At 47.8% G+C, this 57,671-nt stretch carries 47 protein-coding genes and 1 pseudogene (1 of these 48 running past the window's edge); 6 read left to right on the forward strand and 42 right to left on the reverse strand.

Annotation, left to right across the window (positions count from 1 at the left end; all coding sequences use genetic code 11):
- From JUF10_RS00850 to JUF10_RS00860, 3 genes are all read right to left on the reverse strand, one after another.
- Positions 1-3,055 (reverse strand): lectin-like domain-containing protein (locus JUF10_RS00850; protein WP_203640367.1); only part of this gene is annotated, 3,055 nt, incomplete at its 3' end.
- Positions 3,056-4,324: 1,269 nt separating this feature from the next.
- On the reverse strand, positions 4,325-6,871 hold the full coding sequence (locus tag JUF10_RS00855) for an AAA family ATPase (RefSeq protein WP_203640368.1): 2,547 nt from the start codon (positions 6,869-6,871) through the stop codon (positions 4,325-4,327).
- A gap of 221 nt (positions 6,872-7,092) precedes the next feature.
- Positions 7,093-7,461, reverse strand: coding sequence for a hypothetical protein (locus JUF10_RS00860; protein WP_203640369.1), 369 nt, complete (start codon positions 7,459-7,461; stop codon positions 7,093-7,095).
- Between JUF10_RS00860 and JUF10_RS00865 the strand changes: the two genes are divergently transcribed.
- Positions 7,433-7,981 (forward strand): hypothetical protein, encoded by a 549-nt coding sequence (locus JUF10_RS00865; RefSeq protein WP_203640370.1) that lies wholly within the window; start codon positions 7,433-7,435, stop codon positions 7,979-7,981. The two genes, JUF10_RS00860 and JUF10_RS00865, sit on opposite strands and share 29 nt — an antisense overlap.
- 1,370 nt (positions 7,982-9,351) lie before the next feature.
- On the opposite strand, the gene JUF10_RS00870 is transcribed toward JUF10_RS00865, so the two are convergent.
- The 9 genes and pseudogenes from JUF10_RS00870 to JUF10_RS00910 all read right to left on the reverse strand — a co-directional run bounded on the left by JUF10_RS00870 (position 9,352) and on the right by JUF10_RS00910 (position 19,019).
- Positions 9,352-9,597: a hypothetical protein gene (locus JUF10_RS00870; RefSeq protein WP_125691998.1), complete on the reverse strand. Its 246-nt coding sequence runs from the start codon at positions 9,595-9,597 to the stop codon at positions 9,352-9,354.
- Positions 9,598-9,723: 126 nt separating this feature from the next.
- Positions 9,724-9,933, reverse strand: a pseudogene (locus tag JUF10_RS00875) (2,3-bisphosphoglycerate-dependent phosphoglycerate mutase); the annotation flags it as partial.
- 223 nt (positions 9,934-10,156) lie between these two features.
- Positions 10,157-11,902 carry a hypothetical protein gene (locus JUF10_RS00880; RefSeq protein ID WP_203640371.1) on the reverse strand — a complete coding sequence of 582 codons (1,746 nt, stop codon included), beginning with the start codon at positions 11,900-11,902 and terminating at the stop codon, positions 10,157-10,159.
- Positions 11,903-12,684: 782 nt separating this feature from the next.
- Positions 12,685-12,957, reverse strand: a complete 273-nt coding sequence (locus JUF10_RS00885; RefSeq protein WP_203640372.1) for a DUF3781 domain-containing protein — start codon at positions 12,955-12,957, stop codon at positions 12,685-12,687.
- Positions 12,941-13,666, reverse strand: coding sequence for a GNAT family N-acetyltransferase (locus JUF10_RS00890; RefSeq protein WP_236008121.1), 726 nt, complete (start codon positions 13,664-13,666; stop codon positions 12,941-12,943). The genes JUF10_RS00885 and JUF10_RS00890 overlap by 17 nt, the downstream gene beginning before the upstream one ends.
- 91 nt (positions 13,667-13,757) lie before the next feature.
- The gene (locus JUF10_RS00895; RefSeq protein ID WP_203640374.1) at positions 13,758-14,450 is read right to left on the reverse strand and encodes a 2,3-diphosphoglycerate-dependent phosphoglycerate mutase; all 693 of its coding nucleotides are present in this window, start codon (positions 14,448-14,450) and stop codon (positions 13,758-13,760) included.
- Positions 14,451-14,616: 166 nt separating this feature from the next.
- Positions 14,617-15,717, reverse strand: coding sequence for an AI-2E family transporter (locus tag JUF10_RS00900; protein ID WP_203640375.1), 1,101 nt, complete (start codon positions 15,715-15,717; stop codon positions 14,617-14,619).
- A 506-nt stretch (positions 15,718-16,223) separates the two neighbouring features.
- Positions 16,224-17,483: an ROK family protein gene (locus JUF10_RS00905; protein WP_236008122.1), complete on the reverse strand. Its 1,260-nt coding sequence runs from the start codon at positions 17,481-17,483 to the stop codon at positions 16,224-16,226.
- Positions 17,484-18,110: 627 nt separating this feature from the next.
- On the reverse strand, positions 18,111-19,019 hold the full coding sequence (locus tag JUF10_RS00910; RefSeq protein WP_203640376.1) for a hypothetical protein: 909 nt from the start codon (positions 19,017-19,019) through the stop codon (positions 18,111-18,113).
- Between the two features lie 217 nt (positions 19,020-19,236).
- Between JUF10_RS00910 and JUF10_RS00915 the strand changes: the two genes are divergently transcribed.
- Together JUF10_RS00915 and JUF10_RS00920 are read left to right on the forward strand one after the other, a co-directional pair.
- Entirely contained in the window at positions 19,237-20,433 is a 1,197-nt protein-coding gene (locus tag JUF10_RS00915; protein ID WP_203640377.1) for an SAM-dependent methyltransferase, read from the forward strand.
- A gap of 472 nt (positions 20,434-20,905) precedes the next feature.
- A complete protein-coding gene (locus tag JUF10_RS00920) occupies positions 20,906-21,826 on the forward strand; it encodes a carboxypeptidase-like regulatory domain-containing protein (RefSeq protein ID WP_203640378.1) in 921 nt (306 codons plus the stop codon).
- Positions 21,827-21,877: 51 nt separating this feature from the next.
- Here JUF10_RS00920 and JUF10_RS00925 read toward each other — a convergent pair whose 3' ends face one another.
- The 28 genes from JUF10_RS00925 to JUF10_RS01060 all read right to left on the reverse strand — a co-directional run bounded on the left by JUF10_RS00925 (position 21,878) and on the right by JUF10_RS01060 (position 53,922).
- Positions 21,878-22,084 carry a hypothetical protein gene (locus tag JUF10_RS00925; protein ID WP_203640379.1) on the reverse strand — a complete coding sequence of 69 codons (207 nt, stop codon included), beginning with the start codon at positions 22,082-22,084 and terminating at the stop codon, positions 21,878-21,880.
- 135 nt (positions 22,085-22,219) lie between these two features.
- Positions 22,220-22,567 carry an AzlD domain-containing protein gene (locus tag JUF10_RS00930; RefSeq protein ID WP_203640380.1) on the reverse strand — a complete coding sequence of 116 codons (348 nt, stop codon included), beginning with the start codon at positions 22,565-22,567 and terminating at the stop codon, positions 22,220-22,222.
- Positions 22,568-22,584: 17 nt separating this feature from the next.
- Complete coding sequence (locus JUF10_RS00935) at positions 22,585-23,385, reverse strand: AzlC family ABC transporter permease (RefSeq protein WP_203640381.1); 801 nt, start codon at positions 23,383-23,385, stop codon at positions 22,585-22,587.
- Between the two features lie 209 nt (positions 23,386-23,594).
- Positions 23,595-24,089 carry a GNAT family N-acetyltransferase gene (locus tag JUF10_RS00940; RefSeq protein WP_203640382.1) on the reverse strand — a complete coding sequence of 165 codons (495 nt, stop codon included), beginning with the start codon at positions 24,087-24,089 and terminating at the stop codon, positions 23,595-23,597.
- A gap of 260 nt (positions 24,090-24,349) precedes the next feature.
- The gene (locus JUF10_RS00945) at positions 24,350-27,511 is read right to left on the reverse strand and encodes a YhgE/Pip family protein (protein WP_203640383.1); all 3,162 of its coding nucleotides are present in this window, start codon (positions 27,509-27,511) and stop codon (positions 24,350-24,352) included.
- Positions 27,512-27,865: 354 nt separating this feature from the next.
- Positions 27,866-29,194: a serine hydrolase gene (locus JUF10_RS00950; RefSeq protein WP_203640384.1), complete on the reverse strand. Its 1,329-nt coding sequence runs from the start codon at positions 29,192-29,194 to the stop codon at positions 27,866-27,868.
- A gap of 196 nt (positions 29,195-29,390) precedes the next feature.
- The gene (locus tag JUF10_RS00955; RefSeq protein ID WP_203640385.1) at positions 29,391-30,566 is read right to left on the reverse strand and encodes a sensor histidine kinase; all 1,176 of its coding nucleotides are present in this window, start codon (positions 30,564-30,566) and stop codon (positions 29,391-29,393) included.
- 39 nt (positions 30,567-30,605) lie between these two features.
- Positions 30,606-31,295, reverse strand: coding sequence for a response regulator transcription factor CroR (croR, locus tag JUF10_RS00960; protein ID WP_048732979.1), 690 nt, complete (start codon positions 31,293-31,295; stop codon positions 30,606-30,608).
- Between the two features lie 514 nt (positions 31,296-31,809).
- Positions 31,810-32,949, reverse strand: coding sequence for an IMP dehydrogenase (guaB, locus tag JUF10_RS00965; protein WP_203640386.1), 1,140 nt, complete (start codon positions 32,947-32,949; stop codon positions 31,810-31,812).
- A 1,069-nt stretch (positions 32,950-34,018) separates the two neighbouring features.
- On the reverse strand, positions 34,019-35,665 hold the full coding sequence (locus tag JUF10_RS00970; protein WP_203640387.1) for a glycosyltransferase family protein: 1,647 nt from the start codon (positions 35,663-35,665) through the stop codon (positions 34,019-34,021).
- A 278-nt stretch (positions 35,666-35,943) separates the two neighbouring features.
- Positions 35,944-36,681 carry a hypothetical protein gene (locus JUF10_RS00975; RefSeq protein ID WP_203640388.1) on the reverse strand — a complete coding sequence of 246 codons (738 nt, stop codon included), beginning with the start codon at positions 36,679-36,681 and terminating at the stop codon, positions 35,944-35,946.
- A 533-nt stretch (positions 36,682-37,214) separates the two neighbouring features.
- Positions 37,215-37,637 carry a protein-export chaperone SecB gene (locus tag JUF10_RS00980; protein ID WP_203640389.1) on the reverse strand — a complete coding sequence of 141 codons (423 nt, stop codon included), beginning with the start codon at positions 37,635-37,637 and terminating at the stop codon, positions 37,215-37,217.
- The gene (locus tag JUF10_RS00985) at positions 37,637-38,206 is read right to left on the reverse strand and encodes a helix-turn-helix domain-containing protein (RefSeq protein WP_203640390.1); all 570 of its coding nucleotides are present in this window, start codon (positions 38,204-38,206) and stop codon (positions 37,637-37,639) included. Before JUF10_RS00985 ends, JUF10_RS00980 begins: the two co-directional genes overlap by 1 nt.
- Before the next feature lie 38 nt (positions 38,207-38,244).
- Positions 38,245-38,583: a hypothetical protein gene (locus JUF10_RS00990; protein ID WP_203640391.1), complete on the reverse strand. Its 339-nt coding sequence runs from the start codon at positions 38,581-38,583 to the stop codon at positions 38,245-38,247.
- Positions 38,584-38,981: 398 nt separating this feature from the next.
- Positions 38,982-39,707: a DUF1129 domain-containing protein gene (locus JUF10_RS00995; protein ID WP_203640392.1), complete on the reverse strand. Its 726-nt coding sequence runs from the start codon at positions 39,705-39,707 to the stop codon at positions 38,982-38,984.
- A gap of 15 nt (positions 39,708-39,722) precedes the next feature.
- A complete protein-coding gene (gene ychF / locus JUF10_RS01000; protein ID WP_203640393.1) occupies positions 39,723-40,823 on the reverse strand; it encodes a redox-regulated ATPase YchF in 1,101 nt (366 codons plus the stop codon).
- Between the two features lie 18 nt (positions 40,824-40,841).
- A complete protein-coding gene (locus tag JUF10_RS01005; RefSeq protein ID WP_048732991.1) occupies positions 40,842-41,036 on the reverse strand; it encodes a DUF951 domain-containing protein in 195 nt (64 codons plus the stop codon).
- A 32-nt stretch (positions 41,037-41,068) separates the two neighbouring features.
- The gene (locus tag JUF10_RS01010) at positions 41,069-41,950 is read right to left on the reverse strand and encodes a ParB/RepB/Spo0J family partition protein (RefSeq protein WP_048732993.1); all 882 of its coding nucleotides are present in this window, start codon (positions 41,948-41,950) and stop codon (positions 41,069-41,071) included.
- Entirely contained in the window at positions 41,940-42,707 is a 768-nt protein-coding gene (locus JUF10_RS01015; RefSeq protein ID WP_203640394.1) for a ParA family protein, read from the reverse strand. The genes JUF10_RS01010 and JUF10_RS01015 overlap by 11 nt, the downstream gene beginning before the upstream one ends.
- Before the next feature lie 14 nt (positions 42,708-42,721).
- Positions 42,722-43,555, reverse strand: a complete 834-nt coding sequence (gene noc / locus JUF10_RS01020) for a nucleoid occlusion protein (protein WP_236008123.1) — start codon at positions 43,553-43,555, stop codon at positions 42,722-42,724.
- Positions 43,556-43,574: 19 nt separating this feature from the next.
- Complete coding sequence (gene rsmG / locus JUF10_RS01025) at positions 43,575-44,303, reverse strand: 16S rRNA (guanine(527)-N(7))-methyltransferase RsmG (protein WP_203640395.1); 729 nt, start codon at positions 44,301-44,303, stop codon at positions 43,575-43,577.
- Between the two features lie 641 nt (positions 44,304-44,944).
- Positions 44,945-45,826 carry a metallophosphoesterase family protein gene (locus JUF10_RS01030; protein WP_203640396.1) on the reverse strand — a complete coding sequence of 294 codons (882 nt, stop codon included), beginning with the start codon at positions 45,824-45,826 and terminating at the stop codon, positions 44,945-44,947.
- Positions 45,827-46,498: 672 nt separating this feature from the next.
- Positions 46,499-47,413 (reverse strand): ribonucleoside hydrolase RihC, encoded by a 915-nt coding sequence (gene rihC, locus JUF10_RS01035; RefSeq protein ID WP_203640397.1) that lies wholly within the window; start codon positions 47,411-47,413, stop codon positions 46,499-46,501.
- Positions 47,414-47,494: 81 nt separating this feature from the next.
- On the reverse strand, positions 47,495-48,808 hold the full coding sequence (locus JUF10_RS01040) for an NCS2 family permease (protein WP_203640398.1): 1,314 nt from the start codon (positions 48,806-48,808) through the stop codon (positions 47,495-47,497).
- 281 nt (positions 48,809-49,089) lie between these two features.
- Positions 49,090-50,349, reverse strand: a complete 1,260-nt coding sequence (locus JUF10_RS01045; protein ID WP_203640399.1) for a NupC/NupG family nucleoside CNT transporter — start codon at positions 50,347-50,349, stop codon at positions 49,090-49,092.
- 275 nt (positions 50,350-50,624) lie between these two features.
- Positions 50,625-51,452, reverse strand: coding sequence for an alkaline phosphatase family protein (locus tag JUF10_RS01050; protein ID WP_236008124.1), 828 nt, complete (start codon positions 51,450-51,452; stop codon positions 50,625-50,627).
- Between the two features lie 1,385 nt (positions 51,453-52,837).
- Complete coding sequence (locus tag JUF10_RS01055; RefSeq protein ID WP_203640400.1) at positions 52,838-53,479, reverse strand: SDR family oxidoreductase; 642 nt, start codon at positions 53,477-53,479, stop codon at positions 52,838-52,840.
- 176 nt (positions 53,480-53,655) lie between these two features.
- Positions 53,656-53,922: a hypothetical protein gene (locus JUF10_RS01060; protein WP_203640401.1), complete on the reverse strand. Its 267-nt coding sequence runs from the start codon at positions 53,920-53,922 to the stop codon at positions 53,656-53,658.
- 416 nt (positions 53,923-54,338) lie between these two features.
- Here JUF10_RS01060 and JUF10_RS01065 point away from each other — a divergent pair, with 416 nt between their 5' ends.
- Positions 54,339-54,923 (forward strand): hypothetical protein, encoded by a 585-nt coding sequence (locus JUF10_RS01065; protein ID WP_203640402.1) that lies wholly within the window; start codon positions 54,339-54,341, stop codon positions 54,921-54,923.
- Positions 54,924-55,050: 127 nt separating this feature from the next.
- Positions 55,051-55,314 carry a hypothetical protein gene (locus JUF10_RS01070; RefSeq protein WP_203640403.1) on the forward strand — a complete coding sequence of 88 codons (264 nt, stop codon included), beginning with the start codon at positions 55,051-55,053 and terminating at the stop codon, positions 55,312-55,314.
- Positions 55,315-55,585: 271 nt separating this feature from the next.
- On the opposite strand, the gene JUF10_RS01075 is transcribed toward JUF10_RS01070, so the two are convergent.
- Both JUF10_RS01075 and JUF10_RS01080 read right to left on the reverse strand, forming a co-directional pair.
- Positions 55,586-55,978 (reverse strand): MarR family winged helix-turn-helix transcriptional regulator, encoded by a 393-nt coding sequence (locus tag JUF10_RS01075; RefSeq protein ID WP_203640404.1) that lies wholly within the window; start codon positions 55,976-55,978, stop codon positions 55,586-55,588.
- A gap of 235 nt (positions 55,979-56,213) precedes the next feature.
- Complete coding sequence (locus JUF10_RS01080; protein WP_203640405.1) at positions 56,214-56,990, reverse strand: hypothetical protein; 777 nt, start codon at positions 56,988-56,990, stop codon at positions 56,214-56,216.
- A 326-nt stretch (positions 56,991-57,316) separates the two neighbouring features.
- Between JUF10_RS01080 and JUF10_RS01085 the strand changes: the two genes are divergently transcribed.
- On the forward strand, positions 57,317-57,671 hold the 5' portion of the coding sequence (locus JUF10_RS01085; RefSeq protein WP_203640406.1) for a hypothetical protein. 314 nt of this gene lie beyond the right edge of the window; only the first 355 of its 669 coding nucleotides appear in the window; the start codon lies at positions 57,317-57,319; its stop codon lies off the right edge, out of view.

Genomic DNA, 57,671 nt, shown 5'->3' on the forward strand with positions numbered 1-57,671 from the left:
CGCCAAAGGTATAGTTAGTATCTTTCTTCAAATCTGCTTGGGCATCTGCCGTATAACGAATCGTGTAGTCGCCGCCAGCTTGAAGTTGGTCAACGGAAACTACTTTTTCCGTAGTGTTATCGACAACTTCATAGTCCTTTTGAGCGAGTACATCGTCAGCTCCCGTTACCTTGGTACCTAAGCTTCCAGTGATTTCAGGTAAATGACCATCATTACCACCATAGATAACACTAGCATCCTGAATAGTCGGTGCCGCAGCTGCGGGAGTAATCGTGACCGTAGCAGAAACGTAAAGCCCAGCATTCGGGTTATCCGGCGTTAAGCCCTTCACGTAACTCCGCCCAGCTTCCGTCAGCTTGAAGTAGTAAACACCAACGTTTTCAGGCGTAACTGCTGTATCTGAATCCAGCGCATCAACGTAATAGAAGTTATCTGGGTTGGCAAATAGTCCTGCTAATTGTGCAGCCGTGACCGGAACAGTGCTAAATCCTGAACCAAAAGCAGCTTCCGGATTTTCCAACGACGTACCGTAAACTTGCGACCAAGACTTAAAGCTCACCATACTAGCCTGGGTTGCGGCGTTAGTCGTCGCCATATTGTTCACATCATTTGTAAAATCACTCAGTGACGTATCCATACCTTTGATGCCGGCATAAGCATCCTGACTATCTTTGACAATAGTAGCAGGGTCCGTTGAAGCCTCTGCAGCCGTCAGAGATGATACAGCATCAGAATTGGTCTTAGATAGATCATCATAAACTTTGTTGACGGAATCCAGTAAGCTCTTTGCTGCAGCCTTTTGATCAGCCGTGATGTCGGGCGAAGCCACAAATTTATCATAGATATCTTGCGCCGCGGCCTTCTCAGTATCGGCCTTAGCTTGATTGTCAGTAGCCTGTTTAATCAACTTATCTAGTTTGGCCTTAGTTGGGACCAAAATGCTCGTGCTAGCCTGAGGAGCTGAGGCATCCGTAGAATCTGTACCCACAGCATTAGCCACCGTTGACCAGTAATAGTCAGCGCTAGTAATCCCTGCAGTGGCACCATCAGTTGAAATTTGGCTATTAAGGGCATCGGTAACTGATTGGTTAGTTCCAACTTTAACAGTCGATTTAACAACTGTCTGACCATCAACGGTAGTACCACTAGCCGTATAGTAATGGGCAATTGGGTTAACAACAGGGTTGTCCCCAGTCACTGTAGTTCCTGCAGCCACGGAATTACTCATATCAACCGTTAAGTTATAGTTGACTGTTTTACCATCCGTAGGTGCAGGAATTGTAACCGTTGCTGGGGTAAATCCTGGGATTTCAACCACAGTACTCTTACCAGCAACTGCATTCACTTCTATAGGATCTAATCCTGAAATTGTATTTCCGTCTTTATCAACTGGCGTCACAGTAGCCTTATAGGTCAAACTAACCGGAACCGAAGCGCTCTGAGTCGCAGCTCCAGTAACCACATAACTGTAGTAGGCGCCATCAGATGCGGTTGCGTCATCACTAATATACTTCGTAGACGCCTGGCTCCCATCAACAACATACACATTACCGTCTGCGTCTGTTGGAACTACCGTCACCAAATTAGGATTTATTGTAGGATCTGCCGCAATGGCCCGCTGTGCAGCAGCCACCGAAGAAAATACTAAAACAGTATCCCCAATGTTAGCAGTCACATGTGCTGGTGTAGCAGTGGTAGCCGTTTCCGTTTCTAAGGGCGTTGTCGCTGGTGCCTTAAAACTAACATCGACTTGTGCCGTCTTAGGTGTGTAATTAAACGAATCAATTCTAGCCGCATAGTTGTTTGTTTGAGCACCCGTAGAAGCGGCGATTGAGATTGAATATCCAGAGGCGGTATCACTGATTTTTCGTATAAAGTCGTGTCCACCCAAGCTAACTGTTAATTCTTGAGTTGAAGCAACATAAGTCATTGTAAAGTTATTTAACGGATTGCTCTTATTCAATGTTAGGGAACTCGCCGCCACTGTCATATCGGCACCAGTATCCGCTTGTAACAATCCATATTGACTACTATCTGTTGTCCGCCAGCCAAAGTAGGCCGCTGTGCCAGGATCAGCAGCGTCACCATCATCATCGGCCTCATTATGATAATTATCATAAACAAAACCAAACGCATTCGGCAGGTTACCTAATCCTAGTTTTTGGCCTACACCACCATGAGTCGCATATGCAGGGTCGCCGGGAGCAAAGATAATTCCAACACCATCTGCTCCATCAGTTTTGTTTCCAATTCCCAAAGCCCCGGTCATTGAAAAGTCATGGCTAAAGTCGATATCGTGTTCAAAGGAAACATGAGCTGCTTGGTGACCAGTGACTTGGCCACTCTGAAGCTCACCAAATGAATTATAAAAATCGTGGGGGGTGGTGCTGGTCAGCGCAACTGAACCATCATTACCAATGGGAATATTGGATGTGTTCTTTGGAAGACCCTGCTTGCTGTTCGAATCATTGGCACTATTATTCACAAGAGTACCTTTGAAATGGTCCTTAATCTGGTCGGCTGTAAGTTTGACTGTGCCATCCGTACCATCAACCTTGCTAACATCAACCTGTTGACCGGGTGTTAATACTGGATATTGTTGTCCAGCATTTGTATCTGGTGTAACAGATGTGGATTCTACTACCGGCGTTTTAGCTGCTGGAACGTTTTGCTCTGGAGTATCAGCCGGTGCTTTTTCGGTAACTTGCTCCGATTCTACAACTGGCGTCTGCGTCGTTGCTGGTGGCGTAGTCGGTGCTGGTGTAGTTGGTGTCCCAGTCTCAGCTGGCGTTGAAGCTGCTGGCGTCACACTGTCTGAAGATTTACTCAGAGTTGAGCTCTTAGTCGCTGCTGGAACCGGCGACTGAGAAATCTCAGAAGATGGCGTTTCCGTTGCCGCGTGGACATCAACCGTTCCGGCACTTTCTGCGATAGCTACTGCGGATAAACTAACCAATAGCGTCCCAAATAAACGGGTCTTGATTTTCCAGCCCGTATGCCCCTTGTATAAAATGAAGTTTTTCTTTGTCATTTGATTTGCCGCTTTTTGTCTCAAATTTGACCTCTCCTTTTTCAACGGTGATGAACCCTCACGTGCTCAAGAACCGATTCGCCTAGTCCTGAATTCCAATCCTCAATCCCTATGTGTAATTGCCACAACACGACCCACGACAGCCAGTTAGTAAGATTACCTATCATTGGCCTGAATGCATATAAGCGTTGCAGTTAACCAGTGATAGTGTTAACGTAAGTCGATTTGTTCGTTTAAAGGAGTCCTTTTGGCTTCTTTATTATGTATCGTCCGGCTCTTTATCCACTTTTGGCATTCCGCCAAAGTTAAAAGGTTTTAGCAATTAGTCATTTGCCTACCGGATTTGCATATCAGCTTACTATATCAGACTTACAGCTAACTTTTCAAGCACAAAGCATTGGCGACCAAAACCGTTTCGTCTACCAACCTTTTCGTAGCTGTTTTAATCATAACCACATTATAAGTGTGATGGGACTAACATTCAAGGCGTTAATTCTTCGCGGACGGTAATAGTCACAAATAATCTTATATGTCACCAAAGTTTATGCAATCCGTTGCATATTATTTGTTAGTAATCGCAGTCGCGTGTTGTTCTATTGACTAAAATTCCTTCATATAGTGTTGCTGGAATTTACGACCAGATATTTTGCCGCGCCAAATTCGTATAAACCGTCCAATAAAATTTTGAAATAAAAAATGGCTATGCCTAAAAAATAAGACATAACCATCTAGAGATTCCGCTTCAATAACGCAACGATTTGGCAACCACGTCATCCAATCATTCCCCGGCCGGTACCGTTGACATGTCGAAGGCTCACGCGCTCATTATTAGCCAGCTTGGTATATTGGTGCTGGTAGTGGCTTATTATCTCCTGGTATCTCCTGGTATCTCCCGGCATCTCCCGCTATCCTCCGGTAAGACTGCTTACTAATTCACTAGAACAAGCCATGCACACAGAATTCACATAGCCACTTGCAAGGAGGCTCACACACCCTTCACGTATTGAAAGTCCAACCTGTACAGGTAAAGGGAGTCCATCATGAATAATGACCGAAAATATTAAAAAGAACGCGACTAAAACTGATGACAATCCATTTTGCCATGCCGGAATGACCTGTGCTCCTGGTTGTGGCTGTGCAAGTGCCGATGGTCTTTGCCACTGCCCAATGATTTCTGACCGCAAGTGTGCTTGTGACGGTTTCTGTGGAACACCTAAGCACTAGTGATTCAGTGCTTGATACGCAAAAAATACGGTTGGTCCCAATTCGGAACTGACCGTATTTTTTGTGCAACTAGCTTTCGTCAACCAAATGAAATTTTTCAAAATGTGCCTTCAGGTAATCCAGCGTCAAGCTCTTGGTCGTCTTGATCAACTGTTGCGGCTCACCACTAGCCATCAACCGGCCACCGGCTTGCCCACCCTTGGGGCCGAGATCAATCAGATAATCGGCGTTGGCCATCAGATCAAGGTCATGCGTGATGATGATAATTGTGGCTCCCTTGGCCTTCAGGCTGTTGATCACGCCCAGTAACGTTTGCACGTCTTGCGGATGCAGGCCGACGGAAGGTTCGTCGAAGATAAATAGGGTCTTGCTTTGCCGTTTGTTCAAGTGGCTCATGAGCTTTAGCCGTTGCGCTTCCCCACCGGACAGGCTCGGCGTGCTTTCGCCTAAATGCAGGTAGCCCAATCCCATTTCATCCAGCAATTGGAGCTGTTTCTCAATCTTAGGGACCGTTTCAAAGACGCCTAATGCCTCACGGACCGATAAGTTCAGCAGGTCGACAATGTTGTAGCCGTGCCAACGAATCTGTTGAATCTCGTCCTTATACCGCGCGCCGTGGCAGTAAGGGCAGACCTCCTCCATGTCCGGCAAATACTGAATATCTAGGGTAATGGTGCCCAGTCCGCCACACTGTTCACACGCCCCCTGCTTGTTATTGTACGAGAAGTAGGCGAGACTGAATTTCTTGGCCTTAGCTTCTGGTAAATTGGCAAACATCCGGCGCAGATTATCCATGATGGTCGTGTAGGTGGCAATCGTCGAACGGGCATTCTTCCCAATTGGCTTGGCATCCACGGACACCACGTCCTTCAAATGGGTCTCCAGGGTCGTCACCTGTTTGGGCAGGGCGGCCTTGGCATTGGCTGCCTGAATGGCTGGAACCAGACTGTCCAAGATCAAGCTCGTCTTACCAGCGCCAGAGAACCCCGTAACGGCAGTGATCTCGTTCCCAGGAATGGTCACGGCGATGTCGTGTAGATTAAAGTAATTCTGCACCTCAAACTGCGTGGTGAGCTCGTTGGCCTGCCGACTAGTGGGCACCTTGTCGTGCATGATTTTAGCCTGCCCCGAAATGTAAGGGCCGATCAGTGATTGGGAATTTTCCGTTAAGTCCTGGGGCGTGCCCTCGGCAATGATCTGACCACCGGCATCCCCCGACCCGGGACCAATCTCGATCACCCAATCGGCTGCCGCAATGATGTCGACTTCATGATCGACCACGACCAAAGAATTTCCTTGAGCAATCAGTTCTCTAAAGATACGAATGAGTCCCTTAACGTTGTCGGGATGTAACCCAATGGAAGGTTCATCCAACACGTACAGAACGCCCGTTGTCTCCGTCCGGATGGTCTTGGCTAATTGAAGCCGTTGGAGTTCTCCGGTCGACAGCGTATTGCCGTTCCGCGATAAGGTCAAATAGTCCAGCCCCAGCTCCAGCAAGGGCCGCAATGTATCCGTCAAATTTTTGAAGAGCACGTCAGCCATGGCTTTCATCTCGGCGGGCAATTCATTTTGCGCCGCGGTTTGCCACTCTGACAGTGACCCCAGGGTCAGGTCAGCCACCTCCGCAATATTTTTACCCCCAACTAATTGCGTCAAGAGTTCCGGATTCAGCCGCGTCCCATGACAGGTCGGGCACACAGAGAAGTGGAAAAATTCGTTGACCTTCTTGATGGCCCGGTCGCTCTTCACCGTCTTCAGGGAATCGTAGACTGCCTCGTGGGCGTTCTCGTAGAGTGTGTTATCGGTATGGAAAACCCGCCCGGTCGAGGTCCGAAAGTCCACGGGATACTGCTTCTTGGCCCCGTTGAGGACAATGTCTTTCTCCCGGTCGGTGAGGTCCTTGTAGGGCACGTCAATGCGCACGCCCAGCGTTTCCGCCACCGTCGGCATAAAGTTTCGGCCGGGCAAATGCCATGAGGCCACGACCCCTTCTGCCAGGCTGAGGTTCTCATCACCAATCAGTTTGTCCTCGTCTAAGGTCTGAACCGTCCCCGTCCCATGACATTCTGGGCAGGCACCACCGGAATTGAAGGCAAAGTCTTCGGCGGATTTCGCCATGAACTCGACCCCACACTCCGGACAGGTCACGATTCCCATCTTGCTGTCTGTGCCACCCGGTAGATCCATGGCCTGAGCAACTTTCAGACTGGGCGCAATCCGATGCCCGTTGGGACAAACCATCGAGCCAAGGCGTGAGAAGATGAGCCGTACAACGTTGAACAGCTCGCTCATCGACCCCACCGTTGAGCGTTCGGAAGGGACTCCCGGCCGTTGCCGCAGGGCGATAGCGGATGGAATGTGCCGCACTTCCTGGACCTGCGACCGCTTGCTTTGACCGATTCGCCGTCTGGTATAGGTCGATAGTGCCTCCAGATAACGCCGCGACCCCTCCGCATATAAAATCCCCATGGCCAGTGAACTCTTCCCGGAGCCCGAGGGACCTGAAATCGCCACAAACTGATTCAACGGAATGTCCACGTCAATATTTTTTAAATTATGGACGTTCCCACCACGTACACTAATATGTTCACGTTGTTTTTCACTCGTTGTCATACTTGCCCACCTTTGCATTTAGTTCCGTTCATGATAGTTTTCATTTTACACTGTCTTGCAACGTTACAGTCAAGTCAGGCGACCGAAAATTAGGTATTCTTCTTGGCCGGTATCCCTGTTCCGTTTACCGGGCAGTTTCATGCGAAAATCAGTCGTTAACCACGAAAAGCCGCCCCCGAAACAGAGGACGGCTCCAAATCAATAAATTATCTTACATCTGGTTATTTACTCTTGCGATACAGCTTAGCGACTCCTACCGTGCCAATCAGTAGAACCAGCCCACCAAATAGTAATGAGAGGCTAGTCGTGTCATTTAATTGCGGAATCAGTGAGTTTTGCCGACTACTCTTTGCGGACTGCGCTGCTGACTTAGCAGAGGTCACCTTGGCTGGCGCACTAATTTGGTCAGCAGATGATCCCTTTCCATAGCTAGTAGCTACTGGCTTGCTGGCAGTTTTATCCGCCTGTGACATTTCAGTTTGGTTGCCGCCATTGTCGATGACGTCACCATCTCCACCGTTCTGGTTGTTGTTGGAGCTAACTACAGGAATGTTGGCATCAGTGTCACTTGAACTGGAAGAGCTTGGCACACTGGAAGAACTCGACGGATTTGACGAACTCGTGGAGCTTGATGAGCCCGGCAAACTAGAAGAACTTGCGGAATTGGAAGAATCGGAAGAACTTACAGAGCTCGATGAATTGGAAGAGTTAGACGAGTTTGAGGAGTTGGAAGAACTTGACGAACTGGAGGAGTTCGAGGAACTTGACGAGCTAGAAGAGTTTGACGAACTCGATGAGCTTGTTGAGTTAGAAGAACTTGACGAGCTGGAAGAGTTTGATGAACTCGATGAGCTTGATGAGTCGGAAGAACTTGACGAACTGGAGGAGTTCGATGAGCTTGATGAACTCGATGAGTTCGAGGAACTTGACGAGCTGGAAGAGTTCGAGGAACTTGACGAGCTGGAGGAGTTCGATGAGCTTGATGAACTCGATGAGTCGGAAGAACTTGACGAGCTAGAAGAACTCGAGGAGCTTGACGAACTTTCATCAGAGCCTTTAACAATAAGTTTTGTGGCTGCAGTTATCGGTGCATACTGCGTGCCAAATTGATCAGTGTAGTTGTAGCTGTATTGAATCGTATATTGGCCCGGTGTTTTGAAATTTTGTGCAGCTAAATCGTCTAAGGAAACCAATTGGTGTTGATCATTTAAAACAGTAACTTGAACTGTCATGTCGGTATCGTCCGGCTTATTCGTAACTTCAGCATCGCCAAACTTAATCTTGCCGTCGCTATGATTAGCATCTGTAACGGCCACGTTTTGGGTGAGATCAATTGGCGTATTCGTATCAGCTTCAACTGCGGACGATGCGGTCACATCTGGCGTAGCGAGAACTTGCCATTTTTCATTAGCCTCAACGGATGACTTCACCGCCAGCGTATCCGCCAACTCATTGGAGATGTTTTCCACGTAGTTTACTTGATAGGCACCTGGCGCTGCGGTAATGCGTTGATTCTGCTCTCCTAAAACGGTCGCCCCATTATTTGTAATGGTGCCCCCGTCATTGTCAAACGTGGTTTCGTTTAAATAAGAGTTGCCTGTCCAAGCCTGCTTAATCCAAGGGTCTTGAATAACGTCGTAATCATCGCTAATAAATTGACCACCTTGGTAAATCGTAAACGGCCCGGTTTCTTTAATCGTCGGCTGCGGATACACTAAAATTGGTATCTGAGCCTGTAATAATTCCCAGTCGCCATAATTGTGAAAAAGCTTGACTGAATAAGGTTCCGCTAGGTTGTTGCCTGCTAAGCTAAACGCATCTTGAGCATAAGATATTCCCCAGGGAAAAATGTTACTACTTAACGTATTTGCCCCCGGTTTGTGGATTGTGTTGATTGTTTCACCGGTTGCACTCAATCCCGAAAGTGTGTCATTGGTAAACATTCTAATGGGTTGTTTCAAGACCCATGCTGAAGTCGAACTTATGTCGTTGTTACCTGTATAATCATCTAATTTATAATCACCCGGCGCAATTAATTGTAATTCCTCACCATTTTTCCAAGCGTGAGTCAGTACTTGGGCATGGCCTGTTGTCAGTGATAGCGCCGATAATGTCAGAATAGAAATTGTTGCTGTGATTGCTTTTTGATAAAATTTCATGATGCTAGCTCCCCTCGTGCTTAAAACCTGCTTCCCTCTTTTTGATTAGGAAAGCGCTTTCTCAACTTAATTTAATCATATACTTTTGTGTGGGAATAATCAATCATACAATTAAACACTTACAGCTACTATTTGTTTGAACACTAAATTAACTATTGATATTATTGCAATGTGCTATTATTTGGCGAAATTACTTTTGCAGTAGCCAAAATAGATAACTGCTATGGGGAAACCGTGTGGAAACACGCTTACGACATCTCACAAATTTTACAAAAAAAGTGGTTAGCTCCATTGATAAGAGCTAACCACCTCAAATTTTTTCTATTCAGCCTTTTCCGTCACAAACACATGCTTGTCATCCAACACATACTGGAACTCAACGGCGTTCAGCATCAAACTTGCCCGGAACAACGCCTTGATACCCTGTTCATTGCTCATGACCACAAAGAATTCCCGATCAGTGCCACTGACACGTTGAAAACTTTCGTATTCGCCAGTGAAACCCTCTTTGCGGAATAAACCGATAATCTTCATCTTTTCAAGTTGTGTTACTTCTTTGTCTGCCAAATTCAATCTCTTTTCTCTATACTAAATTTTCGGTCAACAGCGACCCCTCTAGTGACCGCTAGTGACAATTTTTCCCACGAAAAAGCCGCCCCCCATGTGCGAGGCGGCTCCGAGTCAATCAGATAATTACTTGCCCAACTTCGTCTTGTTAGTCATGTTGAACTTGTCATCGAAGTCGTAGACAACTGGTTCACCAGTAGCCATTTCGAGGTCCATGATATCATCGTCGGAGATCCGTTCGATGTACTTGCTTAAGGCATGTAATGAGTTACCGTGAGCGGCGATGATAATATTCTTGCCGTCAAGTAACTTAGGTGCGATTTGGTCTTCCCAGAAAGTACCAAAAATCGTATGACCTAGTAGGTCTTCCCAATTTCACGCGGTTAGTTACCAGTTGGTGATAACATAATTCTATCAATCAAGTATTTAAACACAAGCACTTAACGTAAGGTTAAAGTGTTTGTTAAAAAATACTATCCCTAATTATTTTTGACAAATTTTGTAGAATCTAAGTTACTTGTTCTAATATTATTGCCATAAATTTCAGACTTATATAGTGCTAATCCAGCATTTGTTTCAAATCATCGTCAACAAAATCAAAAATAGGATACTTGGGCAGACTCTCTTTTTCAACTTCATCTAACTTATTCCAATCGGTCAAAATATCATCGTTTGACACACCTAATAATAATTTAGCTGCAAAACGTTCTCTTAATTCTCCAGTCTCTGAAATTTTAATTAATTTTACCATTTCTGAATAGTCAATCTTATCACGCCTTAAGAGAGCCTGCATGTAGTTTAAAAATGAAACATTACCTGATGAATCGTACTCAAATGTTGTCTTAGTTATATAGATAGCCAGATCCCTCAACGATTCTCTTCCTGTTTTTTTGTAAGCCCGTAACAATCTAAAACTGTAATCATTTGCATACTTTGCCTCAACTTCAGATTTAATCCCGTTATCTTCGAACCACTTTTGTACCAACTTAGGATTGTAATCACCAATACTTTCAATTGGGTCGTCTCCATAAGTATACGGATTCATTTTGAATTTTATACCTCCATGACTATAAACCATCGAAAGAGAATCAGCCGTCTCCTGCTGAAAAACACTTCGTATTATTACTTTCTTATCCTGACTTTCCACCGGAATAATCATAAGATAGTAAATCTTTTCGGCTACTTCAACTCTATATACACCACGTTCATTTTTTTTAGGATGCTTATATTTGTGTATCACTGCATTCAGAAACTTATTAATATCTACAGAAGGATTTTTCATGAAGAATGGAAGATGCGTATCTCTCTCTAATACTCGAATAATTCTAAGCTTTTCCTGAAGCTTAAGCATTGTATCGCGTAGACTCACAACCTTTGGATCATCCTTACTCCATCCAAAGGTTTCTTTCTTACCATTCCAGAAAAAGTCACCACCAGTATTCAAAAATCCTATTAACGTATTTGTATTTGCAACTTGTGTTGAAAACTCGTCCGAATCATTAAAAGTTATGGTAACTTTATTATCCTTCACAATAATCTGGATTTTATTATCCAAACCAGTATTAATTTCCAAGTACCCTTTACGACCTCTAATTTTAGAGACGAATTCTTCAGTACTTCCTTCAAATCTAATTTTAGCCGATTGCAACCCATACACCTCTACAGTGTCTGGATCAATCGTTGAATAAGGAACGGGTGTACCATCAACTACCTCATACATTGTAACCTCTGATCGAGTTAAAACGTCTTCAAGATTTTCATCTCCATACGCTCTTAATTGTAATTGTTTAGGTCTGTCACCTGATTTAACTTTAATCGTTGTTCCTTGTCTTTCTATTTGATCAGCCGACCTATACAACTGAAGAAGCGCTGCATGATCGTCTTCCGGAAATTTGTATACTCGGATACTCTTAGTCTTTTTTCCATGCATGTTTCTAAGAATTCTTTCAACAACCAGCTTCGATAGTTCTCGAAAATAGATTTTATTCTTAGTGTAATCATTATCTACATAAACGACAAAAAGAAACAAACCACCATATCTTCTAATTCCGTCTAACATTTTATAAGATGCTGAATATTTTCTATCACCTTTAAAAACTATAGTTGTTCCCTTAACCTGAACTGGTAGTCTTCCATCAAGATCTTTCACAGCAAATTCTGCTTTGTTATCAGAACTATATAAAAAGACCGCACCGTCTTCTACCGGAGTCTTATCATTAAAATCAATATCAGATTCAACATGCATTCTTCCCAATTTATTATCTAGTGATCCAATTGCACTCTTTTCAATTATCTTTTTGTTCATAATAAGACATCTCTCCTTACTCACAATGACTACTCATGTTCTGTTTCTTCAAGAATAGATAAAAAATTATTTATTAGTAAAATCATCTATGCATGTTTCATATGGCCATATTTATAGAAAGCATGTTGACCTGTATCTTTAAAATAAAATTCATTTTCATCAAATAAACCATCTTACTGTATACTATTGATCATCGCTCCAAGAAATTGAACGTTACTCGTATACTGATAGCCTGTTAATAAACCCATTACGAGATAAGTAATCGACAGCACCACAAATTGTGCCAACTACTTTTCTTCTTCAGATAGGTTCGAATTGTCGCTGTTAATTTTGGATAATTTTGCTATGGCGAATTTTATAATCAAGAATTGCCACCATCAAGATTAAGAGATCTACATCTTGAGAAAGTTTTCGAACCTTTCATCGACTTGCGTCTTAAACCCACCACTCGAGGCAATTACAGTGTCACAGAAGCTGGAATTACCTGCCAATCACCCTTCTGATTAAGCTGACTGGCTAGATAGGTCCTTTCCAATTTGCATATTAATCACACATAAAAATATAGCTTTTCTCATTACGCATATTTTCTCCAACCTTAGTAATCTCAGGCAATTACTCATCAATTAACTTAAATAATACATCTTACACCACGGTTCATCAAACGTAGGTTCCCATCAAAAGTTGCAACTAGTCTCTGCCACAAACTATTCTGTGAGGGACTTTCACAACCCAAACAAAAAAACTGTCAGTCCCTCCGATTGGGTCTGACAGTATCTTCATTTCTATTCAGTTACGCGGTTCACAGTGATCAAACGGTAATTAAATGAATTAATCACTAACTGTACCTGACGAGGCTGGTTAGTCACATAGTAGTTCTTCCCACGCTTCTCGATGCTAGTAGCACTATCATCCAACACCAAAACGACTAGCCCTTCTACCTCTGCCTGCGACAGGTCAACTGACAGCTTCTTATTCACCCGCTGATACACCAGCTCGGTATAACAGACATGGTCTATAATCTGCGCCAGCAACTCGCGACTAGCTAGCTTCGTCATCCTTCATCACAAACGTATGCTTGTCATCCAACACATACTGGAACTCTACAGCGTTCAACATCAAGCTTGCCCGGAACAAAGCCTTGATGCCCTGTTCATTACTCATGACCACAAAAAATTCCCGATCAGTGCCACTGACCCGTTGGAAACTTTCGTACTCGCCAGTGAAACCCTCTTTGCGGAATAAACCGATAATCTTCATCTTTTCAAGTTGCGTTACTTCTTTATCTGCCAAGTTCAATCTCTTTTCTCTTCTGTTTTTTTTCATTGTAAAATTAATCAGCGAAATCTCATTTCGAACCACCACGTTCTGTTTGGTCACGTGAAAGCCTTGCGCTTCAAAGAACGGGCGCGCCGTAATCGAAGCATCAGTCGTATACACAGCCATCGGGACGGCCTGCATTAGCGTCGTCACTAGCTTCGTGGCAATCCCCTCGCCTTGATGATCAGCACTAACATACAGTCGGTCCAAGTACCCCGTTGCCGCCATATCCGCAAAGCCAACCACTGTATTTCCCAGCCACGCCAAATAAGTTTGGTGCTGCAACAAGGAAGCCTGCCATTTTGCCCGAACATCATCGGTAACTGGCCCTAGCCACGCTGCAATCTGCTCTGGCGAATATTCACGGCAATTAACCCTGGTCACCGTCTCCCGAAAGAGACACAACACCGAATCCAAATCATCTGCGCAATATGCCTTCAAATCCACCAAGTTTACACCCGACTTTCGCCCAACTAGTGACAATTTTTCCCACGAAAAAGCCGCCCCCCATGTGCGAGGCGGCTCCGAGTCAGAAGGACTACTTGCCCATCTTCGTCTTGCTAGTCATGTTTAATTTGTCATCGAAGTCGTAGACAACTGGTTCACCAGTAGCCATTTCGAGGTCCATGATGTCATCGTCGGAGATCCGTTCGATGTACTTGCTTAAGGCACGTAATGAGTTACCGTGGGCAGCGATGATAACGTTCTTGCCGTCAAGTAACTTAGGTGCGATTTGGTCTTCCCAGAATGGCATAACACGTTCCAGGGTAACCTTCAAGTTTTCACCACCGGGTACGATGTTAGGGTCCAAGTTAGCGTAACGTGGGTCCTTAACAGCTGAACCTTCAGCGTCTGCATCCAAAAGTGGAGGCAAAACGTCGTATGAACGACGCCAGATGTGAACTTGGTCGTCACCGTACTTTTCAGCGGTTTCCTTCTTGTTCAAACCTTGTAAAGCGCCGTAGTGACGTTCATTCAAACGCCAAGTCTTGGTTTCTGGAATCCAGAGTTGGTCTGATTCTTCCAAAACGTAGTGTAACGTCTTGATTGCCCGCTTCAGAACTGACGTGTAAGCGTAATCGAACTTCAAGCCAGATTCCTTGATCTTTTGACCAGCAGCCTTGGCTTCTTCAACACCCTTTTCGCTTAAGTCAACGTCAACCCAGCCAGTGAACTTGTTTGCTAAGTTCCATTCACTTTGGCCGTGGCGAATCAATACTAATTTTGCCATCACTGATAACCTCTTTCTGTCGTAGAATACCTTGTCATTTTACACCATCTGCGGGTAAATTTCAGCTCAATTGTGCGGTTCTTTACATGTAACCGTTTTCTTCTGTGAAGACTCCCATTTAAAACTCAAAAACGGCCTAACCGCATTGGCTAAGTCGTTTCGTTGATTACTCGTCTTTTTCGTCGTTTTGACCGTGTTTCTTGCGGTATTCCCGTAGTTTCTGGAGCTTCTGCACATCCACGTGTGGTGCCGGATGCAGGCCATGGACCGGCCGGACGCCCAGAATGTCCAGGAAGAACGTGAAGATCGGTACCCCGACAATCAAGCCCCAGACGCCAAATAACTGCTCGCCCGCCAGTAAGACCACGAACGTATAGAAAATCGGCAATTCTGTGCGGCTCGCCATAAATTTCGGATTGAGCACGTACGCTTCCAGCGCGTGGACCACCACGATCATAATCAAAATGTAGATGACGTAACGCAGGCCGCCGACCGAGTATCCCAGAATGGCTAACGGGATGATCGACACGATGACCCCGGCCACCGGAATCAGGCTCAGCACGAAAATCATGATGGCCAGCGTTGCCAATTGTGGCATCCCCATAATCGCCAGCACAATCGTCGTAATGACCGTGTTGCACAGCGCGATGAAGAATTGCGCCTCCAACACGACCCCAAACGTGTTTACAAATTTCGTGGCAAAGAAACTCACATCGGAGAAGAACCAACCATAGGTGCTGGTCAGGAACCGCTTGGAGAACTCGCCCATCTGCTTGCTTTCAATGGTGAAGAAGAAACTCAAGATCATCGACATGAACAGCGTGACCCCAAACGACCCAATCGTCGAAATGTAGGTCAGCACTAATTTCGCCCCGTTTTGCAGCTGGCTCACAATATCTGACGTCTTGATATAGTTGGTGACGTAACTAATGACCTCGTTGCCATCATTTGCCGGATTCTGATAAAACTTGTACAGACTTTCAATCCCGCTGATCGACGACTTTAAAATCTGCGGCAAATACGTCGTCACTGCACCATACAGGAGGCCCAGAATCAGAATGTACGTGACCGCCACAATCAGCGTCGGTGGCAATTTCACATACTTTCGAATCCCCTTAACCAATTGCAGGACTAAAAATGTAAAGATAAACGTCAACAGAATCATGTTCATTTCGGCTCGAATCAGCCACAACACGAAGATAATCAGCGCCAACACGGTAAAGCGTCGGAGCTGAACATTTTCAACAAAGCGTTGCCATAAACTCACTTGTGAATCTCCCCCATCCAATTATCTCAACAATAGCTTTATTATACCCTATGCCGCCCGTTTTCCTTAGTGTTTTCATCGGGCAGTTAAATATAAGCTTGTATTAGATTGCCGCGCTCCGGCTGCCAGGGATTACGCCTGCTGTGGGGACGCTTCAGACTGGAAATACACCAGTCTTCTCGCTCGCTTTTAAGCCGCAAAAAGCGCGTCTTAAAAGTCGCCCATATTGGTAGCTGTAAGCTACCAATATTACCACGGCTGGCTCCATCCCTGTCCTCCTCCGGCTCTGACTGTGCTCTTGTCACTACAACCGCTGAAAGACTTGTGTACTATGCGTCCTTGAATTCCAGCCGATAACAACTTTTATGGTTATAATTACCCGCGAACACCATGTAATGGTATGAGCTCAGACGCGCTGTTCGCACCATTTCATATCCGGCAACCGGCAAGGCGCAACATAAGAACAAAAAAGAACCCAGCCACCGCCAGGTTCTCCGCATGTTTGACTATGATTCCACTCCCTCTAAAATTGCCGACCGCTGATTGCCGAATGTCAGCTGTAAGTCGTCCAGTCCCAGGGCCTTGTGGATAATGGCCGAAGCCCCACCCATCAAGGATGCTTCCTTCGAATTCTTCGTTAAGAGCAGGGGTGCTTTCCGCAAAATGGCCATTTGGCTCACGTAGTCGCGGACCTTGTCCATCAGTTCAGGCAACAGCTCCAGGATTGGCGCGTTGACCACGATGGCATCCGGCGCGAAGGTGTTGGAGAGATTGCCCAACACTTTAGCCAAATAGTACGTAAATTCATCCAAAATGGACAATAATTCTGGTCGGTGGCCTAAATAGTCCCGGCGAATTCTGTTGACGTCCACGCGATCTAGCTTTTGATAGGCCATGATCCGCTGGAGTACCGGTCCCTCAGCCACATAATGATTGACTGTCTCGACATTTTCCTCACGGTAGCGGTCAGCCATTGGACAAGTTCCAATGTTACCCGCTTCACCGTTATGCCCGCGGTACAGGTGTTCTTCCGTAATGATTCCGGCTGAGACTTGGTCGCGAATCGTTACAGAAATGAGGTTCTTATAGACCCCTTCACCCGCAAAATCCCGTTCGTAAATGGCGGATTCATTTGCTAAATTTTCCAAGACAACTGGAACTTGGAACTTGTCGCTAAAGTACTTTGCGAGATCAAAGTTCTTAAAGCCTTTCAGTGAGGCGGCTAGAATCTGATTTTCATAAATGACACCGTCTAGTCCAAAGGCAATTCCCAGCAGCCGTGATTCACTGGCCGCCATGGTATTGGCGATTCGTTCGTCGATCATGTCGAGCACCGTCGCGAGATCCACATCACGGGTCGACACACTCTCATAATTTTCCGACCGGCCGTCCAAGCGACTTGTCACGATTGAAAACCGTGACCGTAAAATGTTGATACTGATGACATAGCCATACCCCACGTTTAGCAATGCCATTACTGGTTTCCGCCCACCGTTACGTGTGCTGACACCGTGACCAACCTCACGGATCAGCCCTTCATGCAGTAACTGGCTATAAATATCGGAAACCGTTACCTTGTTCAAACTCAAGTTACGCGAAATCTGACTACGCGAAATGGGTCCGGCGTTGACAATCTGCTGTAAAACTTGTTTCTCATTGGTTGTACGCATAATGTGTTTGTTGATAATCATAATTTTCTTGGTAACGCCACGCCCCCAACAGCTTCGTGGTGATTCGGGAATCAAATCAGTTTTAGGTCGCCCCATCCCCCAAGATTGGTGCTCACCCGCCATCAGGAAGGCTGCGTTACCTGACCCCCCTTAGTAGAAATTCTGATTCTACTTATATAGTAAATCACCCTTACCAATTTGGGATAAATAATGACTCGCGTATTTTTTAGCCGTTTTTAGCCCGAATTTTCGGGAAATCGTTGCTATTAGTGGCTTTCTCCCGTCAAAATCATACACATACCAATTAATTTTCTTGTTAAGATTATTAATCTATTTGTTTGCTGACTTTACCTTCGTGTCAAATTTTGTGACCATTTCGTTCAATATGGTTAGTTCGCCTTCCTAATTACAACTTTAGCTGGACTTTTAGGGGTGATTTATGTTGCGGGCAATCATCTTTTAAGTATAGGTCTATGTGTAAATTGGCCGCACTCCGGATTCCAGGGATTCCGCCGGCTGTGATTTTTTTCCATGACAGCTGTTGTAAAACATAGGTATCCTCATTTCCCGCTGGCATAAGTGGAGGAGCGTTGTAGTAGCATGCTCTCCACAAACAGACTATTCAGTTTAGAAAAACTATCGTTGAACTACCCCCACACTTAAAATTTCCGAATAAAAAAGGCAAGCCCACCTGCTCAGCGAACTTGCCTTTCCTTTATATTACTATTTCAAATATTGTGCCGTGTACTTCGTCAGTGACATGTCCTTTTTGTTAGCCTGTTGGATGGCAACTCGAACGTCTTGGTCACTCATGGCGTCGGCTTGGCCACCGGCGGCGTTGATTGTCTTACGTGCATTGTTGATCTGCGCGGCCGTAATCGTCTTACCGTTCAGTTCTTGTTGGCTCTGCGTAACCGTGTACTCGTTACTTCCAGAGTAGGCGCTAGCCGCGGACTGTTCGGAAGACGTCAGTGATGCACTGGAACTACCGCTGGTTGCGTTGCTGCTGGAGTCATCGCTACTGCTACTACTCGTCGATGAATCACTGCTGCTGGCTTCCGTAACTGAACTAGCTTGGCCGGCGTTATTGGCCTTCCGTAATGCCAATGCTTGATCATAAAGACCCTTGTAGTAGACTTCGCGGAACTTCGCGTTCGTAAAGAGTTCATCCAGCGTCGTGTTGGATTGCCCGTAGTTCAGCGCCTTGTTTTGCCCTTGCGCCTTCGTCAGGATCTTCTTGAACTGCTTGTAATTGGCCCGAATCAACTTGACCTTCTTGACTTGTTTCGTTGCCCGCGTGACTAAGACGCTGGACCCGCCAGTCGTGTCCTTGACTGCTTGGTAGTGCTTTTGAGCAACCGTAAAGTGCCGCGCATCCAGTGCATTTTCACCGGAAACGTAGCGTTGCGTCTGCGTTAAGTACGTCTGCGCCGTTTTATCGTTCAATTGCCGTTTCAAAGCATTCTGAAAATAACTTTCGGCTTGTGTGTAATGTTTACTTTCAATGGCAGTACGCCCGTTGGCCATTGCCGCTTGGTACTCTTTGGTTGTCGCGTGGTGATTTGAATACGCGTAACCACCAATCAGCAGTGCCACAACGATTGTTGCCACGACCCATACCCATTTTTTCAAAGTGAAAGACCCCCACTGGTTAATTGTAGGTACATTATACCATGCCTCATCACGGAATCGGCGATTTTAGCCACAGGGAATCGGCCAAAGGAAATGTTAAGCGTTTACATCAAAACCTCTTCTTACACTATCTCCCCTAGGAGGCGTATAATGGCTGAGTATAATTCGTTTTCTTTGTGTCCAAAATTTAATAAGAAAACCGGAAAGGACTCCTGACATGCTTGAAAAAACATTTTACAAAACGTTTCTAAGCCATACCTTCAACATCCCCGTCCGAGTTAACTACTGGGACGGCAGTAGCGATGTTTATGGGACTGGCACTCCCGAGATTACCATCACCATTCACGAGGCCATTCCGGTCAAGGAAATCTCCCGCAACGCGTCTATTGCGCTGGGAGAAGCCATTATGGATGGCAAAATCGAAATCGATGGCAGCATTGAAGACTTACTGACGGCCGCTTACGAAAACGCCGACAGTTTCTTCCACAACAAGAAGTTCATCAACTTCCTGCCAAAGCAAAAGCACACGGAAAAGGAAAGCAAGACCGATGTGCAAAACCATTACGATATTGGGAATAACTTCTACAATCTGTGGTTGGACGACACCATGACTTACTCCTGTGCCTACTTTGAAACGCCTGAAGATGACCTTTACACGGCACAAATGAACAAGGTTCACCATATCATTAAGAAGCTTAACCCCCAACCTGGGAAGACCCTCTTAGATATTGGCTGTGGCTGGGGTACTTTGATGCTGACGGCGGCAAAGGAATACGACCTGCACGTGACAGGGATCACGTTAAGTCAGGAACAGTACGACTACGTCAACCAGAAGATCAAGGACGAAGGTCTCGAAGACGTCGCCGAAGTTCGCTTGGAAGACTACCGTGAACTCGGTAACGAACAATGGGATTACATCACGTCCGTTGGGATGTTCGAACACGTTGGTCAAGAAAACTTAGGCCAATACTTCGAATGCGTTCAAAAGTACTTGATGAACGACGGGGTCGCTTTGATTCACGGAATCACCCGGCAACAGGGTGGTGCCAACAACGGCTGGCTCAACAAGTGGATCTTCCCCGGTGGCTACGTACCCGGCTTGATTGAAAACACCACGCACATCATCGAAAGCGGTCTGCAGATTGACGACATGGAACCTCTTCGTCGTCACTACCAAAAGACCGTTGAAATTTGGGACAAGAATTTCAACGAACACCGCGATGAAGTGACCAAGATGTTCGATGACCGGTTCGTCCGCATGTGGGATCTTTATTTACAAGCTTGCGCAGCGTCCTTCAAATCTGGTAATATTGACGTGATTCAGTATTTGATTTCTAAGGGCCCTTCAGCCCGGATGTTGCCAATGACTCGTGACTACATGTACACGGACAGTCATGCTGAGGTAACCAACTAATTCAAATGAAGTCGAGCGACCGCGGATTGCTCGACGAGAAAAGCACCAACTGACGGATTGATCACCGTTGGTTGGTGCTTTTTTTGCGTTGGATAAACATTGGTTAGAGATGGCCGCGCTCCGGCTGCCAGGGATTACGCCTGCTGTGGGGACGCTTCAGCCAAAAGGCGGGCTTCTCGCTCGCTTTGAAGCCACGAAGAAACGTGTCTTCAAAGTCGCCCATATTGGTAGCTGTGAGCTACCAATATTTCCACGGCTGGCTCCATCCCTGTCCTCCTCCGGCTCAGACTGAACCCTTCCATATTGTAACGTTGACCCCCAAAACGACCAAAGTCCCCGAAATACCTGCGTCATAACTAGCTATAAAAATATAAATTTTTCGTTCCCCTTCTATTGATAAATCAGCCATGGTATATTGGTGATTGCTGGATATAGTCAGCACTAATTACAGTGTAAGGGGAGAACTAATATTATGGGGATTAAGAAAGTAGCCATGTTGGCAGTGTTTCTGACGGCCGTTGTTTCAGGCGGGGAAGTTTCTGCTATGGCAAAGACTAAGCAGATTAGTAAATTTACGCACGTGAAGGTTTCTAAGCGCACCGTCTCGGGGAAGACGACTAAGTACGCTCACGTGAAGCTAACTCACCTGAAGCATGGTGAAAAGGTCGGCACTAAAGCTGACAAACATGGAAAATTTGTGATTAAGGTTAAGCAGAATAATCTGACGAAACTGAAGTTCAAGCTTAAAGCAACGAAGCATGGGTTTAAGGGACAGACCTATACGCATACTGTTAAGGTGACAAAGCCAGTTACTAATAACGCGGCAGTTACTGAGCAGAACACCGTTAAACCAGAAAACGTAGTTAAACCTAGTACCCCTGTTTCCAACTTCACAACTTCTGGAAACAATCAGCTTGTCATTAACAGACCTAGTAGACCTGTCAGACCCAGTCGTCCAAGACCTACAGCACCTACAACGCCCTCAAAATCTAAAGAACAACTCATTAGAGAAAAGAAGGCCCAATTGGAGATCGCAAAAAATGCCTACGCAAAAATAGTTGTTGAAACTGAACCTGCATTCGCCGAGTTATCTCTCGAGGACTATGATGAAGAATTTCTTGTTGGCTACCAGCTTGACATCGAACGGGCACGACTAGAAGTACAGCGAAAATTAGCTACTGGAAATAAAGATGAAATAGCTACCGCCCAAAAGAACCTAGAACTGGCCAAAGAAAAATATGAAAAATACTTACCTCTCTATCTAGCAGTAGATAAAAAGTTTTATGCCCTACGAGAAAAGATTCGCCCTTTTGCCAATGAAGTTAATAAATTGGCAAGGGAACTACACATACTCCAACCCGACGCACCCTACGAAGGAATCAACCACTATTAACTCAAAAAAGGAGAGCACAGCCACCAACCGGCCATGCTCTCCTTTACTATTTTAGTCCAAATCCAATTCCTTCAAAGTATCCCGCCACGACAGATTCGTCATTGGCCGCTTTGCTACGCGTTCAGTTGGCCGGCTCTCCAGGCTAGCTGCGACGACCTGCTTGATGTAATCCTCATCATTGATGCGGTGCAGGCGCGTATAGTTTTCTAACCGTCGTTCTGTGTTCCTATCTAAACGAATCGAAATTGTTTCTGCCATGATGCATGGTGCCTCTTTTCTGCGGCCAACCATAGGCTCTTTCATGGGGCAGGTCAATTAAAACGACCGTAAATGGTTATTAACTAAAAAAAGACCAAGCATCCGCCTAGTCTTTCAACTCATTATTAAATTCAATCACGCAATAAACATCGACAACAGGAACACCGCAATCAGTCCGGTAATCACCGAAATCGCCATTGACCGCGTTCTGTAGGCGATGATGACCACCACGACGGCCGCCAACATCTCTGAGAAATGGTTTAAGATCAGCGCATAGCTCGCACTGTCGATGAAGATATCCTTAACGACTAGCGCCGTAAACAGCGACACCGGCACAAACTTCATCCATTCGTTGAACCATTCGGGAATTGCCCGTTTGGTGAACAACATTAAGGGTATAAACCGCGGCACAAAGGCAACGCAAAAGCCCAAAATAATCAACCAAAAGTGTTGCGTACTGTTCCACGTATTAACTGCACTCATATAGCGTCTCCCGTATCCTATTCGTCCGTATTTTCAACTACCGACTTCTTAGCGCCCGGCCCCCGTAGTTTCCACAGCCAATGACTGTCGGGTAAATGCTTCCGCAGCGTTGTTTCTAAATAGAAGCCAATCAGCGAGGCAATGATCGTCGAAATCACCAATCCCAACGTACTCTTGGTCAGCATCATACATACCGCCGCCAGCACACCAGAGATCAAACAAATCACGACCGTCAAACGGTTCTTGATCTGCATCACGATCATGTACAAGAAGAGCGCCGTCAGGGCAAAGTTTACAATCCCCAGGTCAATCTTCAACGTACTCCCAATCAAGCTCCCAACAACGTTGCTGACAGCCCAGAACAGTAAGGAATAGTGTTCCACCATCAAGGCTTCCTTACCCGTCCACTTTTTATCGGTGGCGAATTTTAAGTAGTTAATGGCGTAGTTTTCATCGTTTAAAGATACCGCGAACATAAACAAAAAGTGGTTGGATTCCCCCTTTAAGTAAGGCGATAAACTCGAACTCAGTAAAGCATACCGTAATTCCAAGAAGAATAGCATCAAAACAATTGAAAGTAATGGGGAATTAATGGTCAACATCGTGGCAATTAAAAATTGTGCCCCACCGGAAAAGATCAAGATTGAAACTAATCCAGTCAGTAAGGTATTGAACCCTGCCGCGTGTAGCAAAATCCCACAAGCCAGCCCGATTGGGATGTAACTCAAATTAAGGGGCATGGCTACCCGCAGTGTAGACCGCCATAAGGGTTCATTCGGGTCTGCCACCTGCTTGGGGTTTGGCCGTCGTTTATTCAAGAATGTTTGCCTCCGTCGAATACTCTGAGATATGAATCAGGTTAACGGGTTTACCCATTAGCCATAAAACCACACGATGATATTTTAACATGTTTCAAGTCATTTTCATATAACAAGTCTAATATTTATCAAGCTGTATCCCGGATTTCGCCGCGTTTGTTTCCCGCTTTGTGAAAAATTGCGATTGATTTTCATCGTGCCCGTTTCGCCTAGAAATGCTTCCCATACACCTCTAAATCTGCCGTGAAACCAGCCATATCGGCTATCGCTGGCAAATGACCCCAGTGAGCGTACCCAGCCTTCTCAAACAGGCCGCGGCTCGCCCGATTATGGCCAAATATTCTGGAAATAATGGTCGTCAGCCCCAATTTCGGTGCCTGTTCATCCGCCCAAGCCACTGCCTGGCTGCCGATGTGCTGGCCCTGTGCCTCATGTGCCAAATAAAGGGCTATTTCGGCCGTGTAACGGTAACCTGCCCGATTACTGTAAGGTTCTAGGCCCACATAACCAACGACCTTACCGGCGCTCTCAATCGCCCATAACGGAAAATGGTCGTCACTAAATTCCGCGAACCACTCCTGACGCTGCGGCACCGTCTCCGGTTTCAAATCAGCCGTACTTCCCTTCGTGGCGATTGCCTCGTTATAAATTGCCACCAGCCGCGGATAATCAGCAGTCGTGGCCAAACGAAATGTCACTGCCATAACGGTCCCTCTTTTCTCTTACTGCGTTCCATTATACGCAAAATTTTCCCCCTCGCCACGACCAAATTTTGTCGCTCCGAACGTAAATTGTGGAAACGTGAGCCAAAAGGCAGTCAACTCCGCTTAACCCCGATAGACAAACAATCCAAAACCGGGATTCTTCGTCTATCGACGTTAATGCTCATTGACTAACCGCCTTTTGTCCCACTCTTGCAAAAAAAAGAAGCCCGGATTTTCATCCAGACTTCTCGGTAATCATTTTATGAATGAGAGTGTGACGTTGGGTCTTCAACCTCTTGGAGCTTCTGGTTGTCGTCCAACTGTGACTTGCCCATCAAGTGCTTCTTTTGCAACCAAACCATCGTTGGCCACAACAGCGCTAATGACAGAATCGTGAAGAGTGTCAGTACCCAAATGGCCTGACCAACTTCACCCGCCATCCCTGACGTAATGGCTTCACGGAATCCGAGGATCGAGTAAGTCATTGGCAAGAATGGGTGCACCACGTTGTAGAAGTGGTTGGTAACTTCCATTGGGAACGTCCCACCGGAACCACCAAGTTGCAGCATCAAGAGAACCATGGCGATGAAACGACCAGGGTTGTCCAGCAGCATCGACAGGAACATGACGATAAACATCGACGCCTCCGCGAAGAACACGGAAACCAGGATCATTTGACCTGGGTTGTCGACCGTCAAACCACCTAACATCATCAGTACGGGTTCAACAAGCCCCATTGCCAGTGCTTCGAAGGCACCGATAGAAACTTTACTGAAGAACCAGCCCGTAGCAGTCCCGTCTTCACGTGAGACCTTCCGAATTGGGAAGGCAAAGTTGAAGACCAAGGCCCCAACATAGAGGGCAACGGACAATACGTATGGTGCTAAGGCGTGACCATAGTTTGGCACGTAACTGTAGTTTTCATGCTTCAGCTTCGTTGGTGCGGCAAACATGTCAGCCGTCTTGTTCGTCAAAGGTTGTGCTGCGAGTTGATCAGCACCGCTCTTCAAGGACTTCGCTAAGGTACCGCTCCCGTCCTTAAGCTTGTCAGCACCGTCGACCAATTTACTACTGTTGGCGTTAAGCTTAGCGGACCCAGCAGCCAGTTGGTTAACCCCACTGGTCAAGGTTGGTACGCTGTCGTTCAACGTGGTCAAACCAGAGCTCAATTGACTTGCACCTTGGTTTAACTTGTTCGAGTTGCTCGTCAACTTATTGCCGGCAGCAGTCAGCTTAGGCGTGTTGGCGTTAAGCTTCGAACCAGCAGCGGAAAGTTGACCGGCACTAGAAGTTAATTTAGATCCAGCAGCGTTCAGCTTACCCGTGTTGGCATTCAGCTTGTTCACACCGGCAGCAGCCGTTTGTAAACCACTGTTCAGCGTGGTAGCACCGCTAGACACCTGCTTGGAACCGCTCTTCAATGCGCCACCGTTCTTAGCCAATTCAGCCGTCCCGTTCAAGATTTGGGTAACACCATTGGTTAAGGTTGGGACTTGGCTGTTCAGCGTGTTCAAACCGTTCTTCAAGGTCGTTGACCCGGCGAAGGCTTGGTCGACACCGGACGTGTACGCCTTAACACCGTTAGCTAACGTATTGACGCCAGACGTTAAGGTCGTTGAGCCACCGTTGACTTGGGAATTAAGTGATTGAACGCCTTGAGCAAATGCAGATAATTGTGCAAGTGTTCCTGAAACATTAGCCTGGCCAAGTTCAGCCATGACTTGAGTTAGTCCATCAGATACTTGGGCAGTAGCTTTAGCAAGACCAGTTGTAACAGCAATCAACTGCGCATCTTTAGTAGTTGGCGTAGCCGCTTGAGCCGCTGCCGTTGTGGTTGTACTTGTACCCTTGGTTGAAATTGAATCCGCAGAACTCTTAGCGGTCGCCGTTTCACCAACTAATTTATCTGTTAACGCAGAAACCTCTGAACTATTATCTTCCTTACCTTGCGCAGCCTTCAAAGCAGCAGCGGTACTTGAAGCTTCTGCAGCGGCAGTTTGTGCAGCATTAACGGAATCACTATTGGCACCAGGAGTCGTTGTCGTGCTTGACTGAGCTGGAGCAGCTTGTTTAGTTTGATTTGCTGCTAAATCCTTAGCCTGTTCAGCCAAAGCCGCAGCCTGCTTAGCACCACTACTGATTTCAGTTAATCCTTGAGTCAAAGTAGTCAGTTGACCTGCTGCACCAGGATTAGCGGCCGTGCCGTCACCCTGTAGTTGACTCATCATAGTATCAGCTGCTGTGCCTAATTGACTAACGCCATCTGACAACGTTTGTGCTTGCGTAGCCAAGGTATCTGCGCCTGATGCCAATTCACTTGAATTGCCACTCAATGTAGACAACCCAGAATTTAATGAAGAACTCCCGTCGTACAACTGTGAAACGCCACTAGCCAGTGAGGTTGCCCCACTACCTAATTGCTTAACACCCGTGTTCAACGTGTAAACCCCGTCGACGTACTTGTAGACCCCGGAGTTCAGTGAGTTCGCACCATTGGCGAGCTTCTTGGTCCCAGCCGTCAGTTGTGGCATCCCAGCACTTAACTGGCTAACACCACTCGTGAATTGGTTGACACCACTGACATATTGGCCAGTTCCGCTGGTGTACTGGTTAACCCCAGCGCTATATTGACCAACACCGGACGTGTACTGGTTGACCCCAGTTGCGTACTGGCCGACCCCTGCCGTGTAGGTGCTTAACCCACTCTGCAGTGTCTTAGAGCCAGACGACAACTTTTGAATACCAGTTGCCAAAGGCGTCACGGAGGTCTTCATTTGTTGCAGACCGTTGTTCAACGTCTTGACCCCAGTCGTGTAGGTGTTCAGGCCGTCAGTCAATGTGACCGTCCCGTCCTTCAACTGGCTCGAGCCCTTGGCCGCCTTGTTCATCCCTTTACCGACCGCGTAGATCTGCTTAAAGGTTGCTTGGGCGTAGGCCTTCGTCACCTTAGCACGGATCTCACTGTTCAACTTGTCAGAACCAACATCACTCATCACCTTCGCGATGTAGTTTGCAGACGCGTTGGTTTTATAAGTGAAGGTCATTTTCTTGGGGTGCTTGTCCAAGGCCGTTGCTGCGTGGGCCGAGAAGTTCTTCGGAATCGTGATGACCGTGTAGTACTTGTGGTCCTTCAATCCCTGCGCTGCCGTCTTGGCAGAAACGAACCGCCATCCCAATTGTTTGTTTTTCTTCAAATTGGTGATGGTCTGGTCCCCAACATTTAACGTTTGCCCTTGGTAGGTCACAGGTTTATCCTGATTGACCACCGCAACGGGTAACTTTCCAGTCTCGCCATATGGATCCCAGACTGACTTCAGAAAGAAGATACTGTAGAGAAATGGAATAAACATAATGGCCAAGACGGAGATTAAAATCAACCGGTTGTGCCGAATGTATTTCCATTCACCTTTTACCATGTTCACGAATGCCAACTCCCTTTATCCTCAAAATATCCTTAAAAATGCATGTCTTAGGCTAATATTAAAAGTATCTTCGCACATTAATACTTGACTTGTCAAAACAATAACACGCCATAGACAATCTTTAGAAAGCGTCACCAGCCTTGTCCCACATGCATTTGGACCACTTTGAAATTTATTTTTAAATTTTATTGCGTATCAAGTTCAACTAATGTTCTGATGATATGTCCTAGTATAGCGGCGAGGTCCATGCTTGGCTTTGATTGAAATCAAGTTGGGACAACACTTTCTTCTATTATAGTTGCATAACTAAAAAAGCCGCTGCCCACTATCGGTCAGCGACTTCCAAAATTCAAGTTAGAATAACGAAACGATTGCCCGCCACATGCGAACGAAGATGTTGGCTTTCTCAACGGCCTTAGTCACCTTAACGGGAACCTTGGTCGTCTTGGTGCTGCCCAAGAAACCTAGTTGATCGCCCTTTAACGAAATATTAGCGGTCCCCACCTCGGCATTCTTGGCAACTGGTGCCTCCAACGCCTTATTCTTAGTCAGTTTCGACTTCAACGTGGTCGTTGCGGAAATATTGCTGGCGACTTGGTCATCACGAATCCACAATTTAACGCCATCCGCTAAGACCGTCTTGGCCGTCTTTTCCTTGGCATCGTTAGTCTTCACGGTCTTGGCGCCCTTAACTTGATCGCCGGCCTTGTAGGTCACCGTCTTGAAGTTATTGTAGACGTAAGACATCATCTTTTGGGTCTGTCGGAAACGGGCAGCATCGGTCTCCGATTTGTGAGATGCGTGGAGGACCACGGTCACGATCCGGTTGCCATCATTGTTGGCCGTCCCGGTAAAGTTAGCGCCGGCGGCATCGGACGTCCCCGTCTTCAGACCGTCAACGTGCAATTTGGAATAAGAAGCAGTTAGCCCCTTCAACATCCAGTTCCAGTTGTCCATCTTGGTCGCGTCCTGCGTGCCCTTTTCAAACCACATCTTACTGATCTTCGTGGTCTGTAAAACTTCGGGGTACTTGTTCAACAGTGCGACGGCCAACTTGGCTTGGTCGGCTGCGGACCATTCGTTTTCGGCGGACCCTTTGAGGTTGCTGTAACCGAGATTACCGACCTGCTTGTTGGTCAACCCACAAGCGTTGTAGATCTTTACATCGGTCATGCCCAACTTCTTCGCCTGGGTCTTCATCAAGTCAACGAAGGCGTGGGGCGTTCCTGCTACCGCAACCCCCAGGGCTTCAACGGCCCCGTTGGCTGAGTAGATCAAGGACGCTTGATACAGGGACTTGACCGTGTACTTGTGGCCGGCCCGCAATGGGACATTGGACAAGTTTGTGTTCTTTGCCACTTTAGCAATGTCCTTGTTGATGGTGATCTTTTGGTTCCATTTCAGCTTGCCGCTATGCACCGCATCTAGCACGATGTAGATGGATAACAACTTGGTCATGGAAGCGACCGGCAACGTCTGGTCACTGTTCTTGCTGTATAAAATCTGACCGGTCTGGGCATCAACGGCGATCCCCGCCTTGGCCTTTAAGTTGACCGTGGTGCTGGTACTCTTGGTGCTGGCCGCATGCGCCGTCATTGCTGGCGTCACAGCGGTACTCAGGCCACCGGCAAACAGCGTTACTGCCGTCACCAGGCCCATCACAACTTGCTTTAAACGTTTCATTCTCGAAAACTCCTCTATCTTATGCTTATGTAGCACCGGCGAACCGGCGTTTGTTACAAATTAAATTGATGTTGCTGGTCGCACTGCGGCTGCCAGGGATTTCGCCTGCTGTGAGGACGCTTCAGCCTGAGAAGAGGTCCTCTCGCTCGCTTTTAAGCCGCAAAGTTCGTGCGTCTTAGAAGTCGCCCATCGTTCCCTAGTTCAAACTCCCCGGTGCCTTCAACCGTTGCGGTATCTGTAATGGGGCATCGTGTTTGACCGGCAAATGAATCACGAAGCTGGTCAGCGCATCGTCGGACTCGACGTAGATGTAGCCGCCGTGCAGGGCCACAATGCTCTGGGCAATGGCTAGGCCTAATCCGGTGCCGCCAGTTTCCTTGGAACGGGATTCTTCGACCCGGTAGAACCGTTCGAAGATCATCGACAACGACTCCTTTGGAATCTTGGGGCCGTCGTTGGTGACGCGGACCTCTAGTTCGGCATCGCTGACTTGTTTGGCAATCAAATTAATATGCTTACCGCCATCCCCGTATTTCAATGCGTTAGAGACCAAGTTGTTAAATACTCGGACTAATTTTTCCGGGTCGGCCTCCATCATCAACGTCTCGGGGGTGCTGCTGGCACCAATCGTCATGCCCTTCTTCTGGCCTTCCAATTCGAAGCTGGCCGCCAATTGTTCCAGCATCGCTGCCAAATCAATGTTAGTCAGGCTCAACGGTGTATCCGTTTGCCGAACCTTCGTGTACTCGAAGAGGTCATCAACTAACGACTTCATCTGTTTTGATTTCAAAAAGGCAGTGTGGGTGTATTTCAATAGGTCATCCGTCGAGTGGTATTGCTGGTCTTCGATCAATCCCAAATAACCGATGATCGACGTCAATGGCGTACGGATATCGTGACTGACGTTGGTGATCAGTTCGTCTTTCGACTTCTCAATCGCCCGCTCCTCATCCATCGAATGGATAACGGAATCGACCAGCGCGTTGACGGAATCGACCACGCGTTGCACGTCGCCACTGACCCGGAATGGAATCCGGTGATCAAAGTGACCGTTGGCAATGTAATGCAGTTCTTCAATGATATGATGCAGCTGCATTTGCCGGTAACGCCGAATCAGCCGCCACCAGACGACCAACGCATCGCCAATCACCATCAGGCCAATGAAGAGGTTTTCCCAACTCCACAGCTGAAAGTGATTGGGGCCAAAGACCACGGACCGTTTGATAATAAAAATCCCATCACGCAAACCGGGGTTGCTCTCGATGGCCTGAATGATCAGGACCAGCAACGCCAGATTTAGCATGAACAATAGGATGACGGTCACGACGCCTTCCATGAACAGCGCGCTCTTCTCACGCGTGGTTAACTTCATATTGCGGCCCCCCAGCAGCGGTTAAACTTATGACAGTGATTAGTGCGATTCAATCTTGTACCCCACACCCCAAACGGTTTGAATGACTTTTTCACCGTTCGTGGCATCTTCGATTTTATCCCGTAAATGACTCACGTGAACCATGACGGTTTTTGCGGAAACGATACTTTCCTGCCGCCAAACGCGTTCGAAAATTTCGTCGGCCGAAAAGACCCGGTTGGGATGGCTCGCCAACAAGTAAAGGATTCCAAATTCCAGCGCCGTCAGTGAAATCGTCTTACCAGCAATCGTCTTAACTTCGTGAGAATCCTTGTTGATAGTCAGCGTCCCGATGTCCAAAATATCTGGGCTGTCATCGGTCACCTGGTCTTGGCTCCGCCGCAATAACGACTTGACCCGTGCCATAACCTCTAATGGGTTAAATGGCTTGGTCACATAATCATCGGCACCGGTGATCAGGCCCTGAATCTTATCCATGTCGCCAGTCTTAGCAGACAAAATCAAAATTGGAATTTGGGAATCTTTCCGTACTTCCTTCACAACTTCGATTCCGCTCATTTCGGGCATCATGATGTCCAAAATCATCAGGGCAATGTCGGGCGTGGTGTGTAATTTGGTCAGCGCTTCCTTACCGTTGTAGGCGGTTAGGGGTTCGTAACCTTCGTTTTTAATGTAGATTTCAAGTAATTGTGCAATTTCTTTATCATCATCGACAACTAAAATTTTCATATTGTGCTAATCTCCTTTGCCAGCTAGGCAATTCCACTAGCCGTCTTCCCCGTGGGTTTAATTCTATTTTAACAAATAACCCTGGCGGTGCGACCGGAAAACCCGAACCTTTAGTCGGGCGTAAGGCACTTTACCATTCCTTAATCTTACACTATTTATCCCCGTCTAGCCAACCTCAAGTTTAACGGTGACTTAACGGGTCAAACTGTGTTTACCAGCGCCTTACCGGGCGGAAAAAATAGGCTGGAACGCTGTGAACACGATTTTGAGCCCAAAATTCAGGCCTCAAAACTCGGTTCTGCCTAGGCGAAGAAAATCGCTTCACCAAGGCAGTGCCACGGCTGAGCCTATTTTTCCCGCCCTCTCGGCTGACACGGAGTTAGAGTAAACTCTCCCTTGTCTTTTCTGCCATAGTCTACTTTCCAATTTGGCTAAAATGTATGCCCGGTCTGCTGCTAAAAACCCATTCAAAAAAGCCGGCCCAGAATCAACTTCTGAGTCGGCTAAATTTAATTTACTTGTAGTTAGGTGCTGCCTTGGTGATTTGGACATCATGTGGATGCGATTCAATCAATCCGGCGTTGGAAATCCGGACGAATTGGGCGTTGTCGATCAGATTTTGGATCGTTGCGCTCCCCGTGTAACCCATCCCGGAGCGCAGGCCACCGACCATTTGGAAGATGATATCGTTGACGCTACCCTTGTATTCCACACGGGCTTCGATTCCTTCTGGCACGAGCTTGTCAGCTTCGTTGACGCCACCTTGGAAGTAACGGTCGGCTGAGCCGTGAGACATGGCAGCCAAGCTCCCCATCCCTCGGTACGTCTTGAATTTCTTACCGTTTTCTTCAATGACATCGCCAGGGGCTTCGTCGGTCCCGGAGAACATGGAGCCGAACATCACGGCATTCCCACCGGCAGCAATCGCCTTCACGATGTCACCGGAGTACTTCATCCCACCGTCAGCGATGATTGGTTTGCCAAATTCACGCGCAACCTTCGCCGAATCGTAAATGGCGGTCAGTTGCGGCACCCCAACACCGGCAACCACCCGCGTCGTGCAGATAGAACCAGGGCCGATACCCACTTTAACCACGTCAACACCGGCTTCAAATAAAGCCCGTGTGCCTTCGCCCGTCGCAACGTTACCGGCAATCAGTGTTGCGTCTGGCAATTGTTCGCGAATCTGGGCAACCTTCCGCAATACCCCAGCGGAGTGACCGTGCGCCGTATCAATGATGATGGCGTCGGCACCAGCGGCGAGTAAGGCGTTGGCCCGATCAAACGTGTCGGAAGTAACCCCAACGGCTGCGGCGACTAACAAGTGATTGTTGTCGTCCACAGCGGCGTGTGGGTACTGGCTGGCATCGTTTTCGATGGTCTTCACGTCAGCGACCATTTTAGCTTGGTCCGTGGCGCTCATGTTCTTGTGGATGACCCCCAGGCCCCCATTACGCGCCATGGCAGTTGCCATCTTCGTTTCCGTAACGGTATCCATGGACGCACTTAGAAATGGAACGTTCAACTTCAAATTTGGCGCTAATTGGGTACTCAGATCGACTTCATTCGGCAAAACGTGGCTTTCGGCTGGTATTAGCAAAACATCATCAAAAGTAAATCCTTCTTTAGCAAACTTCGTGTCCCAATTAGACATAGTTGATATCGCTCCTCTTATTTTTCAGTCTCAGGCTCGGCTAGGAATCCTGGGAGATATTGTTTCTTAATTTACCAGTCTAGGCCACTTTGGTCAAGGGCTCTCATCAAACTATAACGGTATATTGAAAATAGTTGGTGTTACGTGTCTTATGCCACGGCGTCTATTCAAGCCCAAAATCAAGTTCAAAACCTAGGCGATACCAGCTATGATGACCACCGCTAAACTCGCTAAACGTGGACACCTGCGGCTGCCAGGGATTCCGCCTGCTGTGGGGACACTTCGGACTGAGGGGCGGTCCTCTCGCTCGCTTTTAAGCCGCAAAATTCATGCGTCTTAAAAGTCGCCCATCTTGGTAGCTGTAAGCTACCAAGATTTCCACGGCTGGCTACATCCCTGCCCTCCTTCGGTTAGATTGGAGTACCAACGCAATTTACATTTAAAAAACAACTGTCTCTAATTCATCACAAATTTTTACGCCCATCGTAATCTCAATCTGTAGCCATAGTAAAACCAGTCACGTAAATACTTACGTCTGCAAAGCATTCTTGCTTACCTAACTGGCATGACATACCACCATAAGATACCCGACCAGGTCTTGCGAAATCAACATAACCAGCCACACTGAACCTCACCGTCAAGGCCATCACAGCGAAGCCACGTACAGAGTCCCGTGTCGATAGTGTTAGTCAGCGTTTTTTCAGCTGGCTTACAGCATGGGACGCCTTGGAGACTCGATTTTTGAGGCTTCAAGGCGAGGTCACAGACCGCTTCTCAGGCTGTGACCGGTCCCCACCGGACGGCGTACGTGACTGGCGTAGCGGTTACTAGCAACTAACCTTCATGCTTATTAGCAACGCCAACTTGCTTCCAAAACAAATCGTAGTCGTAGGCTGGCAGGAACGGAACCCCGTGTCGGTCCTTTTAGGCTGAGCGACTTTCTCAGGCTTAGAGGAGAGGCCGAGCTTGAAGACTCGCTTTTAGAGGCTTCAAGTCGCCCTGGAGACCGCTTCTCAGGCTCCAGGTCTGCCTCACGGGGTGGAGTTCCTACCAGCCGAAGACGGAACCACTACGCTTTCTTTTGGAACAGCCAGTAAGTGACGTTGGTGCCCTCGAAGAGCTGGGTGTGGTACGCGATGGCGCGGTAGTTATGGTCCAGCGTCTTCGCCAGCTTGGCCGTCCCTGGATTCAGGTTGCCACTAGTGATGCGGCCGCTACCCCCCTGCCATTGCTTGATGGACTTGCCAGCCGGCGTGTTGAGAACGACCCATTCGACCTGATGCCGTTTGATCACGTCGGTCTGGTCGCGCAGAATCTGTGGATCAGCTGACTGGGCAATATTGTAATTTTGGAAATAGTACGTCGATGGCACCGCACCTGACGTAGTATAAAAGCCCATGTCGATTGACCCGTAATTTAACAGCGTCAGTTTCTGGTCGACCGGCGTCCGTTGCCGCATTAATTTGCCGAAAACGACCTGCGCGGGCTGTTGCGGCTTGGTGGTCGCCTCTTCCGTGATCGACGCGTTGTTCGGGAATACCCGCGAATTGGTCACGTTATTGTTGACCCCTAGGACTAAGAACAGGCTCAGCGCCAGCGTCCCCAAAATGGCAAACGGCTCATCCCCATTTGGCAATGGCACGCGCTTGAAGAATACCTGTCCAAAGTAGACCAGTGGCAGCACGAAGAAGGCAAAATAAATCAATTCATAATACTGATAGACCGCCCCCGACTGGTAGCCGTACAACGCCAGCAGTGCGCTCGCCAGGCCGACCGCCACGTAGAGTCCCCGCGTGAAATGGTGATGAAAGACCGCCGGCTGAAATAAAATCGCCAGCGTGCCCAAGACGCCCAGCAGAAAGAAGAGGATGTTACTCAAGTAAAATTGCGCCAGAATCGATGTCGACTGAATCAGGTTGGCGAAGAACGCGACCGACGAGGTGAGGTAGACGTGCGTGTTGAACAGGAAGTAGACCTTGATGAACGCGCCCAACGACTTAGTCAGTAAGAAGTAGACCAGCCACGGTACCGTTGTCACCGCGAATCCCGCCGCGCTCCAGCCAACCAATTTTCCCAGGTCCCGCCAGCGCTTGTGCACCAGGAAGTACCCACCCATAGCCAGATAGAACATGATCCAGGCACCTAGCAGCGTGTATTTCGACAACAGGACCACGCCGACCAACGCCCCCTGTGCGAAGTACCACCAGTGATTGGCGTGAAAATTGTGCCGGTCCAACAGCACCAGCAGATAAATCAGCGACAACAGGAACGGCAGCGTGAAGAACTCGACCGTGTCGCCGTAATCGTAGTACGGGTGATACAGGAACAGCATCGGCGACAGCAGCGCCACTAACAACGCCGGCAGGGGCGCCAACCGCAACAATTTTCCAAACCGATACGTCAGGTACATCGCCGCGACCAGCGTGAGCACCTCGTAGCCAAAAATCAGGATAAAGCTACGCGCCGACACCAGGTACGCCAGACCATGTAGGAAGTACACGTAAGGCCCCTTCTGCTCAAAAATATCCTTATAGGGCACGATGCCGTTCATCATCGCCTTCCCGACCGTAAAGAACGCGTTGTTGTCCGGCGAATCGTCCACATAAAAGGCGGGCGACGTGTACGAACAGAACAGCATGATGAATGTGCCAACGATGGTCAGTAACGCGAGGTGCTGGGCGTCACGACTCCGTAGCTTTTGGCCTAATCCTCTCATCGGTGTGCCTCCTTAATTTGTTTCGTAAACAATCAATCTGTGGGGATAAGAAAAGACGTGGTCCCCGCCACGCCTTTTCAAGTGCTGCTTTTATAAAATTTGTTGCCGGTCGGCGCCAAGCCTCACGCTGAGTAGCGGCCCTAACCCCCGCATCCAGCAGGTTTCTCAGTCCACTACCAGTATTAGACTTAGCAGTGCTAATTCGCAATCAACTGTCGCGCGGTAAAGACGTGCTATCCATCCCAGACTAAACGTTTTCACTGCGTCACAATTGCCGATTATTTCTTGTAGATGGTGTAACGAACCGTGTAGGTCTTGTAGCCCTTTTCGGCCACGGCAAACTTAAAGTATTTCGCCTTCTTGGCAGCCAACTTGTCGGCTTCCTTCTTGGTCAATTTGATCTCGAAACGACCGGTCTTCTTAACCTTGAAAGTCAAAACCTTCTTGCCCTTGTTGGTCAACAGGGTAACGACAGCGCCCTTACGCCCCTTTTGGAACAAGAGAGTGCGGCTGTAACGAGCATAGTGCTTGCGACCGCGAAGCTTCTTGGAAGCAGCTAATTTCTTACCAGGCTTCTTAGCCGGTTTTTTAGCGGGCTTCGTTGGTTTGTTTGGCGTCGTAGTCGTTGAAGCAGACGTTGACGTTGCGGTCGAGCTAGCTGCACTGCTGTCAGTCGTGTCGGTAACGGCACCACCGTTGTCAGTCGGCGTACCCGCACCGGTAGTGTTAGTATCGGTTGCTGGCGTGCTGCTGGCCGTGGAATCAGCGGAACTGCTCGAACCCGTCGTGTCAGTTGCAGGGGCTGTCCGGCCACCGCTCTCAGCGACGGTCGCAGAACTACTGTCAGCCGGAGCGACAGAACCACTGGTTGAGTTGACCACGGCGCTGACGGCACCACTGCCACTACCGCTCAAGGCGTTGGCGCCACCGCCGTCAGCGTTCGCCGAAGTCGCAATGACGCCGGCCGTTGACAGTGCAGCGACTAACCCTAAAACATATCCAAAAACTCGTTTCATACAAAATCCTCCCCACAGATCATGATTTTTCGTCAAATTGCTGAGAAACTTGACTACTTGTTGGCATCATAGGTCCGGGGGTAATACGGGTCAAGACGGCTCTTTTCATAAACCGGTTAATTTTTGGAAATAGCGGTCTGCATAACCATTTTTTGTACACGGCTAGATAACAAACAAGCTCTGGCGATTGTCGTCTGCCGATACATTGTCTTTATTCATTTTATGTATAGACTTACCAAATCTAACCACGGGTGAAATTTTAGCTTGTGTGCCTAACCTAACCAAAGTCCCTGTAAAGCTTGAATCTGGCAGGCCTAATCCACTCACTGCTTAATGTGCTGAACGATTGCTGGGTAGGACTTTGTGGCTGGTTAACGGTTGCCAGATTTCTGCGACCATCCCTGACCAAATCACAGTTCCTATCTACGTCTAACGTAAAAATGCGGATCCTTTTCCAGAGCCGCATTGCTAAAAACTATTTCAATTAATTTTTTCTTATTCTCTACAAAACAAATTTCGGTTCAAATATCAACTCATGCTGTCCCATTATCTGTAGATTTCTCTAGGGCCTTACTAACATTGATAGTTGGCAAATTATATCCTGGATACTCACCGGAAGACATTGTTAAGTTAGCAACCAGTGACCTCACATATGGATATAACATTGCGACTGCATTGTTCCGAATAAAAGTATCTATTCCATATGAAGCCTCATCTTGTTCTGAATCATATTCAAAAGAACCACTAACTGAAACTTTAACCTGAAAAGGAATACTTTTAACATCCAGCGCCCCAACTACTACTTTCAAGGACACTATGACATTCATACCCTCAATATCACTGTCAGCACTGATTTGGGGCTTCAAATCAATCTTCTTCAAATTCTTATCATAATTTGGGTTACGCGCGTACGACATATCATCTACCACAAAATGATCAAATTTAAAAACACTCATTAGGCTGCTACTCCTTTTACTATCAGACTATCTTTATCATATACATGCGCACTCACTGAATACTCTTGCGTTTGATAGGTATACTCTGGCTTGCTAACTTTACTACCTTTTTTAAGGTTAATGCTTAACGTACTCACCAAATCCTCAACACCTAAAACTGGAAGTACCTGATTTTTAATAAAGTAAGCGTCGACTAACTGTAGTAACGCATCTTGTTCTTTCGTCTGCACACGCTGGTTATTCTCAAGCTGGGATAGTGTTGACGAACCCATACCCAAGTAATTTGCAAATACACGTACCGTTAACCCAGTATCTTCACGCAACTTCTTTATTTCCTCTGGTGTAATATATCCCTTACGTTTACGGTACGCTGCAAAGTCTACTCTAAGATTTTCCGTAGGATCACCAAAATCTACCCAAAACTCGCCATCCTCATCTTTCCAGTAGTGATGTTTGACGATAATATCCTTTATTTCTCGAACTTGCACCTTTTCTAATTCAAAAACTTCTGTATAGATTCCAGTTGCCTCGAGCTCTGCATTATAAAATTTCTTTGTTCTTTCTTGCATCTCTAAATAACCTCCTAGAAACCCTAGAGTAGCCTTTTTCACCTAAATGGCAATCGCATTGGATACTCTGCTGGATGCACTGAAATCCAGACTATGACACCACTTGGTCTATCCTGAAATTTTAAATAGCAATCAATCTCTGAGATTGTTAGTCCGAAAATCCAGATATTACCAGGAATCTTATTTTTATCATCCTCTGGTCCAGAACTGTAATCTCGCCAATTTAGGACATTAAAAATTATATCTAAAATTTCTGATTTAGGAATTGCCAACATACGAGGAAGTGTATCATTTTTTCTTCGCTCAGAAATAATCCAATCATTGCGTCTAGCTTTTATACTAGATACAACCTTACGAATTTCATCTGGTTCAGTCATTACTCACTACACCCAATTTCCAAATCGTGTCTTATGCTCTGATGATAGCATATTTGTTTTTCAGGAGAAACAAATATGCTCACGAAATTTTAAATATGGTCATTTAAAAATTAATTCGAACCAAAAAGGCATCGCCAGAATTCTCCAAATGGAAAACTCAGACGATGCCCAATATATCAAATTTAAATGTGGGTCAAACCAACCCAAGTCGCAGGATGGCGGGAACGGAACCCCGTGTCGGTCCTCTTAGACTGAGCGATTTTCTCAGCCTTAGAGGAGAGGCCGCACTTGAAGACTCGCTTTCGGAGGCTTCAAGTCGCCCTGGGGACCGTTTCTCAGGCCCCAGGTCTGCCTCACAGGGTGGAGTTCCCGCCAGCCGGAGACGACCAAGGTAAGTTCTACCCGAAGAAGCCCCCACGAATTGGGTAGCGACGGCGCATCAAGAACATGGCGACGATGGCTAAAACGCCAAGAATGATACTTGGCCAAGCCCCGATGACCGGGTTGATGATTGGTGGCAGGAGTTGGGCTGCGTAGAACAGCAACATCCAGACCACGAACCCTAACAGTACGAACAGCGCACGAATCCAGCCATTGTACTTGTGCTTGATCTTGGGATCGAACATCCGTGGCATGATCGGCAAAATGAAACCGGCAACCAAGGCACTGACCAAGATGGCCGTAATCCCAACTGGACTGCTCGTCTGCAGTAATTTAGGACTGAAGAGGTACATCAACCCAAACATCAAGTTGAAGATCATGAAGAACGTCAAAGCGTTGTACGCCATGTTTGGCCAGTAATCTGGCCCCCCGATAACGGCATCAGGATGTTGTGGGCCTTCCACGACCAATTTAACTTGGCCGTCGATGTCGCCGTAAAGGTTCTTGGCGGTCTTCCCACTCTTTTGGCCTTCAACTAATTCATTGACCATGTTTTGCACGGCTTCGGCCTTCTTTTCAGGCGAGAGCTTGGTCTTGTCTAAGGCCCGGTTGAAACGGAACATGTAATCGGCATTTCGCTTGGTTAACCCAACGTTGTCGAAGACCGCCCGTTCGTTCGCCGCAACATCATTGCGTTTTTGGTGAACGCCCGCGTTACGCGGTTGCTTTTTGTTATCACTCATTTATCTGTTTCCCTTCTAAACGTTGAAGCGGAATTCGACGATGTCGCCGTCTTCCATCACGTAATCTTTACCTTCGACCCGTAGCTTGCCGGCTTCCTTAACAGCAGCTTCGGACTCGTATTGGTCTAAATCATCAAAGGCCATCACTTCGGCACGGATAAATCCACGTTCAAAGTCGGAGTGAATGATCCCGGCTGCTTGTGGGGCCTTCGTGCCGGTCTTAAACGTCCAGGCACGCGTTTCCTTACCACCAGCCGTGAAGAACGTTTGCAGGCCTAAGAGGTGGTATGAGGCCCGAATAAGCCGGTTCAAACCAGGTTCCTCAACGCCTTCAGCTTCCAAGAAGTCTTGCTTCTCGTCGTCATCCAACTGGGCAATTTCTTCTTCGGCTTCGGCGGCAACGGCAATGGCTTCGGCGCCTTCCTTAGCGGCGTAGTCCTTGATGGCACCGAAGTACTTGGAGTCTTCGGGGTCAGCCATGTCGTCTTCAGCAATGTTGGCCACGTACAGGACTGGCTTGGACGTCAGTAAGAAGAGGCCCTTCACGATTGGGGCTTCGTCTTCGTCAAAGTCGATGGACCGCACAGCGCCACCATTTTCGAGGACTGGCTTGATCTTTTCCAAGACGGCCAATTCGGCTTTGGCTTCCTTGTCGCTCCCCTTGGCAGCCCGTTCAACCTTAGCCAACCGCTTGTTAACGGCTTCCAGGTCGGACAAGCCGAGTTCCAAGTTGATGGTCTCGATGTCGTCGATTGGGTCGATTTTACCGGAAACATGGGTGATGTTATCGTCGTCAAACGCCCGCACAACGTGAACGATGGCGTCGACTTGGCGAATATTTTCCAGGAATTGGTTCCCTAGACCTTCACCCTTGCTGGCACCCTTGACGATCCCGGCAATGTCGGTAAATTCAAACGTCGTTGGCACGACCTTCTTGGCTGGAATCAAAGCTTGAATCCGGTCCAAGCGACTGTCTGGGACTTCAACCATCCCGACGTTCGGGTCGATCGTGGCGAAAGGATAGTTCGCCATTTCGGCACCGGCCTTGGTAATCGCGTTAAATAGAGTTGACTTGCCGACGTTCGGCAGACCAACGATTCCTGCAGTTAATGACATAGCAATTATTCACTCTTTCTATTTATCGGCATCGGCTTGGTGCACCAATACCTTTTTTAATTTCTTCTCAAACTCGCGGCGTGACAACATGACCACGTGGCCGCAATTCGTACACTTAATCTTGATGTCCGCACCCATCCGGGTAATCTCCCAGCGGTTCGTGCCACAAGGGTGCGGCTTCTTCATTTCAACCAAATCACCTAAATCATACATGGCAGGTCCTCCTTCAGGGCTGACGGCCGGTGCTAGTCCGACTGGATATTCAGCAGGTCTAAGATCCGGTTCAGATCATCGTTCGACAGATATTCGATCTCAATGTGTCCTTGATGATCCTTGTTGCCTTCGTTGATTGAAACTTGCGTGCCGAAGCGTTCCTGCAGCTGGTTTTCGGTTGATCGCAGGAATGGTGACTTCTTCTTGGCGGGTTTCTTGGCGAGCTTCTTGGCAGCACCATTCAGCTTGTTGACCTCGGCTTCAACGGCCCGGACGGTCATGCCTTCGCTGACGGCGCGCTTCGCTAAGGCGACCAACTTGGTCTTGTCCTTCAAGGAAAGTAACGTCCGCGCTTGCCCCATGGACAATTCGTTGCGTTGCAGCATGTCCTTGACGGCTTTAGGCAGGCCGAGCAAACGCAGGTAGTTGGCGATGTAAGGCCGACTCTTCCCTAAGCGTTCGGAAACTTGAGCTTGCGTCAACGTCAATTTGGTCATCAACGTATCGTAGGCTTCGGCCTCTTCCAAAGGCGTCAGGTCTTCTCGTTGTAAGTTTTCTAGGACCGCAATTTCCATCATTTGTTCTTCGGTAACCTCCCGGATAATGCCCGGAATGGTACTCTTTCCGGCAATCTTCGACGCCCGGAAACGCCGTTCGCCAGCAAGAATCTCGTAACGTTGAATCTGTTTGTCAGGTTGACGGACGATGATCGGTTGAAAGACCCCGGTCTTCTCGATGGAAGCCGCGAGATCATTCAAGCCTTTAGTATCAAACTTCTGCCGGGGTTGATAAGGGTTGGGCCGAATGTCAGCCAACGTCAAGTCAACGACGGTCTCTTCACCGGCGTCCACGCCATTTTCAGCAAACAGCGCATCAATTCCCCGACCTAAACTTTTCTCTTTCTTACTTGCCATGGGCAGCTAGCACTTCCTTTGCGAGTTCGGTGTAAACTTCGGCGCCCTTAGACTTCGGCGCATAATCAATGATCGGCATGCCGTGACTCGGTGCCTCCGCTAACTGAACGTTGCGCGGAATAATCGTGGCGTAAACCTTGTTTTGGAAATACTTCTTCACTTCTTCGTTGACCTGCTTACCGAGGTTCGTGCGGGCGTCATACAACGTCAACAGCACGCCTTCGATCTTCAGGTCGCGGTTAAAGTGTTTCTGAACCAACTTGACCGTATTCAATAATTGCGTCAGCCCTTCCAGCGCGTAATACTCGCTCTGAACGGGAATCAAAATGGAATCGGCGGCCGTGAACGCGTTGATCGTCAGTAAGCCTAACGAAGGCGGACAGTCGATTAAAATATAGTCGTAGGTGTCGCGGACTTCATCCAACGCCGCCTTTAACCGCGTTTCCCGCGCCATCATTGGCGTTAACTCGATTTCAGCACCGGAAAGCTGGATGGTTGCGGGAACGATATCCAATCCCGGGTGTTCCGTGTGGATAATGGCCTCTTGAATCGGCGTTTCGTTGACCAAAACGTCGTAAACTTCGCGTTCAATGGTGGCCTTTTGAATACCAACCCCACTGGTTGCGTTCCCTTGGGCATCGGTATCGACCAACAAAACTTGTTTGCCGGCACTCGCCAATGCAGCCCCCAGATTAACGCCGGTCGTGGTTTTACCCACGCCGCCTTTTTGGTTGGCCAAAGCAATGATATAGCCCATATGTCGTTTCACCTCTAGCTTTCTTTTGGAATGTCAATTGTAATGCGATAACCGTTGGGCGTTTCTTCTTCCTTCGTGGTCAGCGCCATCCCCGCATCAGTGACCATCTTGACCGATTGACGAATGGTATTGACGGCCACGCGGGTATCGCCGGAAACACCGTGTTTGGTGACTTTCCGCCGGTGTTTCTTGGGTTTCTGCTGCTTGGTGATCAGCGCTTCGGTCTCCTTGACCGTCAATTTATCGTTAACGATCTTTTTAACGAACTCGGCTTGCTGGTCTGCCGGCACCGCCAGCAACGCACGACCATGGCGTTCGCTGATCTGGCGATTCAAAATGGCGTTGCGTACCGGTTCACTGAGCTTGAGAAGGCGCAGCTTGTTGGCCACGAACCCCTGACTCTTGCCGATACCCTCGGCCAATTGCGCCTGCGTCATGTGGTTTAAGTCCATCAGTTGGCGGTAGGCGTGCGCCTCTTCAACGGCGGATAGTTCTTCGCGTTGGAGGTTTTCAATCAACGCCATGGAGGCTGTCTCGTCATCGTTCATGACCTCGATGATAGCGGGTACCGTTTCCCATTTGAGACTGGAAATGGCCCGGAAGCGTCGTTCACCGGCAATGATTTCGTAGTGGTCCGGTTCGTACTCCCGCAACACGATAGGTTGCAGGAGGCCGTGTTCTTCAATGGTCTGGGCCAACTCCGCGATGGCAGTCGGGTCAAACCGTTGCCGTGGTTGGAAGCGGTTCGGAATGATTTGGGCGACCGGAATCATCACCACGTTTTGTTTCACGGGATGGGCCGGTTGCGTGGCCTTCTCCCGATTATTTCCAAATAATGAAAATGGCAATTATCTTACCCCCATCCCATTAATCTTCTAACGGCTCCCGGTTGGGTGTGCCGGCTTTACGCGGATACCGCTTGGGCGTCTTGCGTACTTTGTCGATGACCACGATGTGCCGTGGATCATTGGACACTGGTAGGTTGAAGGCTTCGTCCGCCTTGAGCTGACCGCCCAAAGTGGTGATGGCCGTTTGACTGACTGCCAGTTCATTTTCCGTTTGCGCAGCCTTCAAGGCGACAAATTGACCGCCGACCTTGGCCAGTGGCAAGCACAGTTCGCTTAACACGGACATGCGGGCCACGGCGCGCGCCAAGACTAAGTCATAGCTCTCACGAGTTGCGGCCCGTTTGCCACCGAATTCTTCGGCCCGCGCGTGATGGAAGGCCACCCCGGTCAGGTTGAGCTTAGCGGCGAGATCATTTAAGAACGTGATCCGCTTGTTCAGGGAATCAACGATGGTCACTTGGAGCTGTGGAAAGACGATTTTGAGCGGTAATGACGGGAACCCGGCCCCGGCGCCCACGTCACAGATGCTGAGTGGCTCTGTGCGCATAGCGGGCACGTAAAAAGCGGGGGTCAACGAGTCGTAGAAATGCTTCAAGTAGACATCGGGCTCCGCGGTAATCGTGGTTAAATTAACATGTTCATTGGTCGCAACTAGGAAATGATAATAGTCAGCGAATTGTTGTTCCTGCGTTGTGGTTAATTGGATGCCCTGCGTGGCTAGCGCGGCACGAAACTCTTCTGGATTCATACACACTCTCCCAGTTCACTTCTGTGAAACACAATTGTTTCACGTTTGATTATACTTTACCTTACTTACTAGCGAAACGCAACCGAACCACCACGGGTTGTGACCTTCGGGGTGCGATTGTTTTCGTTGTGACGTCGTTTCCTATTATATCGAAAACCGGCGTCACATGAAACGCTTATTCCGGAGTTAAATTAGATGTAGACAAAACTAGTCTGGCTAAATGATAGATTGCGGTAATGGTAGTGCTCAATGGCCGCGCTCCGGCTACCAGGGATTCCGCCTGCTGTGGGGACGCTTCAGCCTGTGGGGCGGGCTTCTCGCTCGATTTGAAGCCGCGAAAGACACGCGTCTTCAAAGTCGCCCATGGTGTAGGCCGGGAAAGAACCCCGACCAACGCCATTTTCACGGCCGGCTGCATCCCTGGCATCCTCCGGCTCTGATTGATCTCTGCCATAACAAATATTGACTGCTAGGTGTGTTCTGTATTTTAAATTGAGCCTCTCATATCACTGTTTTATGTACCGCTGAATTGGCTAGTTTTAAATGCCATATCATTATCAAAATTCGCCAAAAGAATTCGATTCCTAAAAAAACGCCATCGTCACCGATTGAATTGGTGACCATGACGTGATTTATCATTTTTAGAATGGGACGCTATCGCTAGTTCGGTGCTGGCCGGTTAACCGGGGACGGTGTTTGGCGAAGCCCGTGTTGCCAATGGTGATCGTATCAATTACCGGTTGGCCGAGGAAGAGCGGATGGCTGGTGACGCTGGCCATCCCCCGCTGAATGGTAATGATATTGTAGCTCACCCCATCGTGAACCTCGTGGCGGTGCAGGTCTTGGCAGTCGATGTAGGTCGTTGCCGACCCCACGCTAGTCACCGGAATTGAATTATCCACCAAGTAACTCGCGCCAAAGTGAAGATGACCCGTGAAAATTCCGCCAATGTTGTGCCCATGCAGAATCGCCAACAACTCCCGGTTATTCTGGAGAATGGCATAGCGCATCCCCCGTAATGCAGGTGTATCCAACGGATGATGGAGGAAAATAAATGCCCGACGACGGGGGGCCAAATGGAGGTTCTTGTTCAGCCAGTCGAGCTGTTCGCGCTCTAACCAGCCGGCCTCCTTGTTGGGCTCCCATTTAGAATCCAAAAAGTAAAAATCCATGTTCTGATACACCTGTTTATAGGCATAATAGGGCTGATGTTTTTGCTCTAAATACCCGACATTGAAGGCTTCGCGGTCGTCTTGATCCCCTAGAATCACCTGCACGGGTGCCCCGACACGCTGTGCTTGCTGCTGGAAATAAGTATGGAGCCGTGCGTAGTCATCGCTAGTTCCGCCCTGTAAAAGGTCACCACTCACCACAATCAGGTCTGGTTCTACCTGATGGGTCACGATGTCGTCAAAAATACGTTGTAACTTAGCAATCGGCGCAATCTGTTGATGATACTGCGGTGACTGCGCCGGCGCCGTTAATTGCGGATCTGATAAATGAACAATTGTAAACTTATTCATGCCCCCGTTGCCCCCATCAAAATAGACTCATGGTCCCCGGGAACGGTCCACCCGGCGACAGTTAAACCCTACTATCACTAAGTTAGTTCTAGCATAGCGAAGTTTTGTAAATTATTGGTGTGGTCTGCGTCAACATCTTGTAAAGTTTCCGCAAAGGATGAGCAAAAGACGGCTTTAAGAAATCGTACTGATTTATCCTTAGCTGGGCCATACTACTCACCTCGTTATTTGGCTCAAAACAAAATAGCGCCACAGCCCCCAGCGGAACCGCAACGCTATTTCAACCGTCCCTAGTAACCGAATCACAGTTCGGCCTACCAGAGGATTCATTATGGATGCTTAGGTGGTCGGGAAAACCATAACATCGGTAACCAAGTAATAATAAGTAAGATCAACGTATCCGTATCCATGGCAGACATACGATCATCCTCTTCCCCTTGATATGTTCTCATCATAGCAAGTCCGTGTGTCATTTCTGTATAAAAATGCTCCAGAACATGTAAAGGTTTCTTTACACAGACGACAGACTTGCCCGCGTCTCAGTAGTCATGCGGTTCGTTGATTTTCGGCGCCGCCAATGATGCGGTCAAATTTTACAGTTATCCGTCCAATCTCAGACAAAAATCGCCCCCACCATTGCTAGTGAGGGCGACTTCATTTTAATTTTTAAAACTAGTTCTTAATGGCACGTACTTCTTCAAGGAACCACTTGTTGAAGGCTGCGGCGTCGATGTCGACAGAAACCTTGGCGTTAGTCTTGCCATCATGGTAAGCACCACGGATATCACCAACAGTTTCACCGATAGCTGGGCCATCAGTCACAACGTCGATCCACATGTCTTCCGTCTTGATTGCTTCTGGGTGAAGCAGGTAGAAGATAGTGTTCACATCATGCATAGCGATACCGCTGTCGCTGTTGTCACCATCGTTAATGATGATGTCATGCAACATCTTCCCGGTTTCGCTGATCTTTGGCAATTCTTGAATGCTTTCGTGAGTCAAGAGGGCCTTCATGGTAATGTCCAGGCCAACCATCACGATTGGAATACCAGACTTGTAAACGATAGCGGCTGCATCTGGGTCGGTGAAGACGTTGAATTCAGCGGCACTGGTCATGTTACCCTTACCTAAAGCACCACCCATGGCAACGATCCGGTCGATGTGGCTCTTAACTTCTGGGTATTCTGAGAAGAGCAACGCAATGTTCGTGTATGAACCAGTTGGAACCAACGTGATTGGGTCAGCACTAGCCATGATTTCATCATGTAAGGCTTCAACGGCCGTCTTGTGCAATGGCGTTGGTAAATCAGTTGGGAATTCGTAGCCAGGCATCCCTGAAGCACCGTGAATCCGGGCTGCGTCTTCGAAGTCCTTGAACAATGGTTGTTCGGCACCTGAAGCAACTGGAATGTCTTGGTTGAAGAACCGAACGATCTTCAAGGCGTTGATGGTGGTCTTGTCGACAGTCACGTTACCAGCAACCGTAGTGATCAACTTTAAGTCGATGTTAGGGTCGTTGATTGCCATCGTCAAAGCAGCTGCATCGTCAATACCTGGGTCTGTATCCATAAGAATTTTAATAGTCATGTTAATTTCCTCCCAATGAAATGAATTCAATTTTTAGTGCGGTCAGTAACCGCTTACGTTTAACCCTGGGTCAAGCTCCTACTAGAGCATGGCACTGAAGACCAAGTCGAGTAGGAACAAAACACCTAACAAGTACACTGGCCAGGTCAATTCTTTTCCTTTGCCCAAAGCCAGCTTCATAATCGGGTAGCAAACGAAACCAAACGCTAGCCCGGTCGAAATACTGTTCGTGAACGGAATCAGCACAATGATCAGAAAAGCTGGGAACCATTCAGAGAAATCAGCCATCTTAATGTTGCCAATGGCAGCCATCATCAACGCCCCGGTAATAATAATCACGGGCGCGATGGCGGCGGATGGTACGTATGCCAGCAGTGGCACGAAGATCAGTGACAGTGCGAACAGAACGGCGGCAGTTAAAGCCATGATCCCGGTCCGGCCCCCACTTTCAATTCCCGAGGCACTTTCGGCAGCAGCCACAGTAGGACTGGTCCCTAAGAAGCTCGACAAGAACGTGGTCACTGAACTTCCCTCGAAGGTCTTCTTGAACTTCTTCTGGTTCGGCAACAGCCCCTGTAGCAGCCCCATCGACTCAAAGACCAAAATCATGGTCATGGAGAAGGCGGCTAGGATAAAGGGCGTCGTCATCCAATTAGAGAAGTCGTTTTGGAAGACGATCTTGTGGTATTGACCCAGCCGCGCCAGATCAACGGTCGGCGTGTCGGAATCCTTGACCCCTAAGAAAAACGCCAGCAAACTCGTTGCGATAATCGCGATGAAGAAGTTTCCCTTAATTTTCCGAATGAACAGAATCAAGCTAAGGACTAAGCCAAAGAGTGCCAGTAGCGGCGTTGGTTTGGTCAAATCTCCCAACACAATCAAGGAGGACTTCCCCGCGACGATCAGGCCCGCTTTCTCCAGGCCAATTTCGACCAGGAAGAGCCCAATCCCCGCAGTTATCCCACTCTTCAACGACTCCGGAATGGCCTCGGAAAGAATCGTGGAAATCTTGGTGAAGGCGATCAGCATGTAAATGAAACTGGCGACCGCCGCGATTCCCAACGCTTCTTGCCAACTCAGACCCATGTTCACGACGATAGTGTACGTGAAGAAGGCGTTGACGCCCATTCCGGGAGTCAAGATGACCGGTGCATTTGCCCAGAAGGCCATAATCAAACAGCCAATCACGGACGAAAAGATGGTAGCAAAGACACTTAAATCGGTCGGAATCCCGGCGTCTTTAAGAATCAGCGGATTCACGATGATAATGTATGAAATGGCGAAGAAGCCAGTCACACCTGCGATCAGTTCGTTGCGGACGACATCCTTATGTCGCAGCGCTTCTCTTAGCGTCATGTCATTGGCTAAGTCCACCTGCGTTTGTTGCTTATCCATAAAAATCCCTATCTTTCGGTGCGCCAATTCTCGACGCACAGACTTCACGGGCTTTGCAACCGGATGGTCTCAAACACCCGGCTGGGTTTCACTCCCTAAGGAAGGTCGGCACCCGTACGGACCGAACGGGTTATCCCGTCAGCCGCAAGCCACCAGTGAAGTGGCCATCGCGGCCCACCCCAGTCTGAGGCAGTTCCGCATTTTTTGACACAGATAGCCCAGGAAGCAAACGCCCCTGGGCTATCAATTTTAAAACTCACAGTTACCCGCGAGCAATCATTTTACCAAACGAACAAACCAACGATCCCGGCAGAAAGTAAGGAAACCAAGATCCCGGAAAGTAACATGTAACCAACGTTCTTAGAAATAAGTTCGTTGTTTTCACGGTCGACGATCCCCTTGAAACAACCGATAATCATCCCAGTAGTTGAGAAGTTAGCGAATGAAGTCAAGAAGACAGTCAAGATGGCACGGTAGTGAGCTGAGAATGCGCCGGTGTTGATGGTTGAAGAAATCTTACCCATAACAACGAATTCATTCGTAACCAGCTTAGTACCCATGTACTGTGCAAAACCGAAAGCGTCGTGGACGTTCAGACCCATTAACCAAGCAAATGGGAACATGATGATCCCTAAGATATGTTCCAAGGATAACCATGGGTTGAACAAGCCAAGCAACTTGTCGATCAAGGCAGCTAAGGCAACGAAGGCGATAACGTTAGCAGCGATGATTAAGATCAAACGGCCGGCACCCAAGATAGAGTCACCCAAGAATGAGAAGAATGGTTCCTTCTTGCCGTCATCTTCAACGTCGCCGTCTTCAGCAGCAGCTGAGTTAGACCCACCGATACGCGCAATGGTGTCTTCTTCAGGAGCAACTTCAACAGGGTTCAACATGTTGGTCACGATGATGGCGTTCAAGATGTTAATTGGAACGGCCGTCAATACGAATTGACCAGGAACCATTTGGGTATATGCACCCAGAATGGAGGCAGTGATACATGACATGGACATCATGGCAAGGGTCAAGTTACGTTCCTTACGCATGCTCTTTAATTGTAATTGTGAAACGGCTAAGGCTTCAGTGTTACCTAAGAACATCATTTCAACAGAGAAGAATGATTCGAACTTAGGTTGGCCAGTAATGAAGGAAAGGCCACGACCAACCCACTTGATGATCCAAGGAAGAATCCCGATGTAAGTCAAGATATCAAACATTGGAACAACTAATAAGATTGGAAGCAATGAACTGGTAACGAAGTTCATTGACTTAGCAGTACCACCATAGTCAGGCGTTACCCAGTTAGGTAAGGCGAAGACGATACCTTGGTAGGCCACTTGAACTAACCAGTTGAAACCATCGGCGGCACCCTTAACGATGTCTTGCCCGAGTGAGAAACTAGTGAAGAACCAAGCCAAGACTAAGTTAAGAACTAAGACAATGGCAGTTGACTTCCAGTTGATTTTTTTCTTGTTCTTTGAGAACAAGAAAGCGATTGCGAGGTAAACAATTACCCCTAAAATATTGACTGCGACTAGCATTGGTCAAAATACCTCTTTCCGATATTATTCTTTGATGTATGGACGTTTGCCATACAAAAGTTGACTCGATGTTGATGCAGAAATTATGTAACGCATAACTTCTGTTACGAACGAACGATAACAGTTCGTAACAGTTGGATTTCAGCGGCCACCAGGGAATGGTGAAATTAAGCGGTGAATAATTGATGAAACGGTTCCTGATGTGCGCTGACCTTTGCAACCCAACGGTTACCCCCTGAGACTGATGCTTGCCCACCCCCTTTCAAGGTTAACTCCTATTGCGTAATTTCATTTAAAAAGCTATGTCCGGCCGCGTGTCCCGCTAAGCCAAAGTTTTCCAAGACCGTTGCGCCAACATCGGCTAGCGTCCGGCGAATTCCCAACGCGTGGGTACTCGGTCGCGACGGGGAGTAAGCCAACAAGGGCAAATACTCGCGGGTCGGTGTAACCGCAACGGTTGGATCATCGGCATGGGTCGCGGTAATAATGAGTAGATCGTTGGCCCCCATGTCATGCACGAGTTGTGCTAAATAGCGATCCGCTAACATCAGTGCTTCCCCAAACGCTTGCGTGTTTTGATGCTCACCGGCAAAACGGAATTCCGGTAGCAACACGTAGGTCAATCCGGAAGCTGGCTGAGAAAGACGGTCATATAGGATCCGAAATGCATCCTTGTTGTCTCCCAACTGAACACGTTCTGCTAAGGACTGGGTCTCCAAATAACTCAGAAACGGCCCCGCAACAGTCACCGTGTAACCAGCAGCCGGTAAGGTGTCGAAGACGCTCTCCGTTCGTGTGGCACCGTTGTAGTCCCACATCTCACGAAGTCCGGTTGCCCGTCGGTTGGTCTGCGCGCTCACGTGCAGGCGACCGAAGAAGCCGGTTGGGGCGTCCACGGGGTCAATCCCGGGCAAAGGGTGGTCAATCCGAATATTACCAAGACCTAACTGCTGTAATGTTGGAAGATTTAGTTTGTCAGCCCAACTAACCGCCACATGACCCAGCGTGTCGGCGCCTACCGATTGAAAGCGGTTTGCGTCCGGGGCTTCCCCCAGACCCAAGCTAGCAAAATCGATCACGAAGATGCGATGAAAGGCCACCATTTCTCACTCCTTAGGTCAATATCGGAAAATGAAGTGCCCCGATATTTTTTCGGTCTAGTAATAATATACCTTTTCCGAACCGCCCTGTAAATGGCCGATTTAAGAAAATCGTAAAAACTCTATTTCCGAACATTGCGGGTGTTAATGGTTGTCAAACTACTAACCCGTCCGTCAGCCACCGAACTTTCCATTTTATTTGCTAAAAGGATTTACCTTTAAAAATAATCTCCGTTGGCCGCCCCCTAAATGGTTGCTGGTAGCCCTACCAGCTCACCTTGAAGATGACCAAACGGTTTCTGAGCGAATCCTATTTAAAATGGCAAGTGACTCGGTTGACCCGAACGACTAAGGCTCCTTACGTCATAAAAACGGGCTTCAAGTATGGGATGACAACTCACTTGAAGTCCGCTAACTCTCGGAAAGGAGGTTGTGATTACTAAATTTCCGTTTCGTAATCATTTTAATTCTTAATCGCCTCATAACTAGATATTCCCACTGACTGACACAGCCGTTTTTTCATTCTGAGTAATTTCAGACTGTCGTTTCAGCACGTTTCCAAAATCTTAATTCCTTCATTACCTCAACTGATCGACACTTTAACGATTCTTTTTGAAATCCTTGTGCGACCATGCTAACGCAACATCCGAGCTCTAGCTATTACCTGGAACTGTTTACAAGTCTTAAAACAAGTATGCTTACCTGAAGCACTAAGCTAAAACATTATTCAATTGTCTTGTTGCCAGAAACCTGATACTTGATACTTGATTCTTACCAGAGTTCGTTAGAAGGTTTATCGGAGTTGTCATTAAATCTTTCAGTTTCTCGGTGCTACTTACTAGTAAAACCTAACTTACGTTGAAAACGGAAATTGGTTTCATTAACATTGTATCAACTAGATTAACTGGAGCTTTGAATCACAACCCTTAATTCCTTTCCGCAACATAATAGTACCATGAGCTGTAAGCGTTTGCAATAGAAACACTTAACTTTTTTGCTCATTTTTGAACATATTTTATTTTACCAGTTAAGTCAGCAGTCAAAGTCCACTCGTACCGCGGTTCTTCGTCTGTTAATAAATTTATGCAAAAAAAATACCGCTGGCGATAAACGACCGCTAACGATATTTCCGCAACATATGAATCAATTTCCGGCAAATCCATGGGTTCTTGTTTGGAGGAAAAGTTTCACAGAATGAGCGTCATAAAATTGATTCCAAAATTAAGGTTTTACTCCCCCGAGCCTATGCGGAGTTCTTCTCACGCACACCATAATTATACCGCGAAACGGGTCGAATTGCACCCTTTTTGTCCGGTCAATTCGGTATGGGCAACGACCAAATGCCGGAGTTTAGGCCTTTATAGGAAGAAAAATTTTTATTCTTATTTCTAATACCAAGCTGGCTTGTCACCATCGGTATTCGGCTTGTTGACGCCTAGGGATTCACGGACAGCCTGCGTTGGGTCAGCAATCAGGCTAGTGACCAGCGTGGCAATACTCTTCCGTGAGACTTCGGTCCCCTTGAAGGCCTCACCCTTCTGCGTGGTCTCGTAGGACACCTCATCGTGGTTAGTGAGCCAGGCTGGCCGGATGATCGTGTAATCCAGGTCGGATGCTTCGATCACCTTAGCAGCGGCCGCGTAGGTCTCCAGGTAGCCGCCATCCAGCATGGAATGGTTCCACTCACCGTACTTGCCAGGCACCTCATCGTAAATGCCTAACGTGGAGATCCAGATCAACCGCTTGACCTGAGCAGCGTCCATGGCGGTCACGACCGCGTTGGCTTCGGCTTCGATATTACGACCAGATAGGTTGGCATAGACGATGTCGGCGCCCTTGATTGCGGCCTCGATGTCGGCTGACTTGCTGGCATCACCATCGACGACATCCACCCGATCACTAGCAGCATTGGCTAACCGCTTGGCATTACGGAGGAACAACGTTAAGTGGTTCTCCGAATTTTCTAGCAATTGAATCGTGGCTAACTTAGCAATATTCCCGTTGGCACCTAAAATTACAACATTTGTCATGAAAAATCCCTCGTTTCGTTTTAGTTTACGGTTATACTGTAATACTCACAGTTACATTTAGCAAGCCAAACGATTTTCTACGGACACCACTTAATGTGACCGAAGCTGGCCCACCGCCATTTTTAGCCAAAACAAAAAGCACCACAGCGTCACGCCACAGTGCTTTCTTTAAGTCGTTAGATTAACATCAACGTGACACCCTTGATTGGGGTCAAGCTGTCACCCAGGTCACCGAAGACCAATTCCTGCTTAAAGACGGGTTGGTCAAGTTCAGTCAGGTTCGTCTTCTCAATGGTCAGATGATAACGGCCATGCCGGTCACGCGAGAGTTCGTAGTTGACGAATTCTTGTTCTGGCGCATAATCCGCAAAACGAACGGCGTAGTGGCCGAGTTGGTGGGAAACGACCAGGCGAATCCCGTTTTCATCTCTAAATATATGCAAAATTGTTCACTCCTAAATTGATTAAAACTTTTACTGGTGCGTGGCAAATTAAAACAAAAAGGAAGAGCCGCCAGCGCGTCCCTTCCTCATATCGTCATTTAAGCGATCAAAGATTTAGGGCAACCGCCGCGACTTTCGACAACCACGGTCCGTTAAACCCATGATCAGCTAAAAATGCGCACAGTGATGTCAGCCTCACCAAACCACGTTTCGTTTGGTATCACCAGAATTAAGTCCTCTATGTACTTTGATTGTACCATACTTACCCCGAAAAAATTAGGGGCGGCCAAAACTCGCCGAATTTTAAATGATTTCTGAACGTTTTGCCTTGCACTTCCGGGAGAAATGCCGCAATATTAATAACTAGAAGATTCAATTATTAATTGGATAATAATTAATGCACTGGAGGCACTGACATGGCAAACACCAAAAACAGTCAGGCAGCAAAGATTCGACAACAAATTATCACGTGGTTACAGGATGATCAAGAAACGGAAGTCGTCTCCGCAACCAAATTTCCCGGAATCCGCGGCATTCGGGCAGTCAAGCTCCGTCAAATGCTAGGGGCCTTGGGCTTTGCGTCCTCAGTCGTCATGGGCGCCGTCTCCGCCGCACCGTCAATCGACCGGCGCATCAAGAAGGCCGCGTTGAAGCCGCGCGAAGTCTACTATTATTTTGACGCCAACACGGAAGCGCCTACTAGAACGCTGGCTACCGCAACCGTGGCTGTGACACCGGCAGCAGCTGTGACTAAGTCAGCGACCGTTAGCGCACCAGCCGCCACTGGTTTACTGGCGACCGATGCCTTCACGCGAATCCAGGCCAGCAATCAGCAATTAACTGCTGACCTGAACGCCCTATTGACGGCTGCTCAGCAACAACGGCCATTAACCGATCTGGAATTAGACTTTCTGACGGCCTTTTCTTCACAAGTCGCCAAGCAAGCTGAACTTTTACAGACCTTCACCACGCAATCACGAATTGACCAATTGCGGCATTAAGTCGTCAGCTTATTAACTAATTAGCGAATTCTTTTAACCATTTTGACGTTTTTCACGAAATTTCCTTGACTTTTAGGCACTCGACCTTTACTCTGTTATAAATTACTTTTATGGGGGACGATTGCTTATGGCATTGCACGAAAATAATCGGGTGTTTTGTGAAAAAACGGAACTCTTCTCTGATTCTTTTTACGGCACTATCACCAAAATTTACGAACACTCCGCGCTAGTTAAAGTTGAGCCTAAACAACTGAACAAGAAGGAAACCGATAAGATTGATTCATTCGGCGACCTAGTTGTCATCCGGCAAAGCGAGCTGCAACTAGTCGACGCCGCAGGTAAGCCCCTGAAAGAACCAGTCGAAGAAGAACCACTTGAAGCGGCTGAATAATTCTTATAATGGTTTGAATGATCAGTATCCCTTTGTGGATGCTGATTTTTTTGTTATTAATTATTAATAGTAAATTAGCGCAAATTGGTCGCACTGCGGCTGCCAGGGCTTCCGCCTGCTAACCAGGACGAGAAGTATTTTGGCATTTGCTTCTCTTCACCACACAACGAACGGGCCTGAGACAACTTCCATCTCAGGCCCGTTCGCCATGTCTCACGTCATCATCACTGGTCGCGTATTGTTACGCGGTCATCCGGTGTGGCGTGAACTCCTACTCTGCTGACGTCTCAATAATGCCTGCCAGTTGCCGCATTAACTCCGGTAGTTCGCCAGACAAGACATCGCTGACGTGTTCTTCAACGCGCCGTCCCCGCGGCGTAATCTGGAAAACGTGATACCGCCGGTCGGTTGGCAGCGTTTCATCTTGAATGAACCCCCCGTTCAACAGTCGACTGATCTGAATGGAGACCATCGACTGCCCAACGTTTAGGCGACGAGACAGTTCGCTCGTGCTGATTTTCTCAGACGCAAGCTCGTGTAAGATGCGGTACTGCTCAAACGTAATTGCATCTCCAGTGCTGGGCCGTTTAATAAAGGGTCGTAGCAGCGAATTCAGTTGGTGGATTCGCTCCACGTCCACGGCCAGTTTATTGGCTTCCATCATGACACTCTTCCTCCTCGTGACCACTGACACCCATGCCGTGGGCCCCAGTTCGTCTTTAACATAGTCATCATACATATTGGTCGCTTAATGGCTAAATGTCACAGCGACTAAGTGGCCCTCCCCAATTATCCTATCATAGATAACCGACTATATTATAAACAAATCACATCTTGGCCAAATTTGCTATTATATCACTTATATTTAATGGTGCCAGCCTTGGTTTAACGGGGATTCGTCAGGAATCGAGCGGCGGCTCCATGCCACGTTGATCGTCCCGTAAAACTTGCCAGAGGGCCTCTTCGTCGACCGCACCGGTAGCTTTAGGCTGAGTCTTCTTCATGTAAGCGGTTAATAATTGCTTGGCAAAATATTGGCAGTAGGTCAGCTCATCCACTCGGGCCGGCTGTGTAATCAGCGGGCCAGCCTGTGGCGTCTGCATGAACTGCGTAACCCATCTTTGCCGTGACCGCTGTACTTGAAGTACTTCATCCCAGCTCTTGCTCAGGCGGGTGGTCGAGTCCCGGATAATCATCTCCATCCTAACTGTCAAGGAGATCCGGCTCTCCTCTTTGCGGGCAGTTGTGTTGACACTCTGCAGGTAGCGGCCATTCAGCCAGCTATAGTATTTGCCAATTTGAGAGCGTTCCGTTGCAAACAGTAGCAGATCACCCAGCACAAATGGCGTCGGACTTGTCAGCTGCAAAAAGTCCTTTTCCATGCGGCAATCAAACCAGTCGACCCCAACACACTTACTCAACGACTGAATCAGTGCACGGGGTGTTCGCTCAGTGCGATAAAAACCAGCCGTCGTCCAAATGACAGTATCTGCGGCACGGTCGCTGGAACTATAATTTTTCAAATACAAGAGCGTCGACCAATCAATCTCGACCTGATCACCAGGGACAAAAGTTACCACGTCCGCCGGTTGTAACTTTGTAAAATCGACTACCTGCGTCGCGGCCACCTTTTCCTGGTACTCCGCCGTTAAACCATGGGTCAACGAATTAGCCATCGACTATCTCCTCCTCAGGACGATTGAGGTGTGTGATAACTTAGCATGGCCCCTTGTTTGCCCAGCTATAGATTCTCACAAAAACCGAATAATAGCAAGAAAGACAGCCTGCTTTTTTAAAATAATTTTTACACTATATCGTCTATATTTTGCGGATATTAATGGGTTTCAGTGGAAACTATCAGTAAAATTATCCCGAACTATAAATATATTAATATCAGATTTATTCGATTTTTCTCATAAATCCGGTCGGGATTATTACCTAAATTTCATGCAATCTGTTAGTTAACTTGCTATACTCAAAGTAATGAGGAGGCGACGTGCGTATGCAAGAATATCGGCATCCGTTGGGCGAAACGCTCCGTCAGATACGACTGATTTTAGCAGATGGCGCGATGCCCGACGAAATCTTGGCCATGGTCGATCTGCCGGCCTGGTACTTACTTGAATTGGAACGGGGCCACATCACGTGCCCCGACCCGGACACCCTAATGCTGATCTACGACTGTTATCAAATAACGGCGGATCAGGTTGCGCAATTTCGAATGGCCCCCGACTTAAAAGCGGCCATCACCACCGTTATCACGGCGAAAGAAGCCACTGGCCAAACCTACCGCCGTCAAAGCAAGTTCAAGTGGCCTAGTAGTGATCTGTACGCTACGGCATATCCCGTTGTGAAGA

The organism is Levilactobacillus andaensis (genome assembly GCF_016861695.1).
GTDB lineage: Bacteria > Bacillota > Bacilli > Lactobacillales > Lactobacillaceae > Levilactobacillus > Levilactobacillus andaensis.

Coding starts and splice junctions, on each gene's coding strand:
- JUF10_RS01040 (WP_203640398.1), bottom strand. CDS start 48,808: ATGGATAAGCAACAAACGCAGGTGGACTTAGCCAATGACATGACGCTA.
- JUF10_RS00855 (WP_203640368.1), bottom strand. CDS start 6,871: ATGACAACGAGTGAAAAACAACGTGAACATATTAGTGTACGTGGTGGG.
- JUF10_RS00970 (WP_203640387.1), bottom strand. CDS start 35,665: ATGAGAGGATTAGGCCAAAAGCTACGGAGTCGTGACGCCCAGCACCTC.
- JUF10_RS01055 (WP_203640400.1), bottom strand. CDS start 53,479: ATGACAAATGTTGTAATTTTAGGTGCCAACGGGAATATTGCTAAGTTA.
- JUF10_RS00940 (WP_203640382.1), bottom strand. CDS start 24,089: ATGGCAGTGACATTTCGTTTGGCCACGACTGCTGATTATCCGCGGCTG.
- JUF10_RS01045 (WP_203640399.1), bottom strand. CDS start 50,349: ATGCTAGTCGCAGTCAATATTTTAGGGGTAATTGTTTACCTCGCAATC.
- JUF10_RS00985 (WP_203640390.1), bottom strand. CDS start 38,206: ATGCAAGAAAGAACAAAGAAATTTTATAATGCAGAGCTCGAGGCAACT.
- rsmG (WP_203640395.1), bottom strand. CDS start 44,303: ATGAATCCAGAAGAGTTTCGTGCCGCGCTAGCCACGCAGGGCATCCAA.
- JUF10_RS01070 (WP_203640403.1), top strand. CDS start 55,051: ATGGCATTGCACGAAAATAATCGGGTGTTTTGTGAAAAAACGGAACTC.
- JUF10_RS00980 (WP_203640389.1), bottom strand. CDS start 37,637: ATGAGTGTTTTTAAATTTGATCATTTTGTGGTAGATGATATGTCGTAC.
- rihC (WP_203640397.1), bottom strand. CDS start 47,413: ATGACTATTAAAATTCTTATGGATACAGACCCAGGTATTGACGATGCA.
- JUF10_RS00995 (WP_203640392.1), bottom strand. CDS start 39,707: ATGAGTGATAACAAAAAGCAACCGCGTAACGCGGGCGTTCACCAAAAA.
- JUF10_RS00990 (WP_203640391.1), bottom strand. CDS start 38,583: ATGACTGAACCAGATGAAATTCGTAAGGTTGTATCTAGTATAAAAGCT.
- JUF10_RS00930 (WP_203640380.1), bottom strand. CDS start 22,567: ATGAGTGCAGTTAATACGTGGAACAGTACGCAACACTTTTGGTTGATT.
- JUF10_RS00925 (WP_203640379.1), bottom strand. CDS start 22,084: ATGGCAGAAACAATTTCGATTCGTTTAGATAGGAACACAGAACGACGG.
- JUF10_RS00895 (WP_203640374.1), bottom strand. CDS start 14,450: ATGGCAAAATTAGTATTGATTCGCCACGGCCAAAGTGAATGGAACTTA.
- JUF10_RS01050 (WP_236008124.1), bottom strand. CDS start 51,452: ATGGTGGCCTTTCATCGCATCTTCGTGATCGATTTTGCTAGCTTGGGT.
- JUF10_RS01015 (WP_203640394.1), bottom strand. CDS start 42,707: ATGGGCTATATCATTGCTTTGGCCAACCAAAAAGGCGGCGTGGGTAAA.
- JUF10_RS00950 (WP_203640384.1), bottom strand. CDS start 29,194: ATGAAACGTTTAAAGCAAGTTGTGATGGGCCTGGTGACGGCAGTAACG.
- JUF10_RS00885 (WP_203640372.1), bottom strand. CDS start 12,957: ATGACGAAGCTAGCTAGTCGCGAGTTGCTGGCGCAGATTATAGACCAT.
- JUF10_RS00975 (WP_203640388.1), bottom strand. CDS start 36,681: ATGAAACGAGTTTTTGGATATGTTTTAGGGTTAGTCGCTGCACTGTCA.
- JUF10_RS00905 (WP_236008122.1), bottom strand. CDS start 17,483: ATGGGGCGACCTAAAACTGATTTGATTCCCGAATCACCACGAAGCTGT.
- JUF10_RS00880 (WP_203640371.1), bottom strand. CDS start 11,902: ATGAACAAAAAGATAATTGAAAAGAGTGCAATTGGATCACTAGATAAT.
- JUF10_RS01080 (WP_203640405.1), bottom strand. CDS start 56,990: ATGGCTAATTCGTTGACCCATGGTTTAACGGCGGAGTACCAGGAAAAG.
- JUF10_RS01005 (WP_048732991.1), bottom strand. CDS start 41,036: ATGTATGATTTAGGTGATTTGGTTGAAATGAAGAAGCCGCACCCTTGT.
- croR (WP_048732979.1), bottom strand. CDS start 31,295: ATGAAAATTTTAGTTGTCGATGATGATAAAGAAATTGCACAATTACTT.
- JUF10_RS01065 (WP_203640402.1), top strand. CDS start 54,339: ATGGCAAACACCAAAAACAGTCAGGCAGCAAAGATTCGACAACAAATT.
- JUF10_RS01075 (WP_203640404.1), bottom strand. CDS start 55,978: ATGATGGAAGCCAATAAACTGGCCGTGGACGTGGAGCGAATCCACCAA.
- ychF (WP_203640393.1), bottom strand. CDS start 40,823: ATGTCATTAACTGCAGGAATCGTTGGTCTGCCGAACGTCGGCAAGTCA.
- JUF10_RS01030 (WP_203640396.1), bottom strand. CDS start 45,826: ATGAATAAGTTTACAATTGTTCATTTATCAGATCCGCAATTAACGGCG.
- JUF10_RS00955 (WP_203640385.1), bottom strand. CDS start 30,566: ATGAAGTTAACCACGCGTGAGAAGAGCGCGCTGTTCATGGAAGGCGTC.
- guaB (WP_203640386.1), bottom strand. CDS start 32,949: ATGTCTAATTGGGACACGAAGTTTGCTAAAGAAGGATTTACTTTTGAT.
- JUF10_RS01010 (WP_048732993.1), bottom strand. CDS start 41,950: ATGGCAAGTAAGAAAGAGAAAAGTTTAGGTCGGGGAATTGATGCGCTG.
- JUF10_RS00920 (WP_203640378.1), top strand. CDS start 20,906: ATGGGGATTAAGAAAGTAGCCATGTTGGCAGTGTTTCTGACGGCCGTT.
- JUF10_RS00915 (WP_203640377.1), top strand. CDS start 19,237: ATGCTTGAAAAAACATTTTACAAAACGTTTCTAAGCCATACCTTCAAC.